52 protein-coding genes (1 of these 52 running past the window's edge) are annotated in these 57,671 nt (G+C 54.0%); 28 read left to right on the top strand and 24 right to left on the bottom strand.

The features are described 5' to 3' along the window. The 3 genes from JIN85_RS09795 to JIN85_RS09780 all read right to left on the bottom strand — a co-directional run. A protein-coding gene (locus JIN85_RS09795; RefSeq protein ID WP_200270136.1) for a glycoside hydrolase family 16 protein crosses the window boundary here: on the bottom strand, positions 1-848 show its 5' portion. Its footprint begins 1 nt before the window's first position; the window shows 848 of its 849 coding nt (coding positions 1-848); its start codon is at positions 846-848; the stop codon is cut by the window's left edge — 2 of its three bases fall inside, at positions 1-2. Further along, positions 845-1,546: a phosphatase PAP2 family protein gene (locus JIN85_RS09790; protein ID WP_200270134.1), complete on the bottom strand. Its 702-nt coding sequence runs from the start codon at positions 1,544-1,546 to the stop codon at positions 845-847. The genes JIN85_RS09795 and JIN85_RS09790 overlap by 4 nt, the downstream gene beginning before the upstream one ends. A 483-nt stretch (positions 1,547-2,029) precedes the next feature. Further along, on the bottom strand, positions 2,030-2,308 hold the full coding sequence (locus JIN85_RS09780; protein WP_200270130.1) for an EF-hand domain-containing protein: 279 nt from the start codon (positions 2,306-2,308) through the stop codon (positions 2,030-2,032). Between the two features lie 111 nt (positions 2,309-2,419). Here JIN85_RS09780 and JIN85_RS09775 point away from each other — a divergent pair, with 111 nt between their 5' ends. The 7 genes from JIN85_RS09775 (at position 2,420) to rpmA (ending at position 7,360) form a co-directional block, all read left to right on the top strand. Further along, positions 2,420-2,587 (top strand): hypothetical protein, encoded by a 168-nt coding sequence (locus JIN85_RS09775; protein ID WP_200270128.1) that lies wholly within the window; start codon positions 2,420-2,422, stop codon positions 2,585-2,587. A gap of 11 nt (positions 2,588-2,598) precedes the next feature. Beyond that, positions 2,599-2,979 (top strand): hypothetical protein, encoded by a 381-nt coding sequence (locus JIN85_RS09770; protein ID WP_200270126.1) that lies wholly within the window; start codon positions 2,599-2,601, stop codon positions 2,977-2,979. Positions 2,980-3,036: 57 nt separating this feature from the next. Next, complete coding sequence (locus JIN85_RS09765) at positions 3,037-3,885, top strand: GH25 family lysozyme (protein WP_200270124.1); 849 nt, start codon at positions 3,037-3,039, stop codon at positions 3,883-3,885. 59 nt (positions 3,886-3,944) lie between these two features. Next, complete coding sequence (gene lnt / locus JIN85_RS09760; protein ID WP_200270122.1) at positions 3,945-5,633, top strand: apolipoprotein N-acyltransferase; 1,689 nt, start codon at positions 3,945-3,947, stop codon at positions 5,631-5,633. A gap of 192 nt (positions 5,634-5,825) precedes the next feature. Continuing rightward, positions 5,826-6,521 (top strand): D-Ala-D-Ala carboxypeptidase family metallohydrolase, encoded by a 696-nt coding sequence (locus JIN85_RS09755; protein WP_200270120.1) that lies wholly within the window; start codon positions 5,826-5,828, stop codon positions 6,519-6,521. Positions 6,522-6,766: 245 nt separating this feature from the next. Then, positions 6,767-7,081, top strand: coding sequence for a 50S ribosomal protein L21 (gene rplU, locus JIN85_RS09750; RefSeq protein WP_200270118.1), 315 nt, complete (start codon positions 6,767-6,769; stop codon positions 7,079-7,081). A 24-nt stretch (positions 7,082-7,105) separates the two neighbouring features. Further along, the gene (gene rpmA / locus JIN85_RS09745) at positions 7,106-7,360 is read left to right on the top strand and encodes a 50S ribosomal protein L27 (protein ID WP_200270116.1); all 255 of its coding nucleotides are present in this window, start codon (positions 7,106-7,108) and stop codon (positions 7,358-7,360) included. A gap of 104 nt (positions 7,361-7,464) precedes the next feature. On the opposite strand, the gene JIN85_RS09740 is transcribed toward rpmA, so the two are convergent. After that, positions 7,465-7,878 carry a hypothetical protein gene (locus tag JIN85_RS09740; protein WP_200270114.1) on the bottom strand — a complete coding sequence of 138 codons (414 nt, stop codon included), beginning with the start codon at positions 7,876-7,878 and terminating at the stop codon, positions 7,465-7,467. Positions 7,879-7,958: 80 nt separating this feature from the next. Here JIN85_RS09740 and JIN85_RS09735 point away from each other — a divergent pair, with 80 nt between their 5' ends. Next, positions 7,959-8,915 carry an endonuclease/exonuclease/phosphatase family protein gene (locus JIN85_RS09735; RefSeq protein WP_200270112.1) on the top strand — a complete coding sequence of 319 codons (957 nt, stop codon included), beginning with the start codon at positions 7,959-7,961 and terminating at the stop codon, positions 8,913-8,915. Positions 8,916-8,968: 53 nt separating this feature from the next. Here the strand turns inward: JIN85_RS09735 and JIN85_RS09730 are convergent, their stop codons facing one another. Then, positions 8,969-9,292, bottom strand: a complete 324-nt coding sequence (locus JIN85_RS09730; protein ID WP_200270110.1) for a hypothetical protein — start codon at positions 9,290-9,292, stop codon at positions 8,969-8,971. 108 nt (positions 9,293-9,400) lie between these two features. On the opposite strand from JIN85_RS09730, the gene JIN85_RS09725 reads away from it, so the two are divergent. Further along, on the top strand, positions 9,401-10,483 hold the full coding sequence (locus JIN85_RS09725; RefSeq protein ID WP_200270108.1) for a mannose-1-phosphate guanylyltransferase: 1,083 nt from the start codon (positions 9,401-9,403) through the stop codon (positions 10,481-10,483). After that, on the top strand, positions 10,480-10,914 hold the full coding sequence (ruvX, locus tag JIN85_RS09720) for a Holliday junction resolvase RuvX (RefSeq protein ID WP_234047347.1): 435 nt from the start codon (positions 10,480-10,482) through the stop codon (positions 10,912-10,914). Before JIN85_RS09725 ends, ruvX begins: the two co-directional genes overlap by 4 nt. A 29-nt stretch (positions 10,915-10,943) precedes the next feature. Here the strand turns inward: ruvX and JIN85_RS09715 are convergent, their stop codons facing one another. Further along, a complete protein-coding gene (locus JIN85_RS09715; RefSeq protein ID WP_200270106.1) occupies positions 10,944-12,227 on the bottom strand; it encodes a valine--pyruvate transaminase in 1,284 nt (427 codons plus the stop codon). Positions 12,228-12,301: 74 nt separating this feature from the next. Here JIN85_RS09715 and JIN85_RS09710 point away from each other — a divergent pair, with 74 nt between their 5' ends. Then, positions 12,302-12,793 carry a redoxin domain-containing protein gene (locus tag JIN85_RS09710; protein WP_200270104.1) on the top strand — a complete coding sequence of 164 codons (492 nt, stop codon included), beginning with the start codon at positions 12,302-12,304 and terminating at the stop codon, positions 12,791-12,793. A 70-nt stretch (positions 12,794-12,863) separates the two neighbouring features. Here JIN85_RS09710 and JIN85_RS09705 read toward each other — a convergent pair whose 3' ends face one another. Further along, positions 12,864-14,948 (bottom strand): delta-60 repeat domain-containing protein, encoded by a 2,085-nt coding sequence (locus tag JIN85_RS09705; RefSeq protein WP_200270102.1) that lies wholly within the window; start codon positions 14,946-14,948, stop codon positions 12,864-12,866. Between the two features lie 233 nt (positions 14,949-15,181). On the opposite strand from JIN85_RS09705, the gene JIN85_RS09700 reads away from it, so the two are divergent. The 3 genes from JIN85_RS09700 to JIN85_RS09690 are packed head-to-tail and all read left to right on the top strand — an operon-like array spanning position 15,182 to position 20,647. Beyond that, complete coding sequence (locus JIN85_RS09700; RefSeq protein WP_200270100.1) at positions 15,182-16,657, top strand: Wadjet anti-phage system protein JetA family protein; 1,476 nt, start codon at positions 15,182-15,184, stop codon at positions 16,655-16,657. A 14-nt stretch (positions 16,658-16,671) separates the two neighbouring features. Beyond that, a complete protein-coding gene (locus tag JIN85_RS09695; RefSeq protein WP_200270099.1) occupies positions 16,672-17,316 on the top strand; it encodes a DUF4194 domain-containing protein in 645 nt (214 codons plus the stop codon). A 1-nt stretch (position 17,317) separates the two neighbouring features. Further along, complete coding sequence (locus JIN85_RS09690) at positions 17,318-20,647, top strand: SbcC/MukB-like Walker B domain-containing protein (protein ID WP_200270096.1); 3,330 nt, start codon at positions 17,318-17,320, stop codon at positions 20,645-20,647. A gap of 38 nt (positions 20,648-20,685) precedes the next feature. Here JIN85_RS09690 and JIN85_RS09685 read toward each other — a convergent pair whose 3' ends face one another. Genes JIN85_RS09685 through JIN85_RS09670 form a run of 4 tightly spaced genes read right to left on the bottom strand, consistent with a single transcriptional unit; the run spans position 20,686 to position 24,114 of the window. Continuing rightward, positions 20,686-21,075 carry a (2Fe-2S) ferredoxin domain-containing protein gene (locus JIN85_RS09685; RefSeq protein WP_200270095.1) on the bottom strand — a complete coding sequence of 130 codons (390 nt, stop codon included), beginning with the start codon at positions 21,073-21,075 and terminating at the stop codon, positions 20,686-20,688. 1 nt (position 21,076) lies between these two features. Next, positions 21,077-22,345 (bottom strand): NAD(P)/FAD-dependent oxidoreductase, encoded by a 1,269-nt coding sequence (locus JIN85_RS09680; protein WP_200270092.1) that lies wholly within the window; start codon positions 22,343-22,345, stop codon positions 21,077-21,079. A 45-nt stretch (positions 22,346-22,390) separates the two neighbouring features. Next, positions 22,391-23,098, bottom strand: a complete 708-nt coding sequence (locus JIN85_RS09675; protein ID WP_200270090.1) for a pseudouridine synthase — start codon at positions 23,096-23,098, stop codon at positions 22,391-22,393. 11 nt (positions 23,099-23,109) lie between these two features. Beyond that, a complete protein-coding gene (locus JIN85_RS09670; protein WP_200270088.1) occupies positions 23,110-24,114 on the bottom strand; it encodes a class I SAM-dependent methyltransferase in 1,005 nt (334 codons plus the stop codon). A 129-nt stretch (positions 24,115-24,243) separates the two neighbouring features. Here JIN85_RS09670 and JIN85_RS09665 point away from each other — a divergent pair, with 129 nt between their 5' ends. The 6 genes from JIN85_RS09665 (at position 24,244) to htpG (ending at position 31,574) form a co-directional block, all read left to right on the top strand. Next, positions 24,244-25,242, top strand: a complete 999-nt coding sequence (locus tag JIN85_RS09665; protein WP_200270086.1) for a 2-hydroxyacid dehydrogenase — start codon at positions 24,244-24,246, stop codon at positions 25,240-25,242. An 84-nt stretch (positions 25,243-25,326) separates the two neighbouring features. Beyond that, positions 25,327-26,385, top strand: coding sequence for a M42 family metallopeptidase (locus JIN85_RS09660; RefSeq protein ID WP_234047346.1), 1,059 nt, complete (start codon positions 25,327-25,329; stop codon positions 26,383-26,385). A 113-nt stretch (positions 26,386-26,498) separates the two neighbouring features. Beyond that, the gene (locus JIN85_RS09655; RefSeq protein WP_200270084.1) at positions 26,499-27,752 is read left to right on the top strand and encodes a hypothetical protein; all 1,254 of its coding nucleotides are present in this window, start codon (positions 26,499-26,501) and stop codon (positions 27,750-27,752) included. Between the two features lie 5 nt (positions 27,753-27,757). Then, positions 27,758-29,110, top strand: a complete 1,353-nt coding sequence (locus JIN85_RS09650) for a hypothetical protein (protein ID WP_200270082.1) — start codon at positions 27,758-27,760, stop codon at positions 29,108-29,110. A gap of 24 nt (positions 29,111-29,134) precedes the next feature. Further along, positions 29,135-29,614 (top strand): GNAT family N-acetyltransferase, encoded by a 480-nt coding sequence (locus JIN85_RS09645; RefSeq protein WP_200270080.1) that lies wholly within the window; start codon positions 29,135-29,137, stop codon positions 29,612-29,614. 118 nt (positions 29,615-29,732) lie between these two features. After that, complete coding sequence (gene htpG, locus JIN85_RS09640; protein ID WP_200270064.1) at positions 29,733-31,574, top strand: molecular chaperone HtpG; 1,842 nt, start codon at positions 29,733-29,735, stop codon at positions 31,572-31,574. A gap of 147 nt (positions 31,575-31,721) precedes the next feature. Here the strand turns inward: htpG and JIN85_RS09635 are convergent, their stop codons facing one another. From JIN85_RS09635 to JIN85_RS09625, 3 genes are read right to left on the bottom strand one after another with little or no spacing between them, the layout of a single operon-like run. After that, positions 31,722-32,825: a hypothetical protein gene (locus tag JIN85_RS09635; protein ID WP_200270062.1), complete on the bottom strand. Its 1,104-nt coding sequence runs from the start codon at positions 32,823-32,825 to the stop codon at positions 31,722-31,724. A 22-nt stretch (positions 32,826-32,847) separates the two neighbouring features. Continuing rightward, on the bottom strand, positions 32,848-33,399 hold the full coding sequence (locus JIN85_RS09630) for a hypothetical protein (RefSeq protein ID WP_200270059.1): 552 nt from the start codon (positions 33,397-33,399) through the stop codon (positions 32,848-32,850). A 21-nt stretch (positions 33,400-33,420) separates the two neighbouring features. Next, positions 33,421-34,155, bottom strand: coding sequence for a hypothetical protein (locus tag JIN85_RS09625; protein WP_200270057.1), 735 nt, complete (start codon positions 34,153-34,155; stop codon positions 33,421-33,423). Positions 34,156-34,592: 437 nt separating this feature from the next. Between JIN85_RS09625 and JIN85_RS09620 the strand changes: the two genes are divergently transcribed. The 3 genes from JIN85_RS09620 to JIN85_RS09610 all read left to right on the top strand — a co-directional run bounded on the left by JIN85_RS09620 (position 34,593) and on the right by JIN85_RS09610 (position 37,708). Further along, complete coding sequence (locus JIN85_RS09620) at positions 34,593-35,504, top strand: polyphosphate polymerase domain-containing protein (protein WP_200270055.1); 912 nt, start codon at positions 34,593-34,595, stop codon at positions 35,502-35,504. Positions 35,505-35,594: 90 nt separating this feature from the next. Then, a complete protein-coding gene (locus JIN85_RS09615) occupies positions 35,595-36,293 on the top strand; it encodes a DUF4956 domain-containing protein (protein WP_200270052.1) in 699 nt (232 codons plus the stop codon). 29 nt (positions 36,294-36,322) lie between these two features. Further along, positions 36,323-37,708 (top strand): porin, encoded by a 1,386-nt coding sequence (locus JIN85_RS09610; protein WP_200270050.1) that lies wholly within the window; start codon positions 36,323-36,325, stop codon positions 37,706-37,708. A 233-nt stretch (positions 37,709-37,941) separates the two neighbouring features. Here JIN85_RS09610 and JIN85_RS09605 read toward each other — a convergent pair whose 3' ends face one another. From JIN85_RS09605 to JIN85_RS09585, 5 genes are all read right to left on the bottom strand, one after another. After that, positions 37,942-40,029 (bottom strand): acyltransferase, encoded by a 2,088-nt coding sequence (locus tag JIN85_RS09605; RefSeq protein ID WP_200270048.1) that lies wholly within the window; start codon positions 40,027-40,029, stop codon positions 37,942-37,944. A gap of 15 nt (positions 40,030-40,044) precedes the next feature. Beyond that, positions 40,045-42,108, bottom strand: a complete 2,064-nt coding sequence (locus tag JIN85_RS09600; protein WP_200270046.1) for a hypothetical protein — start codon at positions 42,106-42,108, stop codon at positions 40,045-40,047. Between the two features lie 117 nt (positions 42,109-42,225). Next, entirely contained in the window at positions 42,226-44,400 is a 2,175-nt protein-coding gene (locus tag JIN85_RS09595; protein ID WP_200270045.1) for a polyribonucleotide nucleotidyltransferase, read from the bottom strand. A 202-nt stretch (positions 44,401-44,602) separates the two neighbouring features. Beyond that, entirely contained in the window at positions 44,603-44,860 is a 258-nt protein-coding gene (gene rpsO / locus JIN85_RS09590) for a 30S ribosomal protein S15 (RefSeq protein ID WP_200270043.1), read from the bottom strand. Between the two features lie 168 nt (positions 44,861-45,028). Next, entirely contained in the window at positions 45,029-46,099 is a 1,071-nt protein-coding gene (locus JIN85_RS09585; protein ID WP_200270041.1) for a glycoside hydrolase family 3 N-terminal domain-containing protein, read from the bottom strand. Positions 46,100-46,320: 221 nt separating this feature from the next. Here JIN85_RS09585 and JIN85_RS09580 point away from each other — a divergent pair, with 221 nt between their 5' ends. Next, on the top strand, positions 46,321-50,640 hold the full coding sequence (locus tag JIN85_RS09580; RefSeq protein WP_200270040.1) for a hypothetical protein: 4,320 nt from the start codon (positions 46,321-46,323) through the stop codon (positions 50,638-50,640). Positions 50,641-50,644: 4 nt separating this feature from the next. Further along, the gene (locus JIN85_RS09575; protein ID WP_200270038.1) at positions 50,645-51,361 is read left to right on the top strand and encodes a thrombospondin type 3 repeat-containing protein; all 717 of its coding nucleotides are present in this window, start codon (positions 50,645-50,647) and stop codon (positions 51,359-51,361) included. 10 nt (positions 51,362-51,371) lie between these two features. Here JIN85_RS09575 and JIN85_RS09570 read toward each other — a convergent pair whose 3' ends face one another. Next, positions 51,372-51,956: a hypothetical protein gene (locus tag JIN85_RS09570; RefSeq protein ID WP_200270036.1), complete on the bottom strand. Its 585-nt coding sequence runs from the start codon at positions 51,954-51,956 to the stop codon at positions 51,372-51,374. A gap of 365 nt (positions 51,957-52,321) precedes the next feature. Between JIN85_RS09570 and JIN85_RS09565 the strand changes: the two genes are divergently transcribed. Next, positions 52,322-52,891 (top strand): hypothetical protein, encoded by a 570-nt coding sequence (locus JIN85_RS09565; protein ID WP_200270033.1) that lies wholly within the window; start codon positions 52,322-52,324, stop codon positions 52,889-52,891. Between the two features lie 24 nt (positions 52,892-52,915). Here the strand turns inward: JIN85_RS09565 and JIN85_RS09560 are convergent, their stop codons facing one another. From JIN85_RS09560 to JIN85_RS09550, 3 genes are all read right to left on the bottom strand, one after another. Then, positions 52,916-54,091 carry a dienelactone hydrolase family protein gene (locus tag JIN85_RS09560; RefSeq protein WP_200270031.1) on the bottom strand — a complete coding sequence of 392 codons (1,176 nt, stop codon included), beginning with the start codon at positions 54,089-54,091 and terminating at the stop codon, positions 52,916-52,918. A 115-nt stretch (positions 54,092-54,206) separates the two neighbouring features. Then, the gene (locus tag JIN85_RS09555) at positions 54,207-54,719 is read right to left on the bottom strand and encodes a LysM peptidoglycan-binding domain-containing protein (RefSeq protein WP_200270028.1); all 513 of its coding nucleotides are present in this window, start codon (positions 54,717-54,719) and stop codon (positions 54,207-54,209) included. Between the two features lie 203 nt (positions 54,720-54,922). Further along, positions 54,923-55,132 (bottom strand): hypothetical protein, encoded by a 210-nt coding sequence (locus JIN85_RS09550; RefSeq protein ID WP_200270026.1) that lies wholly within the window; start codon positions 55,130-55,132, stop codon positions 54,923-54,925. 312 nt (positions 55,133-55,444) lie between these two features. Here JIN85_RS09550 and JIN85_RS09545 point away from each other — a divergent pair, with 312 nt between their 5' ends. Then, positions 55,445-56,257, top strand: a complete 813-nt coding sequence (locus tag JIN85_RS09545; protein ID WP_200270024.1) for a HipA family kinase — start codon at positions 55,445-55,447, stop codon at positions 56,255-56,257. Next, positions 56,254-57,231, top strand: a complete 978-nt coding sequence (locus JIN85_RS09540; protein WP_200270022.1) for a DUF3037 domain-containing protein — start codon at positions 56,254-56,256, stop codon at positions 57,229-57,231. Before JIN85_RS09545 ends, JIN85_RS09540 begins: the two co-directional genes overlap by 4 nt. Here JIN85_RS09540 and JIN85_RS09535 read toward each other — a convergent pair. Further along, a partial coding sequence (locus JIN85_RS09535; RefSeq protein ID WP_200270020.1) for a hypothetical protein occupies positions 57,228-57,671 on the bottom strand: 444 nt, incomplete at its 5' end. The two genes, JIN85_RS09540 and JIN85_RS09535, sit on opposite strands and share 4 nt — an antisense overlap.

Here is a 57,671-nt window from a genome sequence, read left to right as displayed (position 1 = left end):
CATTTTTTTTGATAAACCCGCACCCAATCGACCAGCATTTGCTGGGGAAATACGGTGGCATCGTTCGGTGGCCCCGGCCAATTCCCGCCGACCGCCACGTTCAAAATGAGGTGAAATGGCTGGTCGAACGGAGCTGGGAATTTCCCGCCAGTCGAGCTCCATTGATTCTGAGTTTGGTAGAGTTTGCCATCCACATACCAGCGGATCTCACCTTCTTCCCACTCCAGGGCGAACACATGGAAATCGTCGCCGAAGTTGCCCTTCTTCAATTTGAACGGTTGACCGGTATGAACGTTGTTTGGCCAGCTCGCTCCGTGATGAAGTGTGCCATGGACCGTGTCCCATTCGTGGCCGACGAGTTCCATGATGTCGATTTCACCACTCGCCGCCCATCCACCGTAGGGCTCTTTGTCCGGCAACATCCAGATCGCCGGCCAAATCCCCTGCCCGCCAGGCAGCTTGGCGCGGATTTCAAAGCGACCGTATTTCCACGAAGCATGGCGTTTGGTCCGAACTCGCCCGGAGGTGAATTCTTTTTCGACGCCGCCTGATCCGAATTTTCCACGCCGAGCCTCGATCACCAGATTGCCATTTTCGACTCTCACATTTTCCGGCCTGTCCACATAGAACTGCAACTCGTTGTTGCCGCCGCCATGGCCATTTTCTTCGACCGACCATTTGGTGAAATCAATTTCCTTCCCCGCGAATTCGTCCGACCAAACCAGCTTCCAATCCGAGGGAGCTGAAATGCCCGACAGAGTCGTAACCCATAAAAACGCCAAAGTCCCAATCGTCCGCTTCATCATGATGCGATGTCCTTGAACGAAATCCTCGACGGCGTCGATCAATTCCCGACGACATCGCCTAGCGCCGCCGATCTCCGATCCCACCAGACCGCTATCACCCACGAACCCAGCGCCCACGCCGCGCCAAGTGCCCAGCCGGCCAACACATCGGTGGGCCAGTGAACTCCGAGGTAAACCCGACTCATGCCCACCAATAAGGTGATCAGAACGGAAAGCGAAATGAGGTAGATACGCATCGCCCGACTTGGTTGGGTCCGCGCCAGCAACAACCCCAACGTCAGCCAAACCACGGCCGACATTGTCGAGTGCCCACTCGGGAAGCTGGCATTGGAAACCACCGTGCCGTGCGAAATCAGATCTGGCCGTGGTCGGTCGTAGCCGCTCTTCAACCATTGCACCAAGGCCATTCCGCTTGTAATCGCGACTGCAATCACCACCGCGATGCGCGGCCTCCGCAACAGCACAGCGATGCCTATGGATGCCAGCGTCAGGCCTGTTAGAATGGTAAACCCGCCCAAGGCTGTTAGATCCCGACCGCTTTCCTCCAACCAGTCCGGCCCGATCGGCTCTGCCAAATCGCTGGGCTCGCGCATCGACAGCAAAATCTTCTCATCCCATTGGTGAGTTTCCCGTTCTCCCAATTCATCACTGATGCCGAGGAATGCCCAGAGACCTAATGACGCCAGCAACAAGGCCACAGGCATCAACGGCTCCTTCCGCCAGCGAATGAACAAGGCCAAAAATCTCTCAAATGTCCGAACTAGCACCATGAAGAGTTCGGTGCGCAATCCACAGCGTCAAATTGAAAAGCAGCCGTCGGCGCAGTCCAAACTCAGCCCGCAATTGGAATTGCCTGAAATCACTACCATCTGATAGCTCTGCAATCACCAATTCCCTATGAATCTATCCCCTTACCTACTAGGCGCCACTGGCATTGGAGCACCCGAACTATTTGTATTAGGAATGTTCGGGCTAATCGGATTCGGCGGCTTCCTGCTCTGGCTGTGGTCTCTCATTGCATGCATCCGCAACCCGAGGCTCAGTGACACCAACCGGATCATCGGCATCGTTCTAATTGTATGCCTAAATCTTCTCGGAAGTTTGATCTACCTATTCCTTCCCCGAGAACCATGAGAAGTTTCTAGCAGCTACTGATTTTGCTGCCCAGATCGTTGCATCAATGATGCTAAAAACGAATCTGGGCTGCATGAAAATGGTGAACTTCAGCCCTTGCGGCTCTTGATCGCAATCAGGATCTCCTCCTGGGACAGGAAGGCGTCGTGATTGGTATCAGCCTTGTTGAAAAGCGACTTCGGATCATCCGAGTTTGCCGCGACACGAGATTTCGAAAATTCGGCGTAGTCGAGCTTGCCATCGTGATTGGTGTCGAGCTCTGCGAATTTGGCTTCGAGCCGTTTGCCGTTCCCGCGCGATGGTGCCGCGCAGGCAGCAAGACATGTAAATCCGACAGTTAATAAAAGATAAGCAGTTGAGGTCTTCATCGTGATCACAAATGCATAACGAGCGCGATTGGTTACAAGAATTTCAGATTTTTTCGAACCACGCCCATTCGGGATTTACCCATTTCATGACATCCGCTTAGTTCGCATCCAATGAGCACCTTTTCCATCCGGCCCTATCAGTTGAGTGATATTGACGGGATTTATGCCGCCGCCCTTGAGTCGCGCGAACAAATCTCAAAATGGATGGGTTGGATCACGCCGGATTATTGCCGCGATCATGCGGAAGCGTGTGTCAAGAACGCCATCTCCAGCCACTAACAAAAAAATCCATGGAACCTCGACCGCTTTTCAGCATTCGCTCACTCGGAACATTGGGTGCCAGCCAATGCCTGATTTTCACCTTTGCGCTCACGGTGTTCGCTCCCTCCTTCACCGTGCCCATGCTGTTCTTCTGCCTTTTCGCGATCTCTCTCAACGCGGCCTGGAAGAAAACACCTGGCTGGTTTTGGCGAAGCTTTGCGATGGCTTCAGTCTTAGCTGGGATTGCGCTGTCGCTATGGGTTGCGCCGCGAAATGAGCAAATCGAGCTCGATGGATTATTTGCCACGCCAGTTCTGGTGTGGGCAGTTTATCTGGGCATCGGTCTTGCTCCGCTTGGCCTGATTTCCTCCGCCCACACTGCATTTGTTAGAATCCGGTGCAACTCGTAAGACTTGCCGAAACTCATCACTTCTTGCTTCCTGCCGAATCAGGTCGTTAGATAGGTCATGCGTTTTCTTTCGTTGGCAGGATTCGTCGCAACTTTGGCCATGCCATGGTTGCTGAACAGCTGTGGTGGGTATGGCCGGGTTGAGTTGGCCCAGGCTCCGAAAATCGTGAATGTCTCTTCCTACGATCCCAAAGAACGACAACGCGGAGGCGACTCCTTTTCGCAAAATGACGTTTCAGGGCTGAAGCAAAACGGTGCCCTGGGCCTCATCGCCCGGACCGGGAAAGGCCGCCTGATCGATGACAAATGCGCGGATTTCCTGAGCGCTGCCAACCGCCAGGGCATGTTGCTCGGCACCTATTACTTCGTCCTGGCGGACGTCGATCCCGTCTGGCAAGCGGATCGCTATCTTTCCCGCCTGAAGGAAATCACCTCCAGCCGCGGACTGCAGGGCAGAAAGATTTTGTTAGTCGGTGATTTCGATACCAAATCCGATCCCGGTGATTTCATCGCCTTCATCAATCGCATCCAACAGCGAACCGGAGTGCTACCGGTCATCTATCTGGAAAACAGCGCCCAGCTTCGCAGCACGCTCAGCAATGCAAGCTCCGCACAAAAACGTCGCATCCGCCAATGCCCATATTGGCTCGCGCTGTATTCCCACACCTCTGGATTCCGCACCCCCAAGGACCTGATGAATGCCTACGGGGTCTGGAATGATTGGGCGATGTGGCAATACGGCGGCGTGGAATGGTCCGGGCGCTCCATTTCCAAACACTACTATCATGGCCCGTGGAAATCCCCCGAATACTTTGGCACCATGGACAGGCCGCTGGAACACAATGCCTTCAATGGCACCCAGCAAGATCTTCGTAAATTCTGGGACCAACATTCCTGGGCTCCATAATACGGCTGCCAGCGCTTTTCGCAGTGGACCGGGGCGATCCCACGGTTGAAGCTCCGCGCATGGGAATTTTCGTAAAATCCAAACAGCCTCCGGCTTGGCTCAAATGGCCAGCCGCCATGCTGAGTGGTGGATTGGTCGGGCTCATGTTCGCACCATTCAACGCCACGTTTCTGGTTTGGATTGCGGTGATACCGTTGTTGTATGCGATTTGGTCGGTCGATGCAAAAACCGCCAAACGCCGCGCGGCGAAAGGATTTGCGCTTGGTTATCTCGGAGGAGTTATCGCCTTCGGGATCGAACTTTTTTGGCTGACTGAAGTTTCCACGCTCGGAGCGGTGCTTCTGCCGCTCTATTTGGCGATTTTCTGGGGTATGTTCGGCGCATTTGCCGCCACTTTGGGAAATCCACGTCGCTCGCGAGCGAAGCCGATCCTGCTCGCGCTTTACCTCGGGGCGGTATGGGGCGGCCTGGAATGGCTGCGCAGCTGGCTTTTCACCGGCTTCGGCTGGAACGGACTTGGCATCGCGTTTCACGACACCCGCTTGATTGCCCAATCGGCCGATTTGCTCGGCGTCACCGGGCTTTCGATGCTCGCGGTATTTTTCCAATCCGCCTGGCTGTATTCCGCTCAATCATCCGCCAATAAAACCACAGCAGCCCGGACATTGGGAATCACCGCTGTGATCCTGGCAGTGGTCATCGGCTACGGATTCTGGCGGATCCAATCCGAAAAAAAACGCGTCGCGGTTCCCCTGAAAGCGCTTCTGGTCCAGCTCAATATTCCTCAGGAAGCAAGCCAAAGGCTGTGGGACGGATTGAAGGTCAACCTGTCCTACGAGGACGAAACCGCGAAGGCGATGGAATCGCTCAAACCCGGGGATGCCCCCGACTGGGTTCTCTGGCCTGAAAGCGCACTCGGTGGCGAAATTTTCCGCACCAGTGACGGCGAATGGGGTGAGTGGGAACAGAACACCAGCACCATCCTCAACGTGCGGCGCGGCTACCCGCCATTCACCATCATCTACGGCTCCAACGAAATCGAGGCAGAATCCACTGAGGGCCAATTGTATCGAAAAAACGGCGGACACGTCTACAACGCGCTCGCCATCCGCTCGCCGGAGAACGACCTGCAAACCTTTCACAAACACCATCTGGTGATTTTTGGTGAAACCATCCCGTTCATCGATTCCATGCCGTGGCTGAAAAAAATCTACGCCGAGCAAGCCGGAGCCGAATGGGGAGGCTCGTTCACGCCAGGTGATTCCTTCGAACCTCTGACCGCACAAACCAGCGGTGGCCAGGAAATCGGCATCATTCCCAGCATTTGCTTTGAGGACACCGTGCCGCGACTGAACCGGCGCTTCGTCCGCTCCGGTCCTCAAGTGATTGTGAACGTCACCAACGATGGCTGGTTCGGCGAAAGCCAAGCGGCAGACCAACATTTCAACAACGCCCTGTTCCGGGCGATCGAATTGCGGCGCCCCATGCTGCGCTGTGCCAACACCGGCGTCAGTGCAGCGCTGGATTCCACCGGCAGCCTGCTCCAACCGCTCACCGGCAAACGCCAAGTTCTCACCGATGCAACCGGCAGCCATTTCACCAGTGGCGGCTTGCTGACCAAAGTCATGGTGCCGCTGAACCCAGCCACCACGCTTTACGCAACGATCGGAGATTGGGGCATCATCACCGTTGCTTTGGCTGGCTTCATCCTCGCCCTCGTTTCCCGACAGCAAGGTGTGACAGATTGATTTGCAAATCGCACGATACGCCAGAAATTCGGCGATCTTTCGGAATTCCGCGCACTTTCAGGTCATTTTACCTTGTCCGGGCCTCTCTCTCTGCTTGGGTAGCCGGGAATTTTCGCAAGTTGCCCGAGCCACGATGCAAAATGCTTGGCACGGAACGCGCTCCAAGCACTGAAACCCCAATTTTTCACCCCCATGTCGAACCAGCCAGTCCCCTCGCTCCCAATCGAAGACAACTTTCAACTGGTCAACCGCCGAGGGATTATGGGTTCAATGGGATTTGCCGGACTTGCTCTACTAGCATCCTCTACCCCGGCCAGCGCGTTTCTCTTTCATAAAAAAAGCGACACGCCGAAAATTATCGTGGTGAAGGGCAAGGCCAACGAAGCGGTCAAAGCAGCAGGCGTCAAAACTGACATCTGCATCGACAGCCTCCCGGACGAATGGGTCGAGCGCCACGGATCGCTCATCACCGACTACGACCGCTACCTCGCTTCTCTCAATCTTAAGCGCCTCAGTGCCCACCAAGTGGTCGAGGCACACGCAAAATCCCGCAACGGTGTCTGGAATACGCTCCCACCCAAGCAATGGTGGACTCGCATGGGCTACACCCTCCGCGTGATTGATCGCGTGGCGGTGGAACTCGACATGCCTGTCAAAAACGTCGTATCGGCCTATCGCTGCCCAGCCTACAACGCCCGCTGCCCCGGTGCGAAGAAAGGCTCTTGGCACCAAGCGAACGTCGCGGTGGATGTGCAATTCCCAGTCCGCGCGTCCGTAGTGACCGCAGCCGCTCGAAACCTTCGCGATCGTGGCTTGTTCAAAGGCGGCATCGGCAGCTACCCAACTTTCACCCACATCGATACCCGCGGAACCAACACCAACTGGTAAACGATCCGTTTTCCGGTCGGATTTCCGCTTCAGTATTTTCACCAAACCATGCGCTCGTGCTCCAAAGCCGGGCGCATTTTTTGATCAAAGGGTGACCCTAAACGAAAATTTTTCAGCCAATCTCCAGAGAAACGCGCAATCCTTTCACAGATTCTAAAAAAAATCCTTGCCCATCCCGGGGACCCGTGTTGTTGTCCCTGCCCGCCCGAACCGGCGGATAAATTCTCATTTTTTCCCTAACGGCCATGGCCTACGCAGTGATCAAAACCGGCGGTAAACAATACCGCGTCCAAGAAGGCGACAAATTCGATGTCGAGAAGCTCGACGCCGCCGTCGATTCCGAAATCACCTTCGACGAGGTCATCCTCGTTGGCGAAGGAGACAGCGTCAAAGTTGGCACTCCTAGCGTTGCAGGCGCTTCGGTTACCGCCAAGGTCCTCAGCCAACACCGCGGCCCTAAAGGCATCGCTTTCAAATTCAAGCGCCGCAAGGGATTCCACAAAACCAAAGGCTTCCGCCGTCACCTCACCAAGCTTGAGATCACTTCGATCGCAGGCTGAATCTAACTCAACTTTTCTACCACCATGGCCCACAAAAAAGGACAAGGTTCCGTTAAAAACGGTCGCGATTCACGCAGCAAACGCCTCGGCGTCAAAAAATTCGGCGGCCAAGCCGTAATCGCCGGCAACATCCTCATCCGCCAACGCGGCACGAAAGTTCATCCTGGCCTTGGCGTCGGTATGGGCCGTGATCACACCCTTTTCGCCCTCGTTGACGGCAAAGTTACCTTCGATCGTGAAGGCCGCCGCGTTAACGTGCTGGCTCCTGTGGAGGCTTAATTGCCCTCGCTGTCGAACGATACGTTTTCATACAAAAAGCCGCTTCCTTCGCCGGGAGCGGCTTTTTTGCTTCCTGACTTTGCAGGTTGGAAACTGGAAATGAGTTACTTCGCACCAACTGCTTTCTTCTGCTGCACCCGCTCGACAGGATCATCGCGCCACATGAATAGCGCCTTAACCACATCCCGGAAGTTCTCTTTCGTGTCGCCTTTGAATTCGTGCATTTCACGCTCGATTTGAACATTTTCAGCCTGAATTTCCTCCGTAGCATCCGTTGAAATATCGGCGTGATCCAATTGGTTAAGCAATGAAATGACACCGCCGTGGATGCTTTCAACGTGTTCACACAACTGCGCAACTTTACCGGACAAGGCACGGACATCAGCCTCATATTCGGTCCCGATTGTCCTGATTTCCAGTGCAGTAGCCATCGTTTTGGCACTGGTTCCCAACTCCAGCCATTCAGGAGTCATATCGTGATCCACCTCACTTTTGATATCTTGAATATTTTCGTTCATCTAACACGGGTAACCTCAAAATGGAGGAATGCCAAATTGGAACTTTTCCGCATCAACCTTCAGCCCAAGACTGCGCCGCGATGCTCCTGAAGAACGGAACCGGATCTAAATTGCTATTGGCAGCCTTCCTGGCCCTGACCCTTTCCTGCCGGAAAACCCAGGATCTCGGGCCACCCAAGACCGTTGCGGTGCGTGAAGACGGATTGCTGGAGCTCCAGGTCGCCAGCTTCAATATTCGATACGCCCACCAGGAGGATGATCCCCGTAATAACTGGCCGCACCGCATCGCCAAGGTCGTTCACATCATCCATGATATCGCCCCGGACGTTTTTGGCGTTCAGGAAGCACTCCATGGACCTGCTGCGGACCTCTGGGCCTCTCTCCCGGACTATGAGTTCTTTGGGGTTGGGCGGGAAGATGGAAAAAGAGGCGGCGAATACTCCGGCATTTTCTTTCTAAGATCGCGATTCGAATTGGATCAATCCGACTGCGGAACGTTCTGGCTTTCGTCCACTCCCGAAATCCCAGGCTCCATGACCTGGGGAAACACGCTTCCCCGCACCGCCACATGGGTTCACCTCACGGATCGCGCAACCGGACGCGGTTTTTACTTTTTCGACTCCCACTGGGATCATCGGAACCAAAATTCTCGCGAACACGCAGCGATGCTGATTGCCAGCCGGATCGATCAGCGCAAGTTCCCGCAAGACCCCGTCATTCTGGTTGGCGATTTCAATGCCATCGAAAACAACCCCGCTGTTGCCTTTCTTCGTGGCGAACGGGCGACAATCGATGGGAAAAAGCAAAAATGGCCGAATGGCTTGCTAGACACCTTCAACGCCCTTCATCCGAATGATCCAAATCGAAGAACCTTCCACCAATGGGAATCGGTTCGGCGCGGCGACTTCAAACTCGATCATATTTTGGTAACGCGGAACGCCAAGGTATTGAAGTCAGGAATCCAGTTTGAAGAACCTCCGTTTGCCTCGGATCACTACGCGGTCAGCTCACGGATCGTGTTCCCGCTCGGATCATGAATATCGCGCCTGAGCCTTTCGGCTCAGGCGGTTCACGTAGAACGAATCAAGAATCAGACCAAGCCTTGCTCGCGAAGTTCTTGGTCGACATCGTCTGACCGCGGAGTGCCGATGCCGGCATCGCGGATGCGTTGGATTTTCCGGCGGACGCCGAATTTGCTGCGAGGCCCGGTGACCAATCCGGCCACGCCGCCCACCAGAAATGGCATCACTGCCGCCACACCCACCGCTCCCAAACCGATGCCGATTCCGCGGCGCGCACCGCGGTTCATCAAATCACCTAACAACAACCCGGCAGCCGCACCAATCAACGCGGGAGCCGCCAGGGCACTGGTCTCAATCCATTCCGGAGTGGTATCCGAGTAATCATCTGCCATGACAAAACCTTAAACGCTCCGGAATCCGGCGACAACTCCGGAAAAAGAAAATGAGCAGCCGCATTCTCTCTTTTCGAACTGAGCCTTTTCAGTATCGTTCGAGTCGAAATGCCTCTTCCGGAAAATACCTACGCACTCATTCTCGCCGGCGGCTCCGGCACCCGCTTCTGGCCTCTTAGCCGCAATTCCAAACCGAAACAATTGCTCAATCTTTTTGGCGACGGCACCTTGTTGAACCAAACCATCGACCGCCTGAAAGGTCTGGTTCCGCTCGAAAACATTCTCATTCTTACCAATTCCCTGCAAGAAGCCGCTGTGCGTGAAGTCGCACCGATGCTTCCCGCTGAAAATATTTTTGCTGAACCCGCCAAGCGCGACACGGCACCGGCGGTAGCACTCGGCATCGGCCTCGTCGCTGCCCGCAATCCGGATGCGGTCATGATGGTTCTGCCTGCAGACCAACTGATCCAGGACGTCGCCGCTTATCAATCCGTCATGAGTGACGCGTTGTCCGTCGCTGAATCATCCGACGGTCTCGTCACCATCGGGCTTCGCCCAACTTGGGCATGCCCATCCTACGGTTACATCGAACGCGGTGACCGCGCCTCAATTCCGGGCCTGGATCTCGAACACCCACCGTTTGAGGTGAAGCGTTTCCGCGAAAAACCCAATCCGGAACTGGCCGAGCAATTCCTCGCCGCGGGTGGTTTCTCCTGGAATGCCGGCATGTTCGTCTGGTCGTTGCCGACCGTGATCAAGCAGCTCACCAAGCATGCGCCTGAATTGTCCGGGTTCATTTCCGAACTCCGCCGCGCGAGCGACTTGAATGCGACTGTGTCAGCTCAATTTCCGAAATTGACACCCATTTCCATCGACTACGCGCTGATGGAGTGCGCTGATCGCGTACTCAACATCGAAGCGACCTTCGATTGGGACGACGTCGGTTCCTGGATTTCCGTTGCCAAATACCTCGAAAAATCCGGCAGCGAGAACCGCGTGAACGAACCGGTTTCCGAGCTGGATTCGGAAAACAACATCGTCTTCAACGCCCGCAAAGGCACCCGTGTTGCCCTACTCGGTGTCGACGACCTGATTATCGTCCAAACCGATGACGCTTTGCTGATCGCAAATCGTCACCAAGCAGATGCGATCAAAAAACTGTCCGACATACTGCCGGAAGAACTCCTTTGATCGACCACGATTCATCTTCCGGCCCCCATCCCGCCCTCGGCATCGATCATGGCGAGGCGCGGATCGGCGTTGCCGCGACCGATGACTTCGGGATTTTAGCCCATCCGGTCGAGACCATCGACCGGGCCAAGACCGATCCACTGGAGCGCATCCAGCGGATCGCCGAGCTGCGCCGGATCAAAACCCTGGTCGTGGGCCTGCCCCTGCGCATGGACGGCAGTGAAGGTGACTCCGCCACCAAGGTCCGGGAGTTTGCTCGGGAACTCCAGCTCCGGCTTCCGACTTTGCCACTGGTGTTTGTCGACGAAACCCTGACCACTTCGACTGCTGCCGAAAAATTGCGCCAGGCCGGCCGCAAGGCACGCCATCAAAAGGCGATCATCGACCAAGCAGCAGCGGTCGAGATTCTCAATTTATGGATGGAAGGCTGATCGATTCAGCCTCCCCACCCGATTGATGATCAGACGGAAACTTCGACTGCCTTCCAGGCCTTTTTGACTTCTTCCGCGATGATGCGGAGTCCGTCGCGGACGATTTCCTCATCCATCGCATAGGAAACGCGGATGCATTCGTCGCGGTGGCGCCAACTGTCATCGCTGTGGCCAAAGAAAAACGGTGCGCCTGGAATCACCAGAACCTCGCGTTTTTTCAGGCGTTCATACAGCTCGCGCGAAGTGATCGGAAGATCCGGGAACCACAACCAGAGGAATAATGCTCCCTCGCTGCGATGCATGAACCATTCAACCTCGTCGCCGAATGCCTCTTCCGCCGCACGGCGTGCAAGCTTGCACTTCTCTTCGTAAAACGGCCGGACCACTTCTTGCGAAAGCTTGAGGATTTCACCGGATTCGATGAGTGGCAGCACGATTTGCTGTCCGGTACTCGGATTGGAAAGCCCGGCAATCGCACTCATTGAACCCAACGCGCGGATCACCTCGGGTGGCCCAATCACGATGCCTGTGCGGGAACCCGGAAGACCGATTTTGGATAGACTGAAAGTCAGGATCACATGCTCATCCCAAAATGGAGTTGCATCGGTGAAGATGATACTTGGGAAGGGAGCACCGTAGGCATTGTCGATGATCAGCGGGATATTGTTGGCCTTCGCCAGCTCAGAAAGTCGTGCCACTTCCTGATCCGTCATCACATTGCCGGTCGGATTGGTCGGGCGGGATGCGCAGATCGCCGCGACATCGGAATCGACCTTCAAGTTGTCGAAATCCACCCGATATTTGAACTCGTGGGGACCGGTTTTCTCGATCGTCGGCGTGCAGGCACGGAACAAATCTCCGGACATGCCTTGGTTTGCATACCCGATGTATTCCGGGACCAGCGGCAGCAGGATTTTTTTGCTCGATCCATCCGGCATTTGACCTGCCAACAGATTGAACAAGAAATAGAAAGCCGTTTGGCCACCAGCCGTTACCGCCACATTATCGGCCGTGATATTCCAGCCGAATTGATCCCGGAAAATGCCGGCGATCGCTTCCAGAAATCGCGGATTCCCGCGTGGCGGATCGTATGAGGTCAGCGTACGCTCAAGACCGCCGGATTCTTCCATCAGTTCTTCAAGCCGACGGCGCCACACCGCATTCATCTCGGGAATTCGCGCAGGCTGCCCGCCACCTAGCATTTTCACGTTGGCTCCCCCACTCGCTAGGGCGTGCCCCAAATCATCCATCAGTTCTTCGATACCACTGCCGCAGCCGAGCTGCCGCCCAAATTTAGAGAATTCGTAAGCCATTTCGTGACGCCGGTTGACCGGTCGGGACGGGCATCTATACTCAGCATCGAACCCATAACAACCCCGAAACCACCATGCCTATCACTGTCGGACAAAAAGCACCGGATTTCACACTCGTTTCAAAAACAGCCTCCGGGCCGGAAGTTGTCAAACTGTCCGATCATTTCGGAAAGGCCAACATCGTCCTCGTTTTCTTCCCGATGGCCTTCACCAGCGTCTGCACCACTGAGATGTGCGACCTTTCAAACGGCATCAGCGATTACGAAAAACTCGACGCCAAGGTATTCGGCATCTCTGGCGACAGCCCGTTCGCACAGGAGATCTGGGCTCAAAAAGAAAACATCACGATTCCCCTGCTCAGCGATTACGAGCACGAAGTTGCCGAGGCATACGGCATCGCTTACGAGCAATTCCTGCCTGCCAAAAATCTGATCATGGGTGGCGTTTCCAAACGTTCAGCGTTTGTGATCGATAAAGAAGGCACCGTCCAATACGCCGAAGTTCTCGAGTCACCTGGCGATCTGCCAGATTTTGAAGCTGTGAAAAAAGCGCTGGCATCACTCTGAAGCGCCCGTTTTTCAAATCCTATCCGCTTTCGCCGCCGGGCATCACCCGGCGGCATTTTTATGGCAAGCCTCAGGGGCGTGTGATCACCACGCGATAAAATCTTTTACCACTCACCGGTTCATCTCCGGTGAAGACTCCCGCGCCATCAGTAGTCGTTACCAGACCAGTTGCCGCGCTCCAGCCCGTTGATTCCAGGGTTGTGTTGGTCTCCACCGAATAGATCCGTCCCGACAGATATGGGCTGAATCGAATTAGCGGCATGCCTTCGGAAACTTCTGCGGTCACCTGAAAACGCGAGCCAGGGTCGGTCGGATCCAATCCAGCGGCATACTCGAACGCATTGGATTGCCCGTCACTATCCGGATCCGCTTCATCCGCCGCACTACCCTCTGCCTCTGTGACTTGGAAATACTTCCAGAGCCACCCGGTTTTCGGATCGGTTCCCTCCACGGTTAGCGTGATGGTGTAGGTCGGGGTCGTTGGATCATTGCTGACCAGCACCAGATCCGCTGTCACCTCTTCGCCATTGGCGGCTGAAACTCCAATCTCAAAAGGAGTGCTGGCGCCGGCTTCAAGGGTCGTGGAATCCAAACCGGAGATCAGAGAAAACCGGCTCGCGTTTTCTCCTACAAAATACGCTGAAATGCCTCCGAGCGGGCCCGTTCCCGGGTTTTTCAAAATCAGATCAAACGAACCGACGGCGTCCGATCCAACGAATCCGAGATCTTTCGATTGCCCGTCGGCGATCTCCGTTCCGCTGGCATCCGTGATCATCGCCACCGGACTTGGATAGGCCTGGGTGACCATGTGGAGGCTGGTGGAACCATCATAATTTCCGCTCTTGGTCCGGGCGAAAGCTCGCAATTGACATTCCGCGGGCAGGGTCACCCCGCTGATTTCCCATCCGCCAGTGATACGAGTCGCATAGCCCAAAGAAGTCCAGCCACCCGACTTGCTATATTCAAAGGTTACCGTTTCGGCTTCCGGCGCGGTTCCTCCACGCATCCAGCGGATGCTGGTCGGGCTGGTGGCGCGAAACCAGCCGGTGGCATCACCGTTCTCAAGTCGGGCAATGAATTGCCGCTGGACCCCGTTGATGACCGTAAACATGCCGGTCACGATGACTTGCCCATCGGCTTGGAGGCTGATGCCGTAAACCGAGTTCGTGCTGACAGCAAAATTGGCATCGAAGGTCGTATCGAGATCACCATTCGCATACAATCTCGCCAATTTCGGCCAAACCACATTGTTCACTTTATTAAAATCCCCACCAATCAGGATTTTCCCGTCTGCTTGAACGGCAATGGCTCGCACCGGCCCATCCACCACGGGATTGAATGTGGAATCGAGGCTCCCAGTGTAAGTCAAACGCGCCAAATAGGGTTTCGTCTTTCCATCCACCTGGACAAAATCGCCACCGATCAGAATCCGCCCGTCAGCTTGGAGCGTTTGCGCGGTGACACCGCCGTAAATGTTGGTGGCGTAAACGGAATCCGCTTTGCCGTTTTCCAGGATCCGATCCGAAAAGTTGCTATCAACCCCATCCGTGGAGCTACCGCTCGCGGTAAATAATCCGCCAAGGAGGTATCTTCCATCCGATAAGACAGAGATGTTGGTGACACCGAGATTCGCTTCCGAGCACAAGACCGGAGTAAAGACACCGGTGGAAACCGAGCCGCCGTTTTGCTGCAATTTTTCAACCCCGGCAGGCCCACCCACCACGATATTTCCACTAAACAACTGTGGCTCAATCGCTCCGATCGCCGAGGCTGTTGCCACGTTGTTCCCTGCGTCAAAGCTGGTGTCGATGCTGCCGCTGCTGGCAAGTCGGCCAATGCGGATCCTTGTCGCCCCAGCAAGCGTGGTGAATTGTCCACCAACATACAAGGTGCCATCGCTGAGCGGGGTGAGCGCCCAGACACCACCATTGGCAACCGGGGTGTAGCTGGAGCTCAATACCCCAGCCGCGGAATATTTCGCCATCCGGCTGCGGACCGTGGTATTTCCGACCACCGTGAAGTCGCCACCGATGACAATGCTTTGATCGGGAAGGATTGAGACCGCACGCACCAGGCCATTTGTCGCTGGATTGAAATCCTCATCCAAATCGCCGGGATCTGCGTGGCCGATGCCAACAAGTGCCAGCGTGAGCAAGGAAACTCGGGAGTGGATGCAAAAAGGCCGGAAAATCGCTGAAAAATGTTTCAATCCCATGATGACTGGAGGAGCGCCCCAAGCTCCCTTCCTACTTGCGCCCCGTCAATCCGCTTTTCCCGCCCAAACCCAGCTCGTGGTCAGGATTTGGCAAAATACCGCCAGACCGATAAAATCCCCAACTTCGCTCTTGGAGGACCCGGGGGGTCCCATGCATCCTCCCGGCCCGCCCGATGCTCCTGCCCGTCCTCAGTGAAAAACTCCTCTCCGCCGTGTCGCGGGATTTTTTCCGTCCGCTCACCCGGCCGTCGACGGCGATTTACGTCGATTGCGCGGAACGGCTGGAAGAAATTGCAGGCGAAGCCGGCCGCATTCCCCACGCCGAATCGATCGCGCTGATCCGCGAAGTGCTCTCGTCGCACCCGGACATTGTGCTGGAAATGGACGAAGGCGCGGCGTTGCGCGACAGCCGCCAAAAAGCCGGGCAGATTTTCAACCGCTTGTGCGAGGCCAACTGGCTGGAAGACCAACAGCTCGGCCTGCACGAGCGATGGACACTCATTTCACCTGGCCTGCGTCCGCTGTTGCGGCTGCTGCGCGAACTTGCGGAGGACGAGATCGCCGAGCTGAAAACCTTTGCCGATACCGTTCGCGGCGTTTGTGAAACGCTTGAGCGCCCCGGCGTTCTCGACGCCCGGATTCACGAACCGGACATCATCCGCGCGCTCATCACCGACGTGAACGCCCGCTTGGAAACCGCGATCGTGCAGCTCCACGGCGTGGAAAAACTGATTTCCGTTTTCGATCGCCGCCAACGCTCAAGCGACACGCCCGCCGAAACCTTGCGACTGCTTTACGCCGAATTCGGTGCCGGTCAGCACATGGTTTGCTACGATGCGCTTCGCCGAAACGGCTTGCTGCCGAGACTGCAGGCTTTGCGTTCGCGTGTCGCCGATTGCCGCACCGATCCGTTGATGAAGGAGCGCCTGGCGGAAGGTCTGGCTGCTCATTACCATTGGGACGAAGAGGAATCCTGGCATCGCGCTGAAAAAGCACTGCGCGATTTGGAACACCGCATCGCCGCGATCCGTCTGGTTGCAGACGCGATCGATGCGCGGATGGCATCGTTCAACCAACTTTCGCAACAACGCTATCGCTACCAAACCGAGCTGCGCGGCCGCCGCCCGGAAATCGTGAAGGGCTATTGCGACGCGATCAACGAGGCTTACAAACACCAGCGGCTCGCAACCTTGCGCGACGCGGAACCGGATTTCCAACTGCGGATTCCCGAAGTGAAATGCTTTTTCGGCATTGAGTCGCTGGCCCGCACGCGCCGCGCCAAAGTGCCTGCCGATTTGACCTTCGGCGGAGAATCACCGGTGGGTGAGACGACCGACGAAGCGCTCGCCGCGCTGCGTGAACGTCAACGGCTCGCCCTTACACCTCAACGCGCCGCGCGTTTGGTCACCCGTCTGTTACCGGATGTAACGAGCTCGATCAGCACCACGGATTTCGTCGCAAACGAGGTCGATGACATGCTCGATCTGCTGGCCATCGCCGCTTACGACAATGCAGTCATCGCCAACGGTCGGCGCATTCGCTGGGCCGTCGATGGCCCGGGCCGCACCGATGGATTGGAGCCGGAAACCATTCCCACCGACACCCAAGCCGGTTGGCTGGTGGAGCGCTTCAACATCCGCCGCATCTAACCTTTTCACCCATTATGTCCGATCCTCACTGGCCCCGATTCTGGTCCGATGTTCCTGAAGAAGATCGCGATCCGTTGCGTGAAATTCTGGCGGAATTGTTAGGCCGTGGCACCCTGCTCGGCAGCTCCGGATCCGGTCGCGACCTCTTTCTAACCGCACGCGATCACTACCAGGATCACCTCAAGGACTACCTTGCCCCGCTCGGGCTTGAATTGATTGTCGACGACGATTTTTCCCTGCTCCAGGCACGTCCACGACCGGAGTCCTGCCACCTGCTTTCGCAATTCACCAAAGACGAAACGCTGCTGGTGCTGGTGCTGTGGCAAATCTGGGACGACCAGCGCACCACCGGTTCGAGCGACGCGGTCGTGGTAAGCGCAGACGAACTTTGGGCAAAATTCCGCGACACCTTCAACCAAATCGATCCACCGGAAAAAACCCACCTCGATGGGCTGCTAAGCCGGTTGAAGCGCCATCGCCTGATCCGCACGCACAAGCCCGAGGGAGCATCGCAGCTCGGCGAATTGCTGATCGAAATTCTCCCCAGCCTGCCGCGCGTGATTCCTTTTGACTCGCTTGAATCCTGCCTCTCGCGAGCCGCGCTTTACGAACCAGACGCCGCCGCTCCGGTCACTGAAACTCCTTCTACCGACGACTGATATGTCATCACGCGTTCACCTCAGCCGCATCCTCGCCATCAACTGGTATGGCTACCGGCGTTTCATCGATCTTTCCGGACTTTCGCTCATCACCGGTGCCAATGGCTCGGGCAAGAGCGTTCTGTTAGACCTGATCCAGTTTGTCATGCTGGGTGAAGCGCAAAGCCGCTTCAACAAAGCCGCCGCGGGTGCCGGAAGCGGTCGATCCTTGCGCGGCTACTGCCTTTGCGACACCAACACGCAGGGCGCCGATGGCCAGGAACGCTACCTGCGTCCGTCCGGCGTGACGCTTGCCGGATTGGAATTTGTCTGGCCGCTGGCCGATGGCGAGACCGAGCCGCGCCGCGAAACCTGGGGTGCGCGGATCGAGTTCGAAGGCCCGACCGCCCGTGCTCGCACGCTTTGGTTCACCGTGCCACAACGCCTGGAGCGGGACGACTTTCTCGGCCAGGATCTCGATCCAGATGCCGTGGCTTTCATGCCAGAGGATGAGTTTCGCGTGCATGTGAAACGCGATCTCGGCGGCGAAGTTTTTGACCGCCAAGCATCGTATCTCGAGGAAATGGGCGCCCGCGGCCACCTCGGATTCGATCGCGTCCAGATGAACAAAACGCTGCCGAACTCGATGGCATTCCAGCCGGTGGAGTCGTTCGAAAAATTCATCCGCGACTACTTGTTAGAACCCGGCATGCCGGATGTGAAAGCGGTTCGCGCCAGCGTCGATGCGCACCGCCGTGCCCAGGAGCGTTTGGAAAAAATGCATGACCAGTTCGCCCGCCTCACGCGCATCGGCGAGCTGCACGCGACCTATCGCCGCACGCATCGCGATGCGCGCCTGCACGGTCACCTTCACGAAGCGCTTTCCCACGAACAGAAGCTGGAATTCCTCGACGCCAAACGCACCGAGATCGATCAGCTCCGGATTCAAAACACCGAGCACAATGCCGATCACGAAGAGGCTTTGCGCGAGCGGAATGAGCTGGATTCGCAACTCGCAAAAGTCCGCCTCGTTGCCGGCAACGACCAACAAATCGCCCGCCTGGCCGAAGACCGTGCTCGCCGCGATGAGGTCGCGCGCGAACTTGACGCACTGCGTGAAACAGAGAAGGCTGCCCGGCAATTTTTGCACGAGCGCACCCAATCGTGGAAGCAATGGCTGCGCCTCGCCAGCGAGCTCGGTTTGGAAGAACCAGCATCTGCCGCGAGCTGGATCAAGCAGATGCAAGGAGCGGATGAATTGGCCGCGCTCGATGCCGCGCAACGCATGCCGCGCATTTACCAGCAACTCATCAATGCCGCCGGCGAAGAGCTGCGCCCGACCACCGAAAGCATCCGGGAACTCGAAGCGCGCGAAGCGAAATTGGAGCGCGAACTGGACGATCTCGATCACAAAGGTTCCGCCGCACCATCGCCGTTGTTAGATGCTCTGAAATCCCGCGGACAACGTGCCGAAGCACTGGGTCGTGTGATCGAAGTCAAAGCCGAAGCCGAACCATGGTGGCCCTTGTTAGAGTCGTTGCTCGGCAATCATCGCGATGCCGTTTTACCGGAAGATTTCAAGGCCGCATGGGATCAGGCGCGGCGTCTCGGCCACATCGATGAGCCCGTCGTCAATCCGGATGAAATCGCTCGCGCGCCGAAGAAACCAAAAGCCGGAACGGTCGCCGGATTCTTCGAGACCAAAAGCGAACTGGCCGCGAATTACCTGAACCACCTTTATGGTGATCTCGCCGCCGTTGAGTCGGCGAATCAGCTGGATTCTCATCCACGGGCGTTCTCGAAAGACGGCTGGCTGAAAGATCCGCCGCTCCGTCGCCTCATCAATCCAGCGAAAGAATTCACCATCGGCGAGGAAGGTCTGCGCCGCTTGCGGGAAATGCGTCAGGATGAGCTGGCCGAGGTCAAAGAAGAACTCGTTCGGCAAAATCGCATCCGCGACGACTGGCGCACCTTCATCCATCGCGGCGAGCAATGGGCACTCGACAAAGCCGATCCACCGGCAGGCAGTTCGAAATTGCGCGACCTGCCGCGCTTGCGCAAAGAACTCGGCCAGCTGGATGAAACGATCCGACTGCTTGCCACGCCAGAGCGCGAGGAAACCGTGGAGAAGCTGCGGGTGTTGGAGAAAACCTTCCAGGGTGTCATCGAACGCATCGGCCGACTTGCCAACAGCATGGAAAAGTTCGCGCAGCAGGAGCGCTTACTGACCGAACTGATCACCAGTTTGGAGGAAGAAGAACGCACCTCGTTCATCAAGCGCCAGCAAAGCCGCGAATCGCTGGAAGGCGTGCTCGATGCCGAAATCGAAGAGCTGATCCACTCCGCAACCGAACAATTTCCAAACTGGCAGCAACGACTCGAAGCCGCCGCCGAAATTTCGCGCATCCGCGAATACGAATCGGACAAGGCTCGCAATGATCGCAATCGTGAGCGCCAGGCACTCGCCGAGACCCATCCGGAAACCGCCGAGGCATTTGATCCGAATGATGACGACAACTCGCGCTACGATGCACGTCGTACTGAGCTGCAAACGCATGAGTTGGAACGCTACGTTCAGGAAGCGGAAGATGCGCGCAAGCAATGGGAAGACCGCTTGCAGCATCAGGTGCTCGATGTTTTGAAGGAAAAACTCGACGAGGCCGAGCGCACCAAACGCGAACTCAACCGGGCGATGGACCACGACATCGGCGGCTGGCGCTACCAGCTTTCCATGCGCATGGACCGCAGCCACAGTGCGATCTGGACCCTGGTCGACAAAGGACTCAATCCGGGGCTGGAGCTGTTCGCTTCCGGTGCCAAGGAGGAAATCGAGCAAGCCAAGGCAGCGCTCATGGCAGCGATCGAAAACGCCGACGAGCCCAAGCACCAGCGTGCGCTCGACTACCGATATTATCATCACTGGGACATCCAGGCGACGCCGACCGGCAAAGGCGAAGGTGCTGCGATTTCGCTCAACAAAAACGCGAAGAAGCAAAGCGGTGGTGAGAACCAGGCACCGTTTTTCGTCGCGATGCTTGCCGCGTTCCAACGCGTTTACGATGTCGGCCCCCGTGAAACCCGGAAGAATCTCGGCATCGTCATCATGGACGAAGCGTTCTCAAAGCTTTCCGGTGACCGGATCGATGCGTGTCTTGCCCTGGCGCGAAACTTCGGCCTGCAACTCATCATGGCATTCCCGGAAGACCGGTTGCCGACGATGATTCAACACGCCGAGACCGTCGTCCAATGCCGCGTGGACCGTGCCTACGATGACAAATCCGGCCGCGTCACCAACATCGAAAACTGGGTGGTGAAAGTCGATCGCGAGAAATTGATCGAAGCGCTTTCCTAGGATCTAACCTGTTAGATTTCCGAGTTTCCAACCGCAGATCACTCGGATTCCGCGGTTGGTGATTCGGGATGCAGATCGTTCTGAGCGAATGCAAATTCCTCGACGATTTTTCCGCCGATGAGGTGCTCTTGGATGATGCGTTCGAGAACCACCGGGGTGCAGGAGTGATACCAGACGCCTTCCGGATAGACGACGGCGACGGGACCGCGCAGGCAGACCCGAAGGCATCCGGCTTTGGTGCGGAAAACTTTCGAGTTTTTTCCCGCAGCCAGGCCAAGTTCCTTGAGCCGCTTTTTGAGAAATTCCCACGATTCCTGCCCGGCTTCCAGCGCGCAGCATTTCGCTTCCGCAGGATCGGCACAAATGAAGATATGCCTTTCGATTTTCTCCAAGCCGAGCGCATCGGCCGCATCACTGAGATCACTCATATCAATTCACTTCGATTCGTTTTGCGACTGGAACATGCTTGTTCAACCACGCGAGGAAAAAGAAAACGCGCAGCCGCCACCAGACGGAGAATGATAACTCGGTCCGTCCTGCCAACACGGCATTGATGGCACAAACCATCCGATAGCGATTGTAGGGTTGGAAAAACAGCTGAGTGAAATGAAGCTCGTAGAATTTCTCGATGAACTGCCAATAAATCGCAATCCGCCGACGGTTGTCCTTTTCATAACGTTTCATTGCCGAGGTCATCGCCCGATTTCCGTGGAGCGCCCGATCGATGACTTGCGCTCCTTGCCGACCGCTTTCCATGGCGAGCAGAACTCCGCTCGAAAAAACGGGATCGATAAACCCTGAAGCATCGCCAACTCGAATCACCCGCGGTGAAACCAGACGGGTATTGCGATAGGAAAAGTCGGTTGCGACACGCAATTCACCTTCCATTTCCGCCGCACCGAATCTGCGTTTCACGGCTCGGGTCGCAGCAACGGTTTCGTCAAAGACCTCACGCGGTGATTTACCAGATGCCTTGAAATCTGCCGCATCGACCACCAAGCCGACACTGGTTCGATCGTCCGATAGCGGAATCAACCAGAACCAGGAGTTCTTGCATCGGACGATCAGGATGTCGCCTTTCTCTTTCCCTTCCGGCATCTGGACGCCGGAAAAGTGGCCGAAGATCGCAAGCTTTTTATGACCGGAATAATACTCGCGAACCGATTCGCGATTGGCGCTGAAATTGCCGAGGCCACTTGCATCGATGAGAAACTTCGCGCAAACTTCGGCCGCATTTCCAGCAGCATCGCGATACCTGACTTTGGCCTGATCACTGCCGACTTCGTGGGCGATCACGGTCGATTGCTCACGCACCTCAGCCCCCGCTTCGCGCGCGTGGTCGAGCAGGATTTGGTCGAACTTCGCGCGTTCGACCTGCAAGGACTCGCTGAATTCGGTGAATGAACCGGCAGAGAAATCGAGGCGATTGTGACGGGTTGCGTTGCCCATCCAGAACTGGGCTCCGCGTTTGGTCATGAAACCCGCTTGGCTGATCTTATCCCAGACACCGAGTTCTTCAAAAATGCGCCGATTGTAGGGCAAGAGTGACTCGCCGATGTGGAAACGCGGGAACTTCTCCTTTTCCAACACCAGCACTTTCCGGCCCGACTGAGCCAAAGTCGTCGCAGCGGAAGATCCCGCCGGGCCGCCACCGATCACGATCACGTCCCAATCTCTAACATTTCCGCTCGCTGACATCTGGAGTGAGTTTGAAGGAACAAGAGGAGTCACGCAATCGCATGATCATGGGTGATCGAAAACCAACGCCAATTCCGCATCGGTGAGGGGTCGCCATTCGCCTTCCTCCAGATCATCCGGCAAGGCCAGTCCACCAATCGATATCCGCTTCAGAGTGAGCACGTGATTGTCCACAGCCGCGAACATGCGACGCACTTGATGATAACGGCCTTCGTGCAAAGTCACGATGGCTTCCTTTTCATTCAGCACTTCCAGTTGTGCAGGCAAAAGCGGGCGATCCTCGCTGCGAAGCAACATTTCTCCAGAAGCGAAAATCTCGCCTTCGCTGCCGTTGAGCGGCCGATCCAGCACCGCGTGGTAGCGCTTCAAGCAATTCGACTTCGGGTGAATGATCCGATGCAGTAATTTGCCATCGTCTGTCATCAACAACAAGCCGGTGGTGTCCTTATCGAGTCGCCCAATCGGATTGAGCCCCGGATTGCGGCAGGAAAACCGGGCCGGCAGCAGGTCATAAATCGTATCGCCGGGATCTTCGGTACTACAGGTGTAGTCGTCCGGCTTGTTCATGATGATCACCAACGGCGATGGCGGATCGAGTGGTTCGCCACGGAACAAAATGCGTTCGTGCGGTGTGTTCGATGCTTCGCGCAGCACTTCGCCCGTATCATCGGTGACAGCTCCAGCTTTGATGAAGCGCTGGACTTCCTTGCGGGAACCGTAGCCGAGATTGGCGAGGAGTTTGACGAGTTTCATGGGATAAGAAGTCAGCGTTTGTCGGCGAACAGCAGCTTGAAGGTCTCATTCTCGGCGACCTTGCGCCAGGCGAGCCCGCTGCTTTGAAGCACGGCTTCGTAGGGCAACTGCCGGTTGGCCACCAGAAGAAGTTTTCCGCTGCGTTTGAGTGCGGATGTGGCAACGGTTAGAAAGGCGCGACCCAGATCGACATCCGTCGCCTGCCCGGTATGGAATGGCGGATTGCTCAAAATCACGTCGTATTCCCCAGAAATCCCGGTGGAGACATCGTGCCAATGATAGCCAATCGGCTGGGAAAACTTGCGGAGATTCGTCCGAGCGCAATCGAGCGCGCGCGAATCCGCTTCGAACAAATCGACGCTCTCGACCTTCGGGCATCGCTCTAACAACTCATGGGTCAGGTATCCCCAACCCGCTCCGAGATCGGCAACCTTGCCGCGCAAATGAGCCGGAAGATGTTGCGCGAGAAATTCCGAGCCAGCATCGACATGGCCTGAACTGAAAACTCCGGCCTCGACGGTGAAATGGGTGTTAGCTATGGTTTGCCGCCCGATCAGCGAATTCCAATTTTCAAAAATCGCCGGATTGCAGCGATCATCGATGGTCGCGTAAAACGCGCGGCATTTGTTTTTCTGCACGGAGTGGATATTCCCCGCCGCTTTGGAAAGTTCCTTTTCGAATCGTCCCGCCCCGGCCGTGTTTGGCATCGCCGCAACGATCATCCCACCGGGCTCCAGGTGATTTCTAGCGATCGCAAACCACGCCAGCGTTTCATCTTTCGATTTCCCCGGAAGAAGCATCACCAGTGGCCATTTCCCGGCTGGAGATTCGATTCGGGAAAGTCCGGCATTGTCCCACTCGGTTGCCTTTGGTTTGAACGGTTGGTAGCCGATGACCTGTGGCCAGTTTGCCAGATCCGGATGCGGTTCCGCGCCCAAAAACAGCGCCCGATCCGGAACAGGCAATGCCTCTTCGCCGGAAAAGACGAGCATCAGGGTTTCGAGAGCGGGGTTCATGGGCGGAGTTGTAGCAGCCCACGCCGCCACGGCCATCCGCGATTTCATCAACCTCGCATCTCTTCTGAAATGACCCGCATCGGTTGATCCCATATTGCTCTCAAACAGCGATTGAGCCATGGTTCCGCCATGATCTGCGCCGTATTCGACACGAAACCCTACGACCGTGAATTCCTCACCGCCGCCGCTGCCGGAAGTGGTGTGCAGTTGCGCTTTCTGGAATTCCGGCTCGGACCGCAGACCACCTCGATCGCCGAGGGAGCGGAATGCGTCTGCATTTTCGTCAACGACAAGGCCGATCGCCCGATTTTGGAGGCCTTGGCCGCGCAAGGAACCAAACACATCGCCCTGCGTTGCGCCGGTTTCAACAATGTCGACCTCGATGCGGCAAAAGAACTCGGACTCGCCGTGACCCGCGTGCCCGCCTACTCGCCCTACGCGGTGGCGGAGCACACCTTGGCGTTGTTACTTACCCTGAATCGCAAAATCCATCGCGCCTTCAACCGGGTGCGCGAGCAGAATTTCTCGCTGAATGGCCTGGTGGGATTTGATCTGCACGGGAAAACCGTCGGCATCGTCGGCACCGGTAAGATCGGCCAAATCACCGCGCAGATTTTCCGCGGTTTCGGCTGCGAGGTGCTCGCGTTCGATGCATTTCCGAATCACGAATGGGCCGCGAAACATCAGGTCCGTTATGTTGAGTTCGGCGCTCTGTTAGGACAAAGCGACATCATTTCTCTACATGTCCCGCTATTTCCCGAGACGTTCCACCTATTGGACGAGAAAACGCTTTCGCAGATGAAACCCGGCGTTTTCATCGTCAACACCAGCCGCGGCAAACTGATCGACACCCATGCCCTGATCAGCAAACTCAAAAGTGGCTCGATCGGCGGCGTGGCGTTGGATGTCTACGAAGAGGAGGAAGGAATTTTCTTCGAGGATCTGTCGGGCTGTGTTTTGCAGGACGATGATCTATCGCGATTGCTGACGTTCCCGAATGTCTTGATCACCTCGCATCAGGCATTTCTGACTCAGGAAGCGCTGCATGAGATTGCCCGAGTCACGGTGGAAAACATCAGCCGATTGGAAAATGGCAAAAGCCCGCTGGCTGGCACAGTCTTGGGCTAACGGCGGCGATGCGAATAAGGAAAATTTGCACGCACTCCCATCTTCGCTCTCGCCAGCGCCGGGTTCATTCGGAACCCTTCGGGCATGTCGATTGATGTATCTCTACTCGCCCGCATTTGCGAAGCTCCAGGCGCACCTGGCTTCGAAAAACAAATCCGCAATCTCGTTCTCAAGGAAATCGAAGGCCTGGTCGACGAAGTCCGCACCGATAACATGGGCAACGTCATCGCCCTGTTGAAGGGCGAATCTTCGGAAAAGAAATCCATGGCCGCCGCGCACATGGACGAAATCGGTTTCATCGTCACTCACATCGATGACAGGGGCTTTGTCCGTTTCAACACGATCGGTGGATTCGATCCGAAAACCCTGACCGCACAACGGGTTTTCATCCACGGCAAAAAGGACATCCTTGGTGTGCTCGGCTCCAAGCCGATCCACATCATGTCCCCGGATGAGCGCACCAAAAACGTGCCAACCAAGGACTATTTCATCGACACCGGCATGTCGAAGGACGAACTGCAAAAATTCGTCAGCGTCGGTGATTCCATCACCCGATACTCGGATCTGAAGGAAATGGGCGAGTGCGTGAACGCCAAGTCGCTCGATAACCGGGTTTCAGTTTTCGTGCTGATCGAGGCGCTGCGTGCCATCAAGGATTCCGGCAAAAAGCCTGCCTACGATTTTTACGCCGCTTTCACCGTTCAGGAAGAAGTCGGCTTGCGCGGTGCCAACGTGGCAGCTCTCGACGTCCAGCCTGACTTCGGTTTCGGACTCGACACCACCATCGCCTACGACATTCCGGGATCAACCCCACAAGAACAATGCACCGCGCTGCACGCTGGCGCTGGCATCAAGCTGATGGATTCTTCCGTGATTTGTGACTACCGCATGGTCGCCTACATGAAACAGGTCGCCGAGCGCAACAGCATCAAATGGCAACCGGAAATTCTCGCCGCAGGCGGAACCGACACCGCCAGCCTGCAGCGCATGACCCCAGGTGGTTCCATCGCCGGTGCGGTTTCCATTCCGACCCGCCACATTCACCAATCGATCGAAACCGCCAGCAAGGCCGACATCCAAGCCTGCATCGACCTGCTCGCCGCCTGCGTGTGCGAACTCGACCAAGGCGACTGGGCCCTCTAATCGCCGCTGGCCAAACCAAGCCCTCATCTCACCCGCCTTGCCGGAATTTCCGCGCAGGCGGGTGTTTTTTTTGCCGTTACAAGCAGGCAAGGATAATCCAATTGACAAAATTGATGAAGATTATCGAGCATTTTGCGTTGAAAAAGTTCCCGTTCATCATCACAGCGCTTTTGGGTATCTCATTACTTATCTATCAGGAGTATTCCATCAGAAGTGTTCATCATCAAGCCGATGCGATCGCCGCAAAAATCAAGGCGCATGAAAAATCAGCCGATTTAGCAGTAAATCCGACAATCTCTGAACCTAAATTCAAGAGTTTAGCCAATGTTTCATTCGATTTGAAAAAACTCAATGCCTCGTTCTTCGGGGAGCTGACGAGACTGGATAAAGCACAGCTTCGCGAAGAAATCTCCTCGATGACTCCAGCTCAATTGATGGCCGTTCTCGACGAGGTCGAAGCATCTGACCTATCAGATGGTGATAAGAGTAGAGTATGGAGTAGCCTGTTCTGGTCACTTGCAGATCAGGATACGAAATCCGCCATGACCTACATGGGGATATATCATCGGTATGGTGCCATGTATCAGGCCCCGTTAATTGAATATCTGAAAAAATGGGCTGAAACATCACCCTCCGAAGCAAGCTCCTGGCTAGACGGCTGGAGTTCACAACAACCCGATTACCGGAAAAAACTTAACCGAGTCGATGATCACAGAGTGATATTCGAATCTGCCATAGTGCCTGCCCTTCTAAAATTTGATCCTCATCTTGCGATAAAAAGAATTCTCGACCTTACTCCAGAAGAAGCGCGTCAGGTCATGTCGAAGATCTCACACCAGCATGATATATCACCAGGCACCTATGCAAATTTCGCACGCCAATGCCTGCAAGAAAAAGACTCAAACCAGCTGATCGCTTCTCAGGTGATTCAAGCCGCTAAAAGCGATGGCTTGGCACGAGCAACCGAGGTTCTAGCTGAAATGAATCCAACCCCGGCCGAGCGTGATGCTTCCCTACTCCAAACTTCCAAGCAGTTGATCTCACAAGCGCAATTCAAAAAGAAAATCTCAATCGAGGACATCGACACCCTACGAGATTGGGCTCAGGAACAGGATATTTCCGATCTGGACCAACTTACGGGACAAGCTGTCGCCAAGGCCACTGGATCAGAATTCATGCAGCCGGATGAAGTCATCGATTTACTCAAACATTATTATCAACCCGGCAATGATCACCTACTCGTAGGTTTCTTGGAAGCCGGAGGCTGTCGTTGTCAGGCTGATGTCGCCTCCATTGCCCAAGAGATCGATGATCCGCATTTACGAGAGAAATGGGTCAACCACATCAAACTCAACCATTCAAATTGACGATAATGAAACGAGCAACCCTAGCCTATCTGACGCTTGTTGTTTCATTGATAGCAGTTGTCGCTCTCAATATCCGACGCCAAGGTCAAGCAGATGAAAAACTTTCCTTTCTCCATTCAAAAGCCGAAGCGTTAGGCATCGGCTCAAGCTCAGTCCTTGCGAGCAAAGTGGATAGAGATCGAAAAGTAACAACGAGATCATCAACACCTCTAGGTAAATTTGATCAAGAAACGATCCAATTCATCAAAGAAAAATCAGCCGCTCGCAACGGCGGCCCAGCTGTCGCCAATCTGCAAGATCGCCAAAACCGTATCACCGACATCATTCAATCGCTGAACGACTCCCAATTTCATCAATATATTCTAAACGTTCTGGACTGCCAGGAATTGGACGACAAAGAGCGAATGTCCCACTGCGAACTAGCCTTCAATCTCGCCATGAAGCTAGACGGAAAGGACGGTCTACTGCGATATATGCAATTTCCGGATCTCGTTGAAAAAGGGGTGGTGCAAGGAGCCGTCTGCTATTCCATCATTTCTTGGGCAAGATCAGATTTAGAAGGAGCGATCAGCTTTACCAAGGATTTCATGAGTCGCTATCCTGACTTGATTTCTGATTCGTCTTTGAGATCAAAGCCCTATTTTGCGATCGAAAATGCGAAAACAAGTATCATCAAGCAAGTTGCTGAAACTGATCGATCCCGGGCAATGCAGTTGATGACTGAACTCGATATCAAATATCCCGATGACTGCATCTTTGACATCTTGAAAGCCAGCGTTAAAGCCGGAGATAGCCTTGCTGCTCTTCAAGATGTTCGTGAGTTTATCAATTCATCTGATTCATCCAGTGACACGGCTGACGTCTACGAATCTGCGCTAAACTACTTTGGTGGGCAGTGCCAAAAAATGGGATTTGATGCAGGAGTCGCCTGGATCAAGGAAGCCCAACTGACTCAAAGTGAGACCTACCAATTATGCCGAAATTTCGGTGGGAGCATGCAAACTGAAGATGCCGCGAAATGGATCGACTGGTTCAATACGAATCTTCCTGAAAAATCCAGTGCATCCATTGCGAAAAACATCATCTTCAACTGGACCAATTCAGACTACAAAGCCGTCGGAAACTGGCTGAACACTCTGCCAGCAAGTAAGGAAAAATATCTGAAAGTCTCCAAATACGCCTACACCATCTCGGACTACGAACCTGAAGATGCAGTCGATTGGCTTGAATCAATTCCTGAAGATCAACGACAGAACGAAGCAAAATGCCGAATTTACAACAATCTCCTCGAAAAAAATCCGAATGATCCTTCGAAAGCTGAAGACTTCGCCGTTCGAAATCACATTCCCATCCAGTAAACCCATTTGCCTAACAAGATTTCTTTGATCCACATCCTCCAAGCCGATCCTGCCCACACTGATCACGCGGCGGCGATCGTGCGGTTGCTGGATGAGTATGCGTCTGATCCGATGGGTGGAGGTTGTGGCCTATCGGACTTTACCAAAGCCAACCTGCCTGCCGAACTTGCAAAGCGGTCGGCGGCCGTGATCGTGCTGGCTTTTGTTGAGGAAATTCCTGCTGGCATGATCATTGCCTTTGAAGGCTTTTCCACCTTTCAGTGCAGACCCCTGCTGAATCTGCACGATGTGATCGTCAGCTCTCGATTTCGTGGCCTAGGGCTTTCCAAGCAAATGATCGCCAAGCTTGAGGAAATCGCACGGCAGAGAAATTGCTGCAAATTGACGCTGGAGGTTCTTGAAGGAAATGAGGTCGCCAAGGCAGCGTATCGATCCTGTGGGTTTCAGGGATACGAACTTGACCCGGCAATCGGCAAAGCCTTGTTCTGGGAAAAATCCCTTTAATTTCACCTCTCTCGAAAGCCTGTCAGCTTTGGCAGGTTCGAATTGGGCATCAAGCCCTTGCCATTTTTGTGGAGTTGGGCTTTTTTGCGGGCCGATCCATTTTTCACAAAATCAGACCATGGAAACGACACCTACTGCTCCCCAACAGCACACCTTCCAGGCGGAGGTTCGTCAGCTGCTCGATATCGTCATCCACTCACTTTACACCGATAAGGAAATCTTCGTCCGTGAGTTGGTATCGAACGCATCAGACGCGCTCGAAAAAATGCGCCTGAAGGAACTGACTGAGGCCGAGGTTTTTGAAAAAGGCAAGACACTCGACATCACCATCACCACCGACAAGGAGGCCAAAACCCTGACCATCGCGGACAGCGGCATCGGCATGACCGAAGCCGAGCTGGTGCAGAACCTTGGCACGATCGCCCACTCCGGCACCAAGGCATTTCTGAAAGCGATGAAGGAAAAAGGCGACGCCGGCCCGGAAGTGATCGGACAATTCGGCGTCGGATTTTACAGCGCATTCATGGCTGCGGATAAGGTCGAGGTCTTCACTCGCTCCTGGGAACCTGGCGCACCGGGCCTGAAATGGGAAAGCGATGGCCAAGGTGGCTACACCATCGAGCCTGCGGAGGATGTCGCCCGCGGATCGAAAATGGTATTGCACCTCAAGGATGATGAATTCGCCGACAAGGTGCGCGTTGAGGCGCTGCTGAAGAAGTATTCCAATTTCGTCTCGTTCCCGATCCTGCTGGATGGCGAACGCGTCAACACCGTCGAGGCCATCTGGCTCAAGTCGAAGAGCGAAGTCACCACCGAGGAATACAGCGCGTTTTACAAATTCATCGCGCACGCATGGGACGAGCCGTTCTACACCATGCATTTCAGCGCCGATGCGCCTCTGACCATCAACTCGCTGTTGTTCGTTCCTGGCGAAAACAACGAGCGCTTCGGCATGGGGCAGATGGAGCCGGGCGTTGCGCTTTACTGCAAAAAAGTCCTGATCGATCCAAAGCCAAAAGAGCTGCTGCCTGACTGGCTCCGCTTCCTGCGCGGCGTGATCGATTCCGCGGATTTGCCGCTGAACATTTCCCGCGAAAGCATGCAGGACAGCGCCTTGATCCGCAAACTGAACCAGCTGATCACCAAGCGTTTCCTCAAATTCCTCGACAAGCAAGCCAACGACGAGCCGGAGAAATTCCGCGAGTTCCATGAAAAGTTCAGTCGGTTCCTGAAGGAAGGCATCGCCACCAGCTACGAGCACAAGGAAGCGCTCGCCGCACTGATCCGCTTCGAAAGTTCGATGACCGACGCGGGCAAACTCACCAGCTTCAAAGACTACCTTTCCCGCGCCAAGGACGGCCAGGAAACCATCTACTACCTCACTGGTACTTCGCGGGAAGTGATCGAAAGCGGCCCTTATCTGGAAGCGTTCAAAGCACGCGGCCTGGAGGTCGCCTTCTTCACCGATGCGGTGGATGAGTATGTGCTTCAGGCTCTCACCGAATTTTCCGGCAAGAAGCTGGTCGCCGCAGATCGCGCCGACATCGAATTGGAAGACCTCGCTGATGATTCGGAGAAACTAAGTGAAGCGGAATCATCCGCCCTCAGCGAATGGCTTGCCGGTAAACTCACCGACCGCGTATCCGGCGTCAGCATCGGCAAACGCTTGGTCGAAAGCCCGGCCGTCGCACTGACCTCACAAGATTCACTGAACCCCCAAATGCGGGCGATGATGAAATCCATGGGCCAGGAGATGCCGGAAGAAAAGCCATCGCTTGAGATCAACGCGGGCCACGGCCTGGTGAAGAAGCTCTCAGCCTTGAAAGACTCCGACCCAGAACTCGCGGAAGCGATCGGCACTCAACTCGCCGACCAGGCATTGCTCGCAGCGGGACTGATCGAAAACCCGCAAGCAGTTGCCGCTCGCATGAGCGCTTTGCTTGAGCGGATGATCCCTTAATTCGCGATCTCGATCATCTGATTCCTCAAAAGCGATCGGCGTGAACCGCCGGTCGCTTTTTTCATTCCACTCGGATGGCCAGATGTAAAAAGGCGACCGGAGCAAAATGCTCACGGTCGCCCGCTTACTCAATCCATGAAAAAATCGTTATTCCATCGTGCTAAGACCGCCATTGACCTTGATCGTGCGCTTGATGGTCACAGGCACTTCCTCTTCCGGGTCCTCTGTCGGATTCGCAGGATCTTCAGTGCCATCGGCATTCTTAACCGTCAGGTCGACAATCGATAATTGCTCCGGCGCCCCCTCATTAAACGGCGTGATGGTAAAGGCTTTCAAAATGTAGACACCGTCCTCCGTGACCAGCTGATCCAGCTCGGTCAGCGGGAGTTGTTGAGTCTGGGGTTCTTTAACAGCTGAACTGTAGGACAGGGCAGAAGCGTTGATAATTTTGTCTTCGTCACCGATGCGGACCTGAACATAAGCTTGGGAGCCCGGGTAAAGGTTGTGATACTTCACCGAAGTCTCGGTAGGAACCTGGGTGTAGGTCTGTGTTTGATCGACTCCGATGATTTCCGCTGTGGCGAGTGGCCAGATGATCATGGTGGCGCTGGCGAGCACTTTGTCGGTTCCCGAGGCGACCACCGTATAGGTTTCCTCACCCATCATGTAGGAATCAGGATTTTCCAATGCATCCAGCCGTGGCGACATCCCGCCGCCTTCGGTGCCATCACTCAGATTGTAACTTCCATCTGCGGTGAATGTGAATGATTCTGAATACGTCTTGCCTGCATCATCCGGATAAGCCGCAAATGTCGTAGGATCGTAGAGTTTGTAGCTGCGGTATACTTTCACTTCGCGCGCCTCAATCGGATCGGCAGCGTTGGTGGAAAGATTCGAAACCGTAACTTTCACCCCATACGGTTGATCGAACCGTGTCCGAGGCGTGCCGTAAGGATCTTTCGAAGAAAGCGTAATCGAAGCACTTGGCACAAAGGTTCCAACGGTTTTCGTGTCAAGTTGAAGCGTCTGCACTTGCCCATCGCCATCCGTGTAAACGGTGATCAAGCGGAAGATGGACGAATCAGCATCCACGGGTTGGGAAACGACTTCTCCCTCATCGCCACTCACCGGAATTTTGTAGGTGACGGTATTTCCGTCGATAACCGCTTCCTGCAGGATGAAATCCTCATCTGCGAAAAGTGGGTGCATGGAGACCGCTGCAAATAGCGCGCCGGCAAGGATGGTTTTCATGGGGTTGGGGGAAATTGGAAAATTACTTTTGAGCGGAAGCCGCTGCCGGTTGTTGAACGGACACCGGATTACCGTGGATGACAGCGACGATCACGCGTCCGGTTTTGATCGCGGTGGAAAAGGCGTTGGTATCGACTGGCTGGACTCCGGATGCCTGCTCAGGCGTCACTTCCATGGTCTCGACGACGGCGCGGTATTTACCGATAAACTCAACCCAAGGGATGGTTTTGCCCGCTGCTGCAGAGCTGACATTCGATTGAAGTTGGTCCGGCACGAAGAGAATCGAGCCTTTTGGAACCAAGGTCACCTCACCTTCGTAGTTGATGAAATCAAGAAACTTGGTCGCATCCCAATCCGGTTTGGGAGATTCGACCGGAAGCTTGGCATTCGGATTATTCTTCGCCAAACGCTGGAGCACCGCTTGGCGCGAAACCGGTTTCACCGCGGCTTTCTGCCGACTATCGGACAACGCTTGCACCCCGAGCCCCGGCTTTCCTGTCGGCTGCGCGGAAGCCGAAGCAGCTGCGAACAGGACAATGAAAATGACCGAAAGAAACGAGGTGCTGGTTTTCATGAGATTCCGGTAGTTGAAAAATTATTCAGCCATGACGGTGACCGCTTCGTCACTGGTGCTGTAACCCGTGAATGGAGGGGTTTCACCGACCGAACCGCGGTTGATTTCATAGCCGACCACTGCGGTGGTTCCCTTGTAAATCCGTGGATTGGCAATGGTGAGAGCGCCGGTAGGAGCGGTGCTGGTAATCTGACGCTCTGCCACTACGTAGAAGAATCCATTAGGATTGCGGTTCACGTAGGGCTCGTTGTTTTGGTATTCCGCAGCGAGGTGGAATCCGATGCTGACGCTGATTTGGTTGTATTGGGCGCGTTGCATGTGCCAGGTATCTCCATAAAGGCGAACTGGCCCCGTGGTGACTCCTGCGCGGTCGCCGTGCAACTCAAGCAATTCAGGATAAAACCCGCGGCTCTCGGTATCGACACGGAGACGGACAGCGGAATAAGAAGTAATCAAACCACCCATGTTGCCCCATTCCGCTTTTCCAGAACGGAAGCGCTTTTCTGGATCCGAGGCATCCGGTGCAGCATTCGACATTTGATCACCCAATGTCAAAGAACCTGCAATGCCGTAGATGATGTAATCATCGTAGTTTCCCAACCAATGGCCGGTGCCCATGCCGTAAGAGTCCAGCAATTGTGTGGAGCTCATGCCGGGTGCCCAGCAGTAAACTCTGGCTCCCGTGTCAGCGGTGGCACTCGCTTGAAGCAGCACCAGGCTGAAAAGCCCAAGAAGGATGGTTTTGAAAGATTGCATGGTCGAAGTGGGGGGGTGGGGGGTTCGACTTCCGGGGGGAGGTCACGTCGGCGAAGGGGGGAGTTCCGCTGACACCTCATTGATATCACTTTCCGCGAAACCCGGTATTACGCGTTCGCGTGAAGACTCCGCAGCCTCTGGAATCCCTGATAATTATTAAGAATTCCTAATCTTCGTCCATTCGCGGCAGTCATCGCGATAATAGACAAAGCTCACGAAAAATACGCCTCCACTCCGCGTTTTTCCGCCTTTGCTCACTCCATTTCGAAAAATTCAATCGCTTGATGCAATTTAGGACGATTTTCCTTCTTCCTCAGACCCTAACAAAATAAAGGGTGTAGATCATCTGTCGCATTTTGCACCGATTTTTTCATCGACGGATTGATTTTGTCACAGGAATGTCACTTTCCGAAAGTTGACTCTATAAAAAACCATCCATGGACGCAAACCAGAACCGTAGAGAATTCAAATTTGTTCTCCCTCCTCATTTGGGGCAAATCATTCGCGATCGTGTCGCCGAGGTGATGCAGGCGGATCGTGGTGCGGAGGATGGCTATCCGGTTCTTTCTGAATACTTTGATACGGATGAACGGACCAGCTATTGGCAAAAGCAGCTTGGAGTTCCGAATCGCCGTCGTGTCCGCACCCGCGTCTATGGGCGCAGTGATGGCACCATTCCTCCCAGCGCATTTATCGAGGTGAAACACAAATTGGACGGGATGACCGTGAAGCGCCGCGTCCCAGTCGAACTTGATGAGCTCAAACTCCTTTCGAAAGGAGAGCTGCCTGCTCTCGAAACTTCAACCTGCCCGAATGAGCAACGGGTATTGGCCGAAATCAACGATCTGGTCAATAATCGTGAAAGCCGCCCCGTGGTTCAGATCCGCTACCATCGGTATGCCTTCGATAGCGGTCCAGAGGGCAATATCCGCATTACCTTCGACATCGAGCCAAGCTGCCGTTTTCGCCTATTGCCGCTGAAACCGGATGATCGCGATTTCGAGCACCCTCTGGTCGAGCCGGGCGAATCTCTAATGGAAGTCAAAACCATTGGCCCGGTCCCCTATTGGTTTCGGAACCTAATCGGCGAGTTCAACCTGGTTCCCCGAGGATTCAGCAAGTATGCAGCTGCTCTTGAGCTGTATGAATTCACGAAAACAGCCGATAATCTCGCAGAGTCTAAGGTGACTGCCCATGAATTAGGAACCGCTCAGCTATTGGAAGAAAGCGAGCTGGTGGCCAGTACCGCCACCGTCGATCACGCTCCGGCCCATGCCCGCAGCCAGCCGCGCGGCAGCTCCGTCAGCCCCATCCGGCAATACTTCTCCAAGATCCTTTCACTGATCTAACGCCCCCCCTACCCGATCCGGCTTCTTTTGTTTCACGCTCCCACGTGATCATTTCGCATCTCCGTTCCCCCTACCTGTCTGCATTTCTTTATGGCCTCATTTGAACAACTCCTTAATTTCGGCGACCAAACTTCAACACTAGCCCACAGTCCGCTGGAAGTCACCATGGCGATGCTGATCAGCCTGACGCTCAACCTGATCATCGCCACCATCTATCGCAAAACATATCGGGGGACCCGCTATTCGCAGGACTATGTGCAAACGCTGATCATGATCGGCATCGTCACCACGATCTTGATCATGGTCGTCTCGAACAACGGTGCCATCGCCTTCGGGATGTTTGCGGCATTTTCCGTGATTCGTTTCCGGCGCACACTCGGTCAGTCACGGGATCTCGCATTCGTATTCTTCGCCATGGCCATCGGCATGGTCGTCGGTGCGAGGCTCTATGAAATGGCCTGTCTGATCACCGTTCTGGTAGGCGGAGCGATTTTCATCCTTTCGAAAATCAATGCTTTCGCACCGCGGCGTGCCTCACACCTGCTCACCCTTCGCATGACCAGCGACATGGACTTCGAGCAGCTGCTCAAGCCGGTGTTCGAGAAGTTCACGGATGGCGTCCAGCTCATGAGTGTCTCATCCGCGCAAGCCGGCATGATGACCGAGCTGCGCTACGGCATGCAGCTGAAAATCGGTGCCAGCACTCCCAAACTTTTGGAAGACCTCCACCTCGTTTGCGGAAATAACCGGGTCGTTCTCACGCCTACAGGCAATGAGCTCGACGGCTGAATTTTTCAGTCTTCATCAAAACCCAAGGCATGAAAGCCATCGCCCCATCATCGGCAGCAATCGCATTGCTCGCCGCCGCACTCATCGTGCCACCTCTCGCGGCTGCATCAGAAAAAACACATGCAGAGCCGAAGTCTGAAAAATCTGAGAAAAAAAAGAAAAAGGCTAAAAACAATCCAAAGCCAGCTTCTTCCCATAAGCACACAAACCCTGCCAAGGATTCAAAAGAAGCGTTGGCAGAGATAATTGGACCGGTGCCCGGCATCAAGCCAGATAAGGATTTCAACCTCTGCAAGTGGCTCGATCACGATCCGGGTCTTCTCTTCGAAAACAAAAAAAATCCATGGATCAGTTCCTTCGAGATCGGAGGCCGATTTCAATATCAAGCGGCCTATGTCGATGGAAACGATGTCAATGGCAGGGACTACCATGATGCCTACGATGAATACCGTAGATTCCGGCTCGAATCCAAAACCGAGTTTCTGAAATACCTCACTGCGGAAATCAACCTCAACCTGGTCGATGATAACCGCTTTCGGGACGGTGGACATCAGGACGTCAGTTGGGGTTACGATCGATTTGATGAAGCCTCTCTCGAATTCGATATTGGCAAAGCATTCGGCGACGGATTCCTCGACGGGATCAAACTGAAATACGGTCGGATGAAACTCAAGATGAGCGAGGAAGCCCATCAATCTTCCAAGGAAATCTACACGATTGAAAGGTCAACCCTTTCGGACCGCCTCGGCGGAGAAGAAGGCCGACCTACCGGGGTCACGCTTGAACTCGATAAAGCCGATTGGGAACTGACACTCGGTGTTTTTAGCGGCGAAGACGACGCCGATTTCCTCGGTGGCTGGAACGATGGTGAATTCTATTACGCCAGCCTCGAATGGAAACCAGATGATGACCTGACATTTCGGCTGGATTATAGCCAGAACGATCGCAGCGGAGCGGATGATTCACTCGGCTACAGCTGGGCCGGCGCGCTATCTGCACACTATGATAAAAAGGAATGGGGGTTCATCACAGAAGCGGTCTACGGCGACAATGGCAGCGCCCCGGATCTGATCGAACGCCGCCAGGGAAACTTCACCGGTTTCGTCGTGATGCCATGGTATTGGATCATTGAGGATAAACTCCAAGCAGTCGTCCGATATGAGTATGGCAGCTCCTCCGAACTTCAGGGATTGCAAACCACCAGCCGCTACCTCCGCGCTGCCCATGACGACCTGCTCGTCGATGATGACAACGGTCGCGGCCACCAGCTCAATTCCATCTACTTCGGCCTGAACTACCACTTTTGCCCCGACAAACTGAAAATCATGGGCGGGATTTCATACGACGATCTCGATACCCGGGAAAGTAACGTCCGAACCATGACCTACGAAGTCGCCTTCCGCGCTGCGTTCTAATCGCAGACGCCCGCATGCTGAATTAGCCCAGCTGCCTGGATTCCCCAGGCAGCTTGATCCGTTAGACAGCCTTGGACAAAGCCTTTCGTAAAGTTCTCCTCCCCGGGCACGTGATAGATTCGCTCGAAAAGACGGAGCTCGTTAGGCTCACGCAGCATCGCTGGTTCGATTGTTACAAATCGCCAAAAGGCGTTTGGGCAAAAATATGTCAAAATCGTTCTTGGAGGATTCACTTACTGAGAGTTTCTCAAATCTAACACATTGAGATTATCCCGTTTCAATTGTTCCGCCACCCGGAATTCGTAGCGTGACATCGCTGGCTCCTCAGAAGAAATCTGACTGAAAATATCTTTTTCAAACCAGTACTGCTGAAGCAAACAAGCCACCATTGCGAAGATCGCCAAGTTAAACAACATGAAACCGTAAGATGTTAGCGTAACGCGGGCCAGTACTTGGCAGCGAAAGGTATCCGCTTTTGAACCAAGCAGGGGGCGTATCAATCCTAAGATCAATAGACAAAAGGCAATCAACGCTAAACTCACGAATAGCCAATTCGGAGCCTGACTCACCAATGCAATCAACGCCGAAAAAGCTGCTATCATGGAGGCCCATCCTAGTGGCATCGCTGTCTTAAAACCAAATACTTTGACCCGTCTCGACAAACGCCAAATTGATATTTGGACGGGCAAAAACAGCGCTAACAGAACAAACACGATAAAATCCACTAAATACATGCTAAAATTGATTCCTAGCACGTCGATATAAGCACTAACGAAAAGATGCTGGTGCAAAAATTCTGAACACAGGAACAGCATCAGACTCAAAGCGCTGACAGGTGCTAAAACACCCACCCCGAAAATCCATAACCAGTCTCCCATGGTAAGAAGTTTGACAACCCGCGCACCCAACCGGTGAGTGGACCAGGTTACAGAAAATCGATAAATCGAGATTACCCCAATGCTTACCACAAAAATAACCCAAGAGCATATCACACACATCACCACAAAGGAAGCGATTTCTGACAATCGAGCAATTTTTAATTCAGATATATCAACTGGAGCCAACCTAGGAACACACATGGAGAAAGTAAAGACATTACTGGCAACTTTCCTTGATGCATATTCCGCTGCCGCCGTACCAGTCGAATCATGACTAACAGGCAAGCAATCAGCAATCACATTGTGATCCTCCTTCAATCTCATTTGCATCACTGATAGCCATGGATAAGCATCAACCAATTCCAATTTTTCTGCGACCATCTCAGTTTCCGACACCAACATCTCGATCCAACGTCGTTCCACCATTTGCCCAATCAGACCAGAATCCGAACACTCAACCATCCTTCTCAAAAGCAACAGGTCCTGATTGCAGAACTTGGCGAATTCTAATGGATTTCCACTTTTACCAATATCCCAAACTTTAGCGCGAAGCAAATCAATCCCCCCTTCCAGCATACGAGCATGATCCTGATCATTAACTCGGATCATGTAGCCTAGCACCTCTTTTGGCATTCCTTTCTCAGATCGATATACATGATTTAATTCAGCCGCGTATTGGTTTTGATAATTCTCAATCCGGGGCAATTTCTCAATCTCATCCAGAAGACTCAAACCATTCTTATATGATAACAAATCATCAATCCCCCAGGGGCCAATATCATACGAAAAATAACTACTCTTATAAGACGGCAAATACCCCAAATATGGCTTATAGACATTCGCAACACAACCCGCAGGCTCCTGGGAAACAGCATCTTTGGATAGGTAAGCTGCCTCCACGAGGTTATACCAGGCATTACCCGGATCTATTTTTCTTCCCGTATTTAAAAAATCAGGTGGCAATTCGCCGGTTTCCTTGAACAGTCGAAGTGAGTAGTTTGCGAAATACGCTGCATTTTCCGGCTCCAGATCCCAGAGCTTTTTCGCACCCGATACTGAAAATCCGTTGAGTATTAGTTTTTCTTTTACGGAGAGCTCGGAATCTTCAATTTTGGAAAAACTTGAACTATCAGAATAGGAATAAATCCAAAATGGATCCAAAATCTGATAGCGCTTGCCATACACCAAAAATCCACTGGCAAGTGATAGCAGTAGAACTAATGCCCAACCAATCCACATCCATGATGGATTGGCCCGCTTCTGATCAACCATACGCAGCCACTTTTCCGGTGAAGAGTAATCACTTCGGGGATCTTGGGATAGCACAAGTTCAAGACACGCCTCCCCTGCCAAACGCTGCTCGGCGTCATGATGCATTTCACCAAGAACGGCATTGATCAGCCGCCGCCTCTCCCCATCCTGAATTTCTTGCGATTTTTGCATGCAATTATCTCGGAACTAAAATCTCTCCAACATCGCATCGCGCTCTTTCTTCATCTGGACTCCGACTCGATATTCGTAAGGGATGGAGCTTGGTAACTCAGCCCTGAACTTTTGAAAATCATCCTTCTCAAACCAGTGGAGATAATATTCATAAAAACCGATTGAGGCTGCGGCAAAGATCAACATCGCGATAACTACCGGCCATTGCATGATTTTGGCGAAAGCCAGTCGCTGCGGCATTTCCAATGGTGCCGAGAACAAGGCCAGTGCACAGCTGGTCACCACCCAGAACGCACCGATTACCAACAGCCCAGGCGTAACCTCTTCAGTCCAAAAATGATTCGCTCCTAACAAGGCTGTGACCACGACTCCGATTGTTGCCATTGCGACCCAGAGTTTCCATTTGGATATGGGAAAAAAGGGAGCTCTCCGTCGCATGCGCCATTGAATCATCAGCGATGTCTGGATCACCAGCCAAAGCACCATCGCCGCATATTGGAAGGTGGGCAGCGCATTATTTTCGTAGCCCCTCGAATGATTCACGGACCAGTCGGTTCCACCCAACGGGGTCAGCCAAATCACGCCGATCGTCAGAAATATCGGCGCGACCACGCCGCCGAACACAATCCAACACCAATCCCCTAATTGAAGTAATTGGACCAATCGCCGGGCGATTCCATTGAGCTCCCGATGACCGCGAAAGCGATAAAGTGCCAAGGACAGCAATAACAACCCCATGATCGCCCACGCATCGGCGGTGTGAAATTGGGAGTAGGCCGCATGATCCATCAACCGCAGCGGTTTGAGGTCCGCTTCCGTAATTGGGGGAGGATTAGCCAAGCGATTGGCTGGCGCGGAAGTATACAACACCGCAAACAATCCACCACCCCGTTCTTCAACCAGTTCCTGCTGAGATGCCGCACTCCCATGGAGGCTTCTCCGCTCCCTTTCCAGCTCTAGAGTTTCGTAAGCCTTAGCCTTGGATTCAACTCGCGGATCCTCCTTCTCAATCCCGAGCTTTGTCTCAGCTTTGTGGAGGGCTTCCATCACTGTGGGAACTGTCACTGTGGTTACCAACTGGGGAAACATTCGGCGGTCATCGTTTTCTTCAAGGTGTTCGGAAAACTCCATCGCATCGAGACGGAGATCACGCAGTCCCTCGATATCACTCGCCTCACCCAAAGTGTAAGCTTTCGCTGCAAAAATCTTACCTAGTTTTCGCAATTCAAGATCTCCCCTAGGCTCACCTATGATGTAAGCCAACGATCGCACGTAGTTGACCGGCGTATCCTGGCTCAAAAGCGGAATTCGCTGCTGAGTTAACTCTTGCAGATAGCTTTGGAAGCGCGGTTTCCCCCGAGCTACCCGCACCCTGTTAAGGGCCGCCTCCATTGCTGCAGAATCATTTATCACCCAATCGGGGGGAACAACCGCAGGCAGGTCTCCGCGTTTTTGCATACTTCCAAATTGCTCCGACGATTTCTCGACGGCTCGAACCGGAGTCTCCGCACCTGCTGCGAAATAATCGAACCAAGCATTGTCCGGATCAATTCGAGCCACAATTTGATCGTAATCCGGTGGCAATTTGCCCTGCTCAGTGAAGTAAGTGACCGCATACTCCGAATAAAAAGCCGGGTTGCCCGGATCGCTTTTCCATAATTGCATTTTCTGCTCAAGCAGGGGAATTGACTGGTCCCCGAGCAGTAGCTTTTCCTCATCACTCAATTCATCCGAAACCGAGATCGGAGTGTCGGTTATCGAAAAAATAGAAAATCCACCGATATTTCCATACAACGAAGCGACCGACGAATACAACGCTGCTGGTTCGCGCATCATCCAAACCACCGGCAAACCTGCTAGCAAAGCAAACGTCAGCAACAGCCAGTAAATCGACTTCCGCCATGCGCGGGCTTTCGGCCGCGAATCGAGCATTTCCCAGCGCTGCACTGCGGATGCGAAATCGACTCCATCTTGCGGCAGTTGCTGGTCCAACCACTCGACGGAGCGAATCTTCGACTCAGATGAGTCCGGGCTATTGGAAGTCGCCAGGTCGATGAATCGCTGCCGGTGAGATGCCATGATTCTTTTTGTCTCAAGGCAGCTGGTTTTCCGCCAACAAAAAAGCCGACACCCGCGATGGATGTCGGCTTTGGGAAATCAAGGAGGACCAAACTTTCGTTCAGTCGCTCCTGCGAATTATTCAGCGGCAGGAGCTTCTGCAGCTGGTGCTTCTTCGGCTGGAGCAGCGGCTTCAGCTTCGGCGGCTTTTTGATCGCGGAGGTAAGCGCGGCGGCTCATTTTCACGCGGCCTTTTTCGTCAACACCCAGGCACTTGGCGGTCACCATTTCGCCCTTCTTGACGACGTCCTCGACTTTCTCCGTGCGGCCTTCGGCCAACTCGGAAACGTGGATGAGACCGTCCTTGCCAGGAAGCACTTCCATGAACGCGCCGAAGGCAGTGATCGAAACCACGCGACCGGTGTAGGTCTTGCCAACTTCGATTTCCTGGAACATGCGGTCGATCATCGACTTCGCACGCTCGAGGCCTTCTTGCTTGGAAGCGTAGATGTGCACGGTGCCGTCGTCCTCGATGTTGATCTCGGCGCCGGACTCGGCCTGGATGCCCTTGATGTTCTTGCCGCCAGGTCCGATGAGTTCGCCGATGCGATCCGCAGGGATCTTGAGGGAAACGATGCGTGGTGCGTGCGAGCTGAGCTCCTTCGGATCGACGATCGATTCCGCCATCTTGGCGATGACCTTGGTGCGGCCGCCTTTGGCGATGTGGATCGCTTCTTCCAGCATGCTGAGCGGGATGCCCGGCAGCTTGAGGTCCAGCTGATAGCCAGTGACCCCTTCGTCGGTGCCGCAAAGCTTGAAGTCCATGTCACCGTAGAAGTCTTCGGAACCGATGATATCGAGCAGCATCTTGTGCTCCTTCAGCGTGCCGTCTTCGTTGTAATCGGTGACGAGACCCACGGAGATACCGCCGACCGGGCGGATCAATGGAACACCTGCATCAAGCAAGGCCATGGTGCCTGCGCAAACGGTGGCCATCGAGGTGGAACCGTTCGACTCCATCACTTCCGAGGAAACGCGGATCGCGTATGGGAAGTCGGACTCTTCAGGAATCACTGGCTCGATCGAGCGCTCTGCGAGCGATCCATGACCGATTTCGCGGCGGTTGATGCCACCCATGCGTCCGCATTCGCCGACAGAGAATGGAGGGAAGTTGTAGTGGAGGATGAAACGCTTCTCGCTTTCGCCACCGGCGTAGTTGTCGAAGTATTGCTTCTCATCGGCAGGAGCCAAGGTCGTGATCGCAAGCGCCTGGGTTTCACCACGGGCGAAAATCGCGGAACCGTGGACGCGTGGCAGGGTGCCGACTTCGCCAAACAGCGGGCGAAGGTCACCGATGCTGCGGCCGTCGGCACGCACGCCTTTTTCCATGATGGAAATGCGGAATGCTTTCTTCTGCAGGTATTCGAAGGCTTGCTCGACGTCGAACTCGGTTGCTTCAGGAGCGCGCTCCTTGATCGCAGCTTCAACTTCGTCGCGGAGGGCGCCGACTTTCTTGGCACGCTCGGTTTTCGATGGCGCGTAGATCGCGGCTTCGATGCGATCGCCTGCGATTTCGTAAGCGATTTCGAGCAGGTTTTCCTTGGCGAGAACCGCCTCGAACGAGCGTTTCTCTTTGCCAGCGAGTTTCGCCATTTCTTCCTGAACGGCCACCAACTTGGTCACAGCTTCCTGGGCGAAATGAAGTGCCTTGATGAATTCCTCTTCCGGAAGTTCGTCAGCCTGACCTTCGATCATGATGACATCGGTCTTGTTGCCGACGTAGATCAAATCGAGATCGCTTTCTTCGCGCTGGGCGTGAGTTGGGTTGATCACGAATTCACCGTCGATGCGGCCGACGCGCACGGCGCCGATTGGGCCAGCAAATGGGATGTCGGAAAGGCAGAGAGCGGCGGAAGCGCCGTTCATGGCGAGGATGTCCGAATCGTTTTCACCGTCCGCGCTGAGGAGGATGGCGACGATTTGGGTTTCGTAGAAGTAGCCTTTTGGGAACAACGGGCGCAGTGGGCGGTCCGTCATGCGGCAGGTGAGAATTTCTTTCTCGGTAGGGCGACCTTCGCGCTTGAAGTAGCCGCCTGGGAATACGCCGGCAGCGGTGGCTTTTTCTTTGTATTCCACGGAAAGGGGGAACCAGGTCTGACCGGCCTTCACCTTGGTGGCGGAAACAGCGGTGACGAGGATGATCGTATCACCGCAGCGGACCGTGACCGCGCCGTCGGCGAGTTTGGCAATCTTGCCAGTTTCGAACGTCATCGGATTCGTCCCGACTTCGGCCGTAAGAGTATGGATATTCATTTCTTCTATTCTTTTATCAGTGCGTACAGCCCGCCTCGCCGTATGCGGGACGGGCATTCATTTCCCAGACCTGCCGAATTCCCGAAATATCGGGACGATGGCGATGGTCCGGCGGCTGGCGTAGATCGACAACTGGTTCGACTACGCGGGCCGTTTGCAGAACAGCCACGGAGAAATCCGTGGCTGCTCGGCTAAGATTGGGTTAGCGGCGGAGACCCAGGCCTTTGATGACCTCCTGGTATTTCTCCTCGGAGTTTCCTTTGATGTAATCAAGGAGCTTGCGGCGCTGGGCGACCAGCTTGAGAAGGCCGCGGCGTGAGGAGAAGTCCTTCGTGTGAAGGTTCAAGTGATCCGTCAAATGAAGGATGCGTTGGGTGAGGAGGGCCACTTGGTAAGGGGCGCTGCCGGTGTCTCCTTCGTGGAGCTGATATTCTTTGAGGTTGATTTCGTTTTCGCTCATAATCGTAGGGGATAGATCCAGCTTCCGCCGGACCGTCCTAGTTTTAGGTTGAGCGCGGAATCAAGCCGCTGGATCTGCAGTTGGCAAGGGAAATTGAACTCAAACCTTGGAAATCCGGGGGTTGCCGAGTTTTTCACATTGGAAAACGCCAATCCGTAACCGATTGCATTAATAATCAGCCACCGGGCTTTGGGCTTGTCCGGTGCCTTCTTCTGGGATTTTGGCGGCGAATTCGGCAATGGCATCGCAGGTCTTTTGCCAGGACGCGTCCGACCAGGTCAGCGGTTCGCACAATTTTTTGCGCAGCCGGGCGAGGCGTTGGTGCGCCTCATCGATCATCCAATACGGCAACTCAGCAATCGCTTTGGCCGCGACTTCGGCGGTTTCGATTTTATGGCAAATCATCGCCAGATCATTGCCGGCTTCGATCGCCATCTTGACGTCCTGACCACGCCCGTAACGCCCGGTGATGGCGCCCATGTCGAGGTCGTCCGTTAGCACCACATGCTTTTCGAATCCCAGCTGATCGCGCAAAAATCGGCGGATGATCCTTGGCGAAAGCGACGCCGGAAAATCAGGATCGATGTTTGGAAAATCGACGTGCGCCAGCATGATCGAATCGAGCTCCGGCATCAGCGCGGTGTAAGGAATGACGTCTTCCCGAAGCAATTCATCCAAGGTCGCGGGCGACGATGGCAGGTCGAAATGCGGATCGGAGACCGCACGGCCACAGGCAGGAAAATGCTTGCCGCAACTGGCGATGTAGCGTTTCCGCAGCCATCGGTTCCATTGCCCTGCGTAATCGATCACGCGCTGCGGATCACGCCCCCAGCAGCGCCCGCGCAGTGAGTTTTGCAGACCTGGAAAGTGATCAAGGTCCAACACCGGAGCAAAATCCAGATTGAAGCCAAGCAGCCGAAGAAAGTCCCCCGTGAGTGCGCCGACATTCGCGATGTCTGCAGGGTTTGCCTTCGCGGCCAAAGCAGCTGCAGACGGAGGAACCGGAGCGATGTCTTTGGTGCGGGTGACTTTTCCCCCTTCTTGATCGATGGCAATGATCGGCTCCTCGGAACAAAGTCCACGCAGGTCATCGGTCAATTTCCGGGTTTGCTGCGGGGAAGTGATATTGCGTGAAAACAGGATGAAGCCTGCGGGCTGCAGACGACGGAAAAGCTCCGCTTCCGCAACCGTCAGTTCCGGCCCGGACAATCCGAGCACGAGCAGTGAGCCGTTCATCATGATGCAGGAAACCCAACACGGAATCCGCTTTCAGTCCAAGCAGGAAACCAATCTGCCACAACCTGTGAAACTCGTAGCGAAGCGATCGCGAATAGCCCGTTTATGAAATTCGCCCCGTCAAATTCTTGACACCATTGCACACTTTTTAAACGGTCAAACTAATGAATACCCTTAGGTTTATCACCTCTTGCCTTCTGCTGCATCTAACTTCCCTACAAGGAATGTTTGCAGCCGAAGATACGCATCCGGCAGATTCCAACGGGGATCATCGCATCGTGCTCAGTGAGATCGAGACCTACTGGAACACCACTCTTTCGAGCATGCCCGATGCGGAGAAGAAGTTAGATCCAGCTTGGCAAACCGCTGACCATCTCTGGCGACACGGAGAATTTTACACCACCCACGCCAATCTAACAGCGCCGTTCTGCTTTCTGCCCAACGCCACCGCGCCGCAAGCGAACCTTTCCAATCGATACGCCAGATCTCTGTCCGTTATCGAAATCCTGGCCCCGAATTCCCCCACCACTTCAGCGACGGCCGAGTTCCGACCGTTCGATGGGCCGGATTGGTTTGCCCTGGATGTCGGCTTTGATCCAAGCACCGGGAAGATGACCATGATGGTGCCCTATCTGCCCGACCTTTGGTTGCGGGACAGCACCCGGCGCATTGAAATCCGGGCGACGCTGGATGGGGTGATGCACGAGTGCGGTGATCTCGAATTGCAACCGATTGATCGCTCCAATTTCAGCTTCGATATTTTCTACACCCAGCTCGACACAATTCTGGACGACATAGCGCTTTCCCAAGGCGTGGATCTCGATTCGGCAATGCAAAGCCTGAAATCGGGAAACGCCATCAGTGCGGAAGCCAATCTCTTCGCTGCCGCCAAAGCTTCTGCAGACTACAATAAAGCGATCCTCGATGGTTTGAAAAACTCCGGCAGTGCATCCGGTCAAGCCGTTCGCGAAATCAATGAGGAATTGTTTCTCTTGTTGATGAGCCAGGAGGATCGGGCAGAAACCGCACGCATGGCGGACCGGCGAAATCATGCAACAAGCTCCACCATGAGCCGCGCCATTCCCATGGCAGATGGCTACCACGGCTGCGCACCGATTCACAACCGGGTCGATCTTCAAATCGAATCGATCGAACGCTGCCGTCTCGATAACAAAAAAGACATCATCGACCAAATCAAGGAGGCAACGGGGCTGGATGGCGCGATTGACAAGGTTGGCGAAAAGCTTTCCGAGATTGCCGAAAAAACCTCGAAGAAGTTTGTTTCGAATGCAGACAAGGGCTCCAAGGTCACCTCGGGACTGCCGATATTTGCCATCAAGGCATCGTATGAACTTTATAACTTCAAGGAGGAATGGAACAAACAGCAGCTGCCTTATCGCATTACCAAATTTAACTACGAAGCAGTGGATGAGATCGGCAATCCGACTTATCTCTACGAAGATTCACCTCAACCCGGAAACGGTTGTGAGACGATACGACTGAAGGTCTTCGCCCACGCAGAGGGCCGTGGTTTTGATACGGCGAAATTTCTGATCGATAAAATCCCGTCGGCATCGGACTCCCTTCCCCAAAAGATTCAGGATTTTCCATTCCTTGGAAAAATCGCTACGGATCTCGTGAATAGCGGTCAAAAAGCCGTGCTCGACACCGCACATGCCGGGTTGAAGGAAGACCTGCAATTCACACCATGCCGTTGGCCGGAAGACGCCAGTGCCAAGGGCATCGAGCTCGAATTCAAAGAAAACTACCTGTTAGAAACCATCCCGGGCAGCGCCATCCAGGTCGATGGCCCCGAGAGCCAATTTTTCCGAGGAGCGAATATCGGCAAGGGACCGTTGCGGGTGAAACTGGTGGTCGATGAAAGGCGTCTGTGCCTGGAACCCTACAACGGTTTGTTTTCCTACGAAGTGAAACCAATCCGCGTCGTGTTCGTGCAACCGGCTTATACGGTGGACGACGTAGATCACAGTTTGACGATCTCAGTCGACCTCGAAGATTCCCATGAAATCGGTGAACTGAATTGGTATTTCGCCGATAAGAATGGCAATTGGCTGACCGCACTTCGGGAAGAAGACGGAACGGAAACCCTGAACCTCGAGGATATCGACGGCCACATCACCACCTCCAATACCAAACGTCATACTTTGACGATCAATCCGCCGGACGATCTCGATCTCTATCCGCTGACGGTTGAAGCCAACAGCCCGGCGCAAGGTTGCCTGCGCCCCATCGTCGGTGGCTTCCGCTTCAGCCAGGCGCAAATCCACTATCAGGCGAAAGCGTTTTTCATTCAACCGAATCACACCTGTTTCCCATTGGAATCCAGTCAGACACTCACCGCGATTCCAGCTGACCCCACCAAGGAACTGGACGTCGAATGGGAGGTCACCAGCGGCAATGCGACGATCACGAAAACGTCAGCCACAACCGCAACCTTGGTTCTGGGCGATACCCCGAGCGCAGAAATCGAAGTCATGGCCACAGGCAATGATACCTTCAAGTCCTTTGGTTACTATTCATCCGGCCCCTGCTTTGATTCGGTCAGCCTGTTTAGCCAGTATTCGGAAGCATTTCATCTAAATCCGGTTCTTGGTGAAACCTACACCAGCCAAATCAGCGTCCTCAGCTTTGGTGATCTTGATGCCTTTGCCGAATCCAACCCTCAACAATGGCTGACCGGACTAACCAGCGGTCAGTCAGCAGGGATCAACTACATTTATGGTATTGGAGCCACGCGCGCCACCATCATGGACCATGGGGTAGCTGACGAAGAGAATGGGACCTATTTCAATGAAGTTTCGCAAGACGGGTATTTCTGGCCAATTCTGAACTTCAATCGCTCCGGTCTAACCGACTTCGGCTATGAAGAAAGCGCAGGCGGCACCTACGTCACCGACTACCTCGAACTAACAGCCGATGAAAAATTTGGCGAAGCCGTCGCAGCGGAAGAAATGAAACTCAATCCCGAAGGGACCGAAGTCACCGTAACTTTGTCTTATTTCGCTCCATCGGATTTCTTTGAGACCGGCAGTAACGTGAATGCATTCTGGACGGTTTTTGGTGGAAACAAGGTCGATGAATACGTGGAGGACGGCTCCTATTATCTCGTCGCCACATTCCCGGTTACGGAGGAGCTGCCAACCATTGTCTTGCGTCTAACAGGAAGTGTAAATCTGGGCGGTGATATTTACAGCGTGGATTACAGTGGGACCACTCAATTCAGAAAAGTTCAGGTCCGGGGTATGTCGACTTACATGTATTCGAAGGATGATTCTGTTCCGAGACTCTGTGGAAACTGGGAAGGAAAGCTCAATGTGATCAGTGAATACATTCGTGAAGGTTGCTGCGGAAATATCGAACTTTTCGGCAACGATGAATACCTGGGTACAGCGCACCAGAACATCGCCTCCAGCGTTACTTTTCTGGCCAGCAATCCGGACATCGTCGGCTCCATCCCGAACTTCCTCTATTCGACCTCGGACTCAATCCCTTATTGTCTGGAGGTTAAGCGACTCAAGCGTGATCACCCGACCCCACCAGTTCCGCCGCATCGGAAACCGGATGATGATCCCGATCCTGAACCGGAGACACCGCCTGAGATTGATCCCGATTTCAAAAACTCCCCTGTTAGCAACCCGGATCACCCCGAGTTCCCAAGCCCGGATCCGATCCTGGCAACCAGTCCGGGCACTCAGGCCGGGGGCATTTTCATCGCGAACCAGCAGGTTCAATATCCGTTCCAGGAAATCGATTTTACCGGAGCAAACGGACTCTACCCCAACGGCATCGAGCTGGGCACTTACCAAAGCAATACAGGTGCTTATCTCAGTCGGTCTCCATTTGTCAGCGCTGCCTCACTCGCCTATCTGGCGGATACGCGCTACAACGTTGTCGCTTATGGCAAACTCTCCGGCGATTTTGGCGACGGCCTGCTGTTGCAACGTGAATTCGATGACGTTCGCTACATTGATTTCTGGGAGCGGGATGCCTCGGATGGAAAACTAACCGGCACCACCCTCATCCATGACGCGGGTTCATTCCGTGCACTCGGCATGGGCGACTACGATGGAGATGGTAGCAACGACATCGCAGGCGGTGATGACTCGTCATTTCTAACAAACGGCCCGCTGCTGCTGCATAAGGGAAGCGTCACGGGCTTCGCCGCCACTCCGACCATCTTTTACTCAAACCCAACTCAGGATGTGCTGCGCGCCGCCGCAACGATACCCGGAACCACAAACTCATTCATCGGTGCCATGGATGCGGATGAATCCACCGCGGTTCTCATCACTCTCGACTCGAATGGAGCCGTGATCTCACGACGTTCCCTTCCAGATATCGAGGGCATACAGATCCGGGCCTTTGCCGATCTCAATAACGACACCGTGCCGGATCTCATCCTGCACTCATTCCTGGCCACTCAATTTGAAGTTCACTTTTTGAACACAGACGGCACCACGCAATCCACCCGCACCTTCACCTGTCCTTCCAATATCATCCTGCCCGGGTATCCCCTATTCTAACGCCATGACCCTGAAACTCATTCTGATCGCAGCTTTGGCCTCCTGCAGTTCTGTCGCGGCATCAGGCATCCCGTATCGCATTGAACTAAGCCCCACAGGAAGCAAGTCGGTCTTTGTGACCGTTAGCATTCCCCAAGGAGCAACTGCACGCCGCCTGTCTCATAACGGCAGGGTGGATCCGGCACTTGCTTTGATGAAATGGGGTCCGCTCGATCCTACCCGCGTCCATGCGATCTCATTCCTGTTAGAAGGCGGCAGTGGCAATCTAACCGTTACTTCCTCTCCCGTAGAAAATGCTGCGGTCACCACCATTCCGGTCCGCGAGGATACGGACAACGATGGCGTTCCCGATGACTTCGAGCAGCAGCACCAGCTTCACATTGGTAATGATGATTCCGCCGAAGATCCGGATGGAGACGGATTTACCAATCGAGACGAGGCATTCCTAGGCACCGATCCGAATCGCGCGGACGATGTCCTGAAAGTTTCATCCAGCGAGTATTCCATCGCTGACGAAGCCTTCATCTTCCATCTCCCGGCCAAGTTCGCCTCCATCCCGTTAATCGTCGAAACCAGCCCCACTCTGGACAACGCTCTTTGGCGCAGTGTGGACGCAGAAATGGAAATCATCGGTGATGAAGCCATCTTCGAAGTCAAAGGAGGCCTCGCCAATACCCGGCAATTTTTCCGCGTTCGCCCTGATCTAACAGAAGAGGAATAGCCGCGGCCAATCACGCATGATCATCTTTTCCAGCAGGTTCAGCGAGCTTAGGAAGCTGATAATAAGACGCCGGCAGCATGCGTTTCTTCACCAGCACCAGCATCAGTCCGCCAACAAAAACTTTGGCAATCCATTTGATCACATCCAGATTGAGTTGAGCCTGCATCAACGCATCATCCGGGCTAGGTTGATGATCTTGCAAATGAACATAAATCATCTGTGGCAGACTGGCAGCAGCTACCGCTATGAGGATGATTCCAGCAGCTTGAATCAGCATCCCAAGAGAAGGGAAGCAACTGGCTTGAGAAGGATCACCTTCATCATCACTGACCATCCATTTCGAGAAAATCGGAGCGAGGAACCACAAACTGAGCGCCAGTATTGAGGGGATAATCATTGAGGCCCAAATCGAAACATGGACCGCTCTCATCACTGGCATCCAATCCGGATGTCTGGATGACAACGACGTAGCAGTGTACATATTTACGGTCATCTCAAGACTCATAAAAGTCACCGCCGCAAATTCCAGTGCTCTGTAAATCAGAAATAGGGCAAGGATGCGGATTGCGATATTGGCAAATTGGCTTGGTTTCATGATTTTATCAAAGTTTCTACAACTCGAGCGAGAGCCTTCTGACAAAAAACATTCGGGAAATCACCATTCCAAACAAGCAAAAGCATCAGCCCCTTCAGAAAAATATATGATTTTTATTTTCTAATCGAACTCACCGAATCGCTCATATTGCAATACAAATGAGCACTTTGCAATTAAAGTGACATGAAATCTTTTCGAATCAGGAATTCGCAACTTACTAATCATCAGAATCAAGAAACCAACATCAATAATATCCGAGTTGTTATTATACATCTGAATTTGATATAAACCTGGGTAGCCAAGTCTTTCATAAAAACACGATCTTCCATTGCAAATTCAATAAAGCTGAACGACGAATTCGAATCATGAAAGCAAGATTGACAAAGACACTGACAGTATCCGCGATGTTGCTAAGCTTGAGCTTGGCTTCACAGGCAAAACCTGATTCAGGCAAAGGCAATAAAGGTAAGGGCAAATCCGCACCTTCGTCACATGCGGTCAAGCACGACAATGGATCAAGCAAATCCTCTAAAGGGAATGATAGTCATGATCGGAAAATTGTTACTCCTTCCAAAAAACAGGATGACCATCGTGATGATCATAAGTTCACTAAATTCCGAGATTCGGACCGCACGACGATCGTTCAGTATTTCTCCAAATATCGAGACAACGATCATGGATTGCCTCCTGGCTTGGCGAAAAATCTCCATCGGGGCAAATCACTGCCGCCAGGCTGGCAGGACAAGGTCGCTCCGGGCTACAGAATTCAAGACGACTGGTGGCCACTGTTTACCCTAGTCCCAAGTGACTGGTTCCCCGGCCTGCAATTGGAAACCGGCATCCGCCTTTATCAGTACAATGATCGGTTGGTCCGCGTTTACGAACCAACCCACGAGGTGATCGATGTCGTCATCATTCCGACGATCCGATTTTAATCTCTAACAAACTCAACTGACGGTTTAATTCAATTGAACCACAGCGAAGGCACACCTGCTAGGATCAGGCAAATTCTTCAATGAATGGATGATCGTTTCAGGTGTGCGTTTTGCCATACCTGAAAACTTCGATTTTCCATTTACGGTCACGGTCACTTCAGCATCCAGATCGACCAAGGCATCTGATAAATTCAGTTTGCAACCGGCAGGCACATCCCCTTCCAAAGCAATGGTGTTGCCACTCACAGTGGCGATGATTTTCTCACCAACCTTTGCCTTATCTGCTGGAATTTCCAACCAGTAGAATCGGTCATGAGTCACGTCATCCTGCACCCAAATGACTTTTTTAGGCCATGGGTTCCGGGTGTGTTTGGCCATCCACGGCACCGCTTCCGCGTCTTTTCCGTTCATCCAATGCGGCAGCCCTTTATAAACGCGGACCATGTGCTCGTAGCCGCCTTCGTCGGCTTTTTCCAGCTCATCCAGCTCTTTGCCTTTTTCCTCATCCAACTTGTTCCGGTTGTATGCGGCATCATTTCCGCCCACGAAAATCGCGAATGGCAAATTACGCAACGGAAGTAAGGAAGCATCGCCCGGATGCCCCGCCATCATCGCGGCGGCGGCAAAACGATCCGCCAAACGAGGGGCGAGTTGCCAAACTCCGTCGCCACCCGCCGAATAGCCCATGATAAAGACTCGATTCGGATCCACTCCGCGAGTCGCAATCATGTCCGTGATCAGACGGTCGAATAGCGGATCCATGTAACCCAGATGCCACATATTCCAGGCATTGTCGGGAGCACGCGGAGCGATATAAATCCCTTCCTTCAATTTATAGAGGCGGATTTGATTTTGCCATTGCTGGTCATTCATCGCCGCAGGCCCCGTTCCTCCACCGTGGAGGGAAATCCAGAGACTCCGCTTTCCGGCAGCAGCGTGGCCGAATTCCTTTTCCAACCATTTCATGGTTTTGTCGCCGATGGTGATCGACATGTTCTTCACCTCATCCGCGCGTTGTGAGGCCAGGTCTGCCAGAACTTCAGTTCCAAGTTGGTCACGGAGCTCGCCCGCTTCTTCCTTTGTCAATGCCACATCCGGGACAGGTCCACGCTCCGCCGGAGCTTTGGCCATCCACTCTGAAATCGGGCTCGCCCAGACGGACGACGTAGCAAGAAACACAGCAGCAAGGAACGTGCGCATGCGGCAAATTCGAAGTTTTGCTCCGGGATGTCGACTTCATTTCACCGCAAACACGTTCTTCCTACCGTTGAGAGCATCAACGGCAGAAGGCGGAAACGTTTCTGGGCCCAACCGCTCAGCGCGGAATGACCAGAACCTTACCTGGTTGAATCAGGGAGCCTTTGATGCCGTTTGCCCGCTGGATCGCGCTGACGTTTGAGTTATTTTTACTCGCGATCCCGTAAAGCGTATCACCTTTCTTCACCGTATAGCGCAATGGAGCCGGCTTCTTTGGCTTGGCTCGCGCGGGCTTTGGCTTCGGTTTAGACGCCGCAGGCTTCGGGGTGGAAACCGTCCTTATCGGTTTCGGCTGTGTGGAAACGGCAACAGTACTGGGTGCCGGGCGGGAGTTGATCGGCACGACAGGTGCCTCATCGCGGCTCGCTAGCAGCACCGGTTGCTCTTCGATCTTGGGCGCGGACCCGGCCTTTTTCCATTTATCCGGGCTATCGGCCCAGGCCTCCACGTAATTTCCATTGCGATCGAACGGCCCCAATCCCGTCGGGTTGTAGCCCACGCTCCCTGCTCCGCAGCTGACAAAGCCGAGGGTGATCGAACACAATGCGAAGATCGAAGCCGCCAATTTCATGCACCGAGCATGATGAATCCTACCCCTTTGGCAAAACATTGTTAAGAAACGCGAATTTTTTTCTATCCGCGCGCTCGGCCTATTGTTGTGCGAATCTGAAGGCGCGTGAGCTCAATTGGTAGCGTCACATTCGCGGTGAGAAGATCAGCGGCTCAAACCCGCCATGCTCACATCTGCTTGAGAGCTCGTCTGGAAAACGTCGCTCAAAGCCCCCCAAACATGCCCTTCAGGCCGCCAAGCATTCCTGCCAATGGTCCTAAATCCGGGCTTTTCCCACTCAGCACATCGTTCAACATCGGATGAAGATTCGGCGGCAACTTCGATTTCGCAAACTCCCCTACAGTCGCAATCACCTGCTCAACCTGTTCCTCGTCGAGTCCGAGCGCAGCGAGTTTGATTTTAAGTTCGTTCATCGATCTGAAGGATTCAAAGAAACCAAAGTGCCGGGAACAGGACTCGAACCTGAGCTAATATCAAGTAAATTCGGGAAAAATCGCCCCGTGATCCGACAGTGATCCGATGAAACGCATGTACATGCAAGACCAATTCACCGTTGAAAATTTGATTATGGCCTGCCCGGATCGCCGCCACCCGTCATTGGTTTCGGGTCGAGATTCATGTCATCACCAACCTTGAAAACTGCTGATCCTCACCATCTTTGGTAAGTTTCGAGAGCATTGACGCTTGTCAATTCGAAGGAGGGGCAATTAAACCCTTATTCAATCATGCCTTTACGAAGCTTTACAGCTGTTCAATTCCGACGCCCCATGAACAGAGGCCTCAATAAACCATTTTTGGCATTCGGCGCTTCTGAAGATGATGGTGGCCGGGAGCTTTTGGTCGTCAAATCCAAGGCAGGATTTGGAGACAGGCCAGAAGCAATGTTGAGAGAAATTTTCGCGCTCCAACTGGCTCGCGAGCTAGGCTTGAACGCTCCGGAGCCAGTTTGGGTCAAGATTCTCCCAAATTTCGACTTTTCCGCTGCAGATCACCCTGAGTTTCCCGAGCTTATTCGAAATAGTTTAGGTTGGAATATCGGAACGGTCCATTTGGGCGATGATTGGAAACAATGGATTCACGGTACAATTCCCCCGACAATCGAGAAATCCGACCTCGAGCAGGCTTACGCTTTCGATGCGATGGTCCAAAACTCCGACCGAGAAATCGGCAATCCGAATGCTTTGTGGAGAGGCAAACAAGTAGCAATCCTCGATTTTGACAAGGCCTTCGCGTTCCTCCGCAGCTACGAAAAAGCCGAAAAACCCTGGAGGGAAACGCTTCACCGTCAGGTTTTAAGCCGTCATTGCTTCCACCAAACACTTCGTCAAGTTACTGTCGATCAGTTCATTGGGCAAGATCTCTGGGATACGTTTGAGGAGTGGCTCCTGAAAGAGCGTGTGCCAGTTCTCGCGAAAGAAACTGAGACATATTTGAACGATGATGATCTAGACTTGCCGCGATTGGAGACGTATTTTAGGAAGCTGGCTGGTGATACCCTCGACTTCTTTCGCATCCTCACCGCCACGACATGTAAATGATTTTGGTGCCCTACAGCTTTTGCTTTTTGCGTTACGTTCACGAACCTCTCTCGGGTGAGTTCGTCAACGTAGGCGTACTCGTATGGTGTCCTGATAAGCGGTATTTGGAATTCCGCGTTTCACGTAAATACCGTCGAATGAGCCATTTTTTCACTGGCTTTTCCCCCGACGATTATCGGTTCGTTACGAAGAAAGTTGAGCACCGGTTTAAAAAACTCGCAAAGGAGATCGCCCGCTCTGAATCCGATGATCTTCCTTTCCCAGAATCTCCGGAGAGCGCTAAAGATCTCGCTCTTTCCATTGTTCCGCACGACGACGCTGCACTTCAATGGAGTTCTTCAGGAGGAGGCCTCACGACCGACCCCAATGCTGAGCTCGAGAAACTTTTCCATGAGGCTGTTCTCCGGCATTATATCGCCCAAGAGGATGATAGTAGAGATGATGCCACCATTTATCGAGAAATCTACAAAAGAGCGTTCGAAGCAAGAATTGTGAAGCCTCACATTGTAGAACATGAGGTGTCGACGTCTCTCGCGTCACATTTGTTCCCTCAAGCTTGGAAAAACGGAGTGTGGAATGTTTACCAGCCGCTCTCATTCGATCTGAGAAAAAGCGACGCTATTAGAACGAAGGCTTATCAGTGGGAGAGTCTGACACGATTTTTATCAGATGCTGAAGAAAAGCCACGCATACACCTACTTTTGGCCGCACCAAAGAGCGAGTATGCCCGAGCTTACGGAAAGGCTAAGGATATATTGCGTTCTACTAGATCGGTCACATTGATTGAAGAAGATGAGGTCGACGATTTTGCAAAGAATATCGAAAGAATGATAGGCGCACTCAAATTGGATTCGGGAAAATATCTGGACCTCACTTTTGAGAGCGGTGACATTATCTACCATCCAAATTTAGACAATAGCATCCCTACTCCTAAGCTCCCTTCGACAAATTCAAGTAACCCAAAACGATCTTAGATCACCAGATTGTCCTTCGCAGATCCAGTCAGGCGGCGGTTCAGGTTGTTGGTTCCGTAGGCGGGTGGCGCTCCTAGCTGGATGGTCGTCCGGCCGGTTTCGAGAACGCAAGTCAGGCCGTTTGGCACGGCCAGCATGTCGGCCCAGGTGGCTCGGCCACCGGCGATATTAACCACTTTGCCCAGGTATGGGCCGGGGTTTGTCACTGGCTCGACCAGTTTCACCGTGCCGTCGTGCGGTATCCAGTCCATCGCCGCCTTCAGGTTTGCGGCGAGATCCAGTGGCGGACGCTGGAAGGCAAAGGCTCCGGGCTTGTAGAGCGGACGCGTGGATTTCTGAACGAGTGTGGTGCCCATGACCTCGGTTTCCAGATCCAGATAGCAGGTCATGTAGTACGTGGTCGTGCCGTAGGTGCCGAACACGTAGTAGTCGGCATTGTC

The organism is Luteolibacter pohnpeiensis, assembly GCF_016595435.1.
Taxonomy (GTDB): Bacteria; Verrucomicrobiota; Verrucomicrobiia; order Verrucomicrobiales; family Akkermansiaceae; genus Luteolibacter; species Luteolibacter pohnpeiensis.
The sequence above is the reverse complement of the archived record's forward strand: the minus strand, read 5'-3'. Positions and strand labels throughout refer to the sequence as shown.

Excerpts from the sequence above, each read along its gene's own strand:
- JIN85_RS09780 (WP_200270130.1), bottom strand. The coding sequence starts at position 2,308 with ATGAAGACCTCAACTGCTTATCTTTTATTAACTGTCGGATTTACATGT.
- JIN85_RS09775 (WP_200270128.1), top strand. The coding sequence starts at position 2,420 with ATGAGCACCTTTTCCATCCGGCCCTATCAGTTGAGTGATATTGACGGG.
- JIN85_RS09770 (WP_200270126.1), top strand. The coding sequence starts at position 2,599 with ATGGAACCTCGACCGCTTTTCAGCATTCGCTCACTCGGAACATTGGGT.
- JIN85_RS09765 (WP_200270124.1), top strand. The coding sequence starts at position 3,037 with ATGCGTTTTCTTTCGTTGGCAGGATTCGTCGCAACTTTGGCCATGCCA.
- lnt (WP_200270122.1), top strand. The coding sequence starts at position 3,945 with ATGGGAATTTTCGTAAAATCCAAACAGCCTCCGGCTTGGCTCAAATGG.
- JIN85_RS09755 (WP_200270120.1), top strand. The coding sequence starts at position 5,826 with ATGTCGAACCAGCCAGTCCCCTCGCTCCCAATCGAAGACAACTTTCAA.
- rplU (WP_200270118.1), top strand. The coding sequence starts at position 6,767 with ATGGCCTACGCAGTGATCAAAACCGGCGGTAAACAATACCGCGTCCAA.
- rpmA (WP_200270116.1), top strand. The coding sequence starts at position 7,106 with ATGGCCCACAAAAAAGGACAAGGTTCCGTTAAAAACGGTCGCGATTCA.
- JIN85_RS09740 (WP_200270114.1), bottom strand. The coding sequence starts at position 7,878 with ATGAACGAAAATATTCAAGATATCAAAAGTGAGGTGGATCACGATATG.
- JIN85_RS09735 (WP_200270112.1), top strand. The coding sequence starts at position 7,959 with ATGCTCCTGAAGAACGGAACCGGATCTAAATTGCTATTGGCAGCCTTC.
- JIN85_RS09730 (WP_200270110.1), bottom strand. The coding sequence starts at position 9,292 with ATGGCAGATGATTACTCGGATACCACTCCGGAATGGATTGAGACCAGT.
- JIN85_RS09725 (WP_200270108.1), top strand. The coding sequence starts at position 9,401 with ATGCCTCTTCCGGAAAATACCTACGCACTCATTCTCGCCGGCGGCTCC.
- JIN85_RS09715 (WP_200270106.1), bottom strand. The coding sequence starts at position 12,227 with ATGGCTTACGAATTCTCTAAATTTGGGCGGCAGCTCGGCTGCGGCAGT.
- JIN85_RS09710 (WP_200270104.1), top strand. The coding sequence starts at position 12,302 with ATGCCTATCACTGTCGGACAAAAAGCACCGGATTTCACACTCGTTTCA.
- JIN85_RS09700 (WP_200270100.1), top strand. The coding sequence starts at position 15,182 with ATGCTCCTGCCCGTCCTCAGTGAAAAACTCCTCTCCGCCGTGTCGCGG.
- JIN85_RS09695 (WP_200270099.1), top strand. The coding sequence starts at position 16,672 with ATGTCCGATCCTCACTGGCCCCGATTCTGGTCCGATGTTCCTGAAGAA.
- JIN85_RS09690 (WP_200270096.1), top strand. The coding sequence starts at position 17,318 with ATGTCATCACGCGTTCACCTCAGCCGCATCCTCGCCATCAACTGGTAT.
- JIN85_RS09685 (WP_200270095.1), bottom strand. The coding sequence starts at position 21,075 with ATGAGTGATCTCAGTGATGCGGCCGATGCGCTCGGCTTGGAGAAAATC.
- JIN85_RS09680 (WP_200270092.1), bottom strand. The coding sequence starts at position 22,345 with ATGTCAGCGAGCGGAAATGTTAGAGATTGGGACGTGATCGTGATCGGT.
- JIN85_RS09675 (WP_200270090.1), bottom strand. The coding sequence starts at position 23,098 with ATGAAACTCGTCAAACTCCTCGCCAATCTCGGCTACGGTTCCCGCAAG.
- JIN85_RS09670 (WP_200270088.1), bottom strand. The coding sequence starts at position 24,114 with ATGAACCCCGCTCTCGAAACCCTGATGCTCGTCTTTTCCGGCGAAGAG.
- JIN85_RS09665 (WP_200270086.1), top strand. The coding sequence starts at position 24,244 with ATGATCTGCGCCGTATTCGACACGAAACCCTACGACCGTGAATTCCTC.
- JIN85_RS09660 (WP_234047346.1), top strand. The coding sequence starts at position 25,327 with ATGTCGATTGATGTATCTCTACTCGCCCGCATTTGCGAAGCTCCAGGC.
- JIN85_RS09655 (WP_200270084.1), top strand. The coding sequence starts at position 26,499 with ATGAAGATTATCGAGCATTTTGCGTTGAAAAAGTTCCCGTTCATCATC.
- JIN85_RS09650 (WP_200270082.1), top strand. The coding sequence starts at position 27,758 with ATGAAACGAGCAACCCTAGCCTATCTGACGCTTGTTGTTTCATTGATA.
- htpG (WP_200270064.1), top strand. The coding sequence starts at position 29,733 with ATGGAAACGACACCTACTGCTCCCCAACAGCACACCTTCCAGGCGGAG.
- JIN85_RS09635 (WP_200270062.1), bottom strand. The coding sequence starts at position 32,825 with ATGAAAACCATCCTTGCCGGCGCGCTATTTGCAGCGGTCTCCATGCAC.
- JIN85_RS09630 (WP_200270059.1), bottom strand. The coding sequence starts at position 33,399 with ATGAAAACCAGCACCTCGTTTCTTTCGGTCATTTTCATTGTCCTGTTC.
- JIN85_RS09625 (WP_200270057.1), bottom strand. The coding sequence starts at position 34,155 with ATGCAATCTTTCAAAACCATCCTTCTTGGGCTTTTCAGCCTGGTGCTG.
- JIN85_RS09620 (WP_200270055.1), top strand. The coding sequence starts at position 34,593 with ATGGACGCAAACCAGAACCGTAGAGAATTCAAATTTGTTCTCCCTCCT.
- JIN85_RS09615 (WP_200270052.1), top strand. The coding sequence starts at position 35,595 with ATGGCCTCATTTGAACAACTCCTTAATTTCGGCGACCAAACTTCAACA.
- JIN85_RS09610 (WP_200270050.1), top strand. The coding sequence starts at position 36,323 with ATGAAAGCCATCGCCCCATCATCGGCAGCAATCGCATTGCTCGCCGCC.
- JIN85_RS09605 (WP_200270048.1), bottom strand. The coding sequence starts at position 40,029 with ATGCAAAAATCGCAAGAAATTCAGGATGGGGAGAGGCGGCGGCTGATC.
- JIN85_RS09600 (WP_200270046.1), bottom strand. The coding sequence starts at position 42,108 with ATGGCATCTCACCGGCAGCGATTCATCGACCTGGCGACTTCCAATAGC.
- JIN85_RS09595 (WP_200270045.1), bottom strand. The coding sequence starts at position 44,400 with ATGAATATCCATACTCTTACGGCCGAAGTCGGGACGAATCCGATGACG.
- rpsO (WP_200270043.1), bottom strand. The coding sequence starts at position 44,860 with ATGAGCGAAAACGAAATCAACCTCAAAGAATATCAGCTCCACGAAGGA.
- JIN85_RS09585 (WP_200270041.1), bottom strand. The coding sequence starts at position 46,099 with ATGATGAACGGCTCACTGCTCGTGCTCGGATTGTCCGGGCCGGAACTG.
- JIN85_RS09580 (WP_200270040.1), top strand. The coding sequence starts at position 46,321 with ATGTTTGCAGCCGAAGATACGCATCCGGCAGATTCCAACGGGGATCAT.
- JIN85_RS09575 (WP_200270038.1), top strand. The coding sequence starts at position 50,645 with ATGACCCTGAAACTCATTCTGATCGCAGCTTTGGCCTCCTGCAGTTCT.
- JIN85_RS09570 (WP_200270036.1), bottom strand. The coding sequence starts at position 51,956 with ATGAAACCAAGCCAATTTGCCAATATCGCAATCCGCATCCTTGCCCTA.
- JIN85_RS09565 (WP_200270033.1), top strand. The coding sequence starts at position 52,322 with ATGAAAGCAAGATTGACAAAGACACTGACAGTATCCGCGATGTTGCTA.
- JIN85_RS09560 (WP_200270031.1), bottom strand. The coding sequence starts at position 54,091 with ATGCGCACGTTCCTTGCTGCTGTGTTTCTTGCTACGTCGTCCGTCTGG.
- JIN85_RS09555 (WP_200270028.1), bottom strand. The coding sequence starts at position 54,719 with ATGAAATTGGCGGCTTCGATCTTCGCATTGTGTTCGATCACCCTCGGC.
- JIN85_RS09550 (WP_200270026.1), bottom strand. The coding sequence starts at position 55,132 with ATGAACGAACTTAAAATCAAACTCGCTGCGCTCGGACTCGACGAGGAA.
- JIN85_RS09545 (WP_200270024.1), top strand. The coding sequence starts at position 55,445 with ATGCCTTTACGAAGCTTTACAGCTGTTCAATTCCGACGCCCCATGAAC.
- JIN85_RS09540 (WP_200270022.1), top strand. The coding sequence starts at position 56,254 with ATGATTTTGGTGCCCTACAGCTTTTGCTTTTTGCGTTACGTTCACGAA.